Origin of the sequence: Ilyomonas limi, from assembly GCF_005233845.1 — a bacterium.
GTDB classification, from domain to species: domain Bacteria; phylum Bacteroidota; class Bacteroidia; order Chitinophagales; family Chitinophagaceae; genus Ilyomonas; species Ilyomonas limi.
Map to the genome: position 1 here is coordinate 57672 of NZ_SZQL01000001.1, position 57671 is coordinate 115342.

Below are 57671 nucleotides of genomic sequence, written 5' to 3' on the forward strand. Positions count from 1 at the left end.
TCCAGTATAGGTAGCACCGTATTGGCGTTGATAACGCCGCTAATCTGCTGCAGGTGTTTAAGTAAAGAAGAAGAGGAAACTATAAATTTCATCAGTTAATTGTTTATTGTTTTTATAAACTACAAGCCGTTAGCTGCAAGTTGCAAGTAAATGCCTAGATATTTGCAAATCTATGCGGTAACAAACCTACTGTAAAATAGTTTTTTTCGGGGGTGAAAAATTAGTGAGCAAGAAATTTGCTCAATATAAAAAATAAAGAATTCTTTTTAGTATGCTTACTTACCTGGTTTTAATTCGTCACGGGCAATCTGTCTGGAACCTGGAAAACCGTTTTACCGGCGATACCGATGTGGATCTTACCGCCCAGGGGCGCGCAGAAGCGCAGCTTACCGGCAAAAAACTAAAAAAGCGGGAAATTCCATTTGTGGCAGCATTTACCTCTATGCTCAGGCGGGCACAGGAAACGCTGGATATTATTTTGCACGAAATTAATCAGCCTAACATCAAAATATATAAAACGGCTGCACTCAATGAGCGTAGCTACGGCAAGTTGCAGGGATTGAATAAGGCCGAAATGGCAGAGAAATATGGTGCCAATCAGGTGCAACTGTGGCGCCGCAGTTTTGATGAAGTGCCGCCCGGTGGCGAAAGTCTGCGCCAAACGCAGGAGCGCGTATTGCCTTATTATTACGAACACATTGAACCATTACTCAGGCAGCAAAAAAATGTACTGGTGGTAGCACATGGCAACAGTTTGCGTGCCTTAATGATGCACTTAGAAAATATTGGTGAACACGCCATTACGCAAGTAGATATTCCTACCGGCGTACCGCGGCTGTATGAGTTTGACGATGTGTTTAAAATGATAGGTGCAAATTATATAGCCGATTGAGAATATAACAACTTTAAATGTGAGGCAATTTTCGTCATTGCGAGCGATAGCAAAGCAATCTGTGCTATGCTGTAAATCGATATAGATGGCTTAGTTGGAAAACATTAACCTGTCAGGTTCTTGAACAGAACAGGCTAGCAAATCAATATAGCTGGTTTATTTTGATGTACTACCATCCACAGGCTGCTTATCTATCGCCCACAATGACGCGAAGGTTATTTATTAGCAGCCATTTCCTTCCCTGCTTTCTTCAATGCTTTGGTGCCCCATTGCGTTATTTGCGCCAGCAAGGCATACACCAATATCTCGTTGTCAGGTGCTTGGGCAATTACTTTGGTTATTTTCTTTATTGCGTTTGTATCGTTTGCTGGTATTGGAAAGGGAACAGGTATCTCCTGCAAATGCTCGGGATGAATACCATAAATTTCTTCTCCTTTTTGTAAGATGAACGGCGCGCCACTCAGCTTTTCTATTTCCTTCACCAATGGTTGCAAACTGTTTAGCAGCAATGCATTCATTACCTGCTTGTGATCGGGGCCTTCTTCCTGCAACTGTTCGGTGCACCATTGTGCCTGCTCCTTTTCAGCAACAAATTTGTTTAAAAACTTTTCTGTACTTCCTGCAAGTTCAACTACAGCAGCTTTTTTTCTTGGCATAATTCATAGATTTTAGGCTGCAAATATTTAAAATAAAAATTTAATGGTGTAAAAAGCTATCGCAAGTAAACATTTTAGAGTAAATTTTTGACTGAATATAATGCTTTCTTTCACCGCGGAGAATAAGAGTGAATAGAAGTTTCGCAGAGCAAATACAATCTCTGCGAAACCTTCGCTCTTAGCCTTTTGAGGTAAACAACTATTGCTGCTGTTTTGCCTTCTCTTCATAAAAATGCTGCAACACATAAAAGGCTTTCTTCTTTTGCCCGGTTTCACTTATCAAGCCTTTACGGTTCCAGTACATCTGGTAAGTTGGATTTATTCTTTTAGGTGAACGAAAATCAACCAGGATCCACGGCGTCATACCACGCAAGCCATCTATTTTACTGATGAGCGGTAACTGATTTTGGTAAAAAGATGCCTGAAACTCTTCAGAAAAGCGTACCGTAGAATCGGCATGAAAACCGCCTAATGCACCGGCGCCTAACTCGGTAATAATAACTGGTTTATTATAGGCAACCTGGAAGTTGAACTTGCCAATTTCCCAGGGCATTTCCTTACTGTACCATCCATAATATTCATTAAAGCTGACAACATCCAGCTTGTTGCCTAAAGGGTCATTTACATTGATGGTATTGTTGGTTGCACCGCTCGTAAGCAATGCTGCCGAAACCAAGCGTGTGCTGTCGGTTGCATGCACATAATCAGCCAAACCTTCCATGAATTTTTCGCGGTCGCTGTTGTTGGGCGTTTCATTGCCAATACTCCAGATGATAACACTGGCGCGGTTTTTATCGCGTGTTATCAATTCCGAAAGCTGGTGTTGTGCGTTGTTGTACGTGTCTGGGTTTGTCCAGTCAATTGTCCAATAAACCGGAACTTCTTCCCACAGCAGCAAGCCAATACTATCGGCAATGCGGCTCATGTTTTCATTGTGGGGATAATGTGCCAGACGAGCAAAATTGCAGTTTAACTCTTTTGCCCAATGCAAGAGCATTTGCAGGTCGCTGTTGCTACGTGGCCTGCCCGGAATCAACGGATTTTCTGCATGGATACATATCCCGCGCAGGAAGATGGATTTGCCGTTAAGTAGAATATTTTTACCACTCACTTCAATAGTGCGAAAACCAATTTTATCCGTTACGGTATCGCTTGCTGTGGCAATAATTACATCGTATAATCTGGGATTTTCAGGCTGCCAGTAAGAGAGCTTTTTTATGGGTAAATGAATAAATGCTTTGCCATTATTATCTGTTGTAACAGTTGTTTGCAAGCTGGCTTCGGGTATGTTGATGCGAATGTTTTGCGAAGCAGCAGAATCGCTTAGTTGCACATAGCCGGTGATGGTTTTTAAATCACCTTTGGCAAGCTGCATTTTATAATCCTTAATATAGGTTGAAGGTAATTCTGCCAACACTACATCTCGCGTAATTCCACCGTAATTCCACCAGTCAAAATTATCGGTGGGCACGGCTTCTTTTTTGCGGATATTATCTACTTTGATAACAATAGAATTGTTGCCGTTTTTGAGCAAGCTCGTTACATCAAACTCAAACGGCGTAAAGCCGCCAATATGTGTGCCTGCTTTCTTGCCATTTACCGAAACATAGGATTCATAATTTATGGCACCAAAGCGTAAGATGTATTTTTTGCCTCCTTGTGGCTGTATATAAAAATTGCGCTGATACCATATAGTGCCTTCGTAAAACAGCAGCTCATTACTTTGTGAATTCCAATCGCCGGGCACTACTAAGGTGGGCGATCTTTCAAAGTCATATTCTACCAGTTCACCGGGTTGTTGCTGTTGTTTGTTTTCAAAAAAACCTGTTAATCCATGCTCATCGGCAGTAGCACCCTGAAAGCCACGAAACCCGGTTGCAAAAGGATCTATGATGTAATGCCAGCGACCATCGAGGCTGACAGTTTTGCGTGCATTGATGTTTTGAATAAGCCCTGTTTGTGCCTGGACATGCTGAAGTAACAGAACAAAAAATAGCAGATAAATATATTTCATGGTAGTAATGAGTTGGGGAGTAATAAGAGAACAAGTTTAATAGTTTTTTGTTAGAATAACTGAATGCGTTATCATGAGCGTTAAACAGCACGTCATTGCGAGCGGAGCGAAGCAATCCGTGGATGGTAGTACAATCAACATAATCTATTAATAGTGATTTACTAATTGATTGTATAAGTTATTGTAAAGTTTCAAATCAGCCATCAATAATGATTTACTGCTGAGCACGGATTGCTTCGCTCCGCTTGCAATGACGTGTTGGTGTGTCTGATAATAACAAAATAGCTTTGCTCATTTTAATGATGCAAGTTTATTTCAGTATTAGTGCTAATGAAAGCAACAGCAACATTCATTTGCCAACTACAAAATATTGCCGACATTTAGTGCATTAAATAATTAGTACTATGGGATTTGATCAATACCATGAACCGGCGCACGATTTAAGCGAAGAAACAAGAACCAAAGCACGTATGCTTGCTTCACTTACCGAAGAGGTGGAAGCCATCAACTGGTACGAGCAGCGCATTTCGGTTGAAAAAGATAAAACTGCTAAAGCCATTATGCAAAATGCACAACAGGAAGAATTCAAGCATTTTGGAATGGACCTGGAATTCTTGCTGCGCAAAATGCCAAAGTGGAAAATAGTATTGCAGGATATTTTGTTTAAAGAAGGCGACATCGTACAACACGGCGAAAAAGCCGAAGACGACGCGGGATAAAACTTTGATAACACATATCTCACAAATGGTTCACCATTTTGTAAGTAGTGAGTTGTGAGTATAAAAGTTGTTTACCCGCAATTGGCAATTGTGTTAAGTCATGCAGGGGAAGTAAGTTATACAAAGATGCTTCATTCTGCTTAGTGCAGCTCTTTGTTCCTGAGCCTTTACGGTTCAATAAAAAACATGCTTATGAAGAATATATTCTCAGATGTTGTTACCAACAATCTGCGCAACGTTCTATTGCTGTTAATGGCCGGTGTATGTATGCAAAAAGCATATAGCCAGCCAAACAATTCCTATCAGCCGCCGGTATTTACCGATAGCCTCCGGATGCAAAAAATTGAATCTACCTTTCCCATAATAGATAGTATATTTTATACATATGCAATGCAACATCATTATCCCGGCTTTACTTATGGCTTGGTGGTAGATGGGCGGTTGGTACACGCCGGTGCATTCGGTTATACCGATGTAGAAAAGAAAATGCCTGCGACTGTTCAATCGCTTTTTCGCATTGCTTCTATGACCAAAAGCTTTACAGCAATGGCAATTTTAAAGCTGCGTGAGGAAGGAAAATTGCAGTTGGATGCCCCCGCATCCAAATACATTCCAGAGATGAAAAACCTGCATTATCTTACTGCCGATGCATCGCCTATTACCATTAGGCAGCTACTCACGCATGCTGCCGGCTTCCCGGAAGATAATCCCTGGGGCGACCGTCAACTGCAAGACTCCGATGCCGAGTTGATGGCGCTTGTAAATAAAGGTATTTCCTTTTCCAATGTGCCGGGTATAGCTTACGAATACAGTAATCTTGGTTTTACATTATTGGGGCATATCGTATCCAAGGTGTCAGGTATGCCGTATGAGGAATACATTACTAAAAACATTTTGCAGCCGCTCGGAATGAACAATACAAAATGGGAATATACCAAAGTGCCGCCTCAGCAATTAGCACATGGCTACCGTTGGCTTAATGAGCAATGGATAGAACAACCTATGTTGCACGATGGTGCATACGGAGCAATGGGTGGATTAATTACTTCGATACAGGATTTTAGTAAATACATGGCACTGCATCAAACAGCCTATCCACCATCGAACAGTAAAGATAACGGACCTGTAAAAAGAAGTGATTTGCGCGAAATGCAACATCCCTGGAATGTCAGTACCTTATCTCCATTATATACTTATCCGAGTGGAAGAACATGCGCTACAGTAGCTGCTTATTGTTATGGCTTACGGTGGATGAGAGATTGCAATGACAGAGTATATGTAGGGCACAGCGGCGGGTTGCCGGGCTTTGGAAGCAACTGGCAGATTTTGCCGGAGTACGGCATTGGCATTGTTTCTTTTGCCAACCTTACTTATGCAGGTACAAGCACAGCAAACCTGCAAGTGCTGGATACAATTATTACGTTGGCGCACTTGCAGCGGAGGCAATTGCCGCCTTCCCCTATTTTGCAAAAGCGACGGAATGAGCTGATGAAAATATTGCCTGGCTGGAACAATGCAGAGAGCAGTACCATTTTTGCCGGGAACTTTTTTATGGATTATCCATTAGATTCGTTGAAGAAAGAAGCTGCAACCATTTTTGCAGATGCCGGAAAGATTATAAAAGTGAATGATGTTGTTCCCCAAAATCAATTGCGCGGCATTTTCACTATGGAAGGTGAAAAAAAGAACATCGAAGTGACATTTACTTTAACACCCGAAAACCCGCCATTAATTCAGGAATACCATATTAAAGCAGTGGAGAAAAAATGAGCGGCTTTTTGAATTATATTCTCCTTAAAAAGAACGTAGTAACAGAAAATATTTCCCTTTGCATAACCACGAAGAGTACATTTACGTTTAAATATAATAGAACCTTATATTAGTAGTAATATGAAAAAGATAGCAGCGCTTGCTTTTGTGTGTTTCCTTTTATTTTCTTTAAATGCGTGTAAGAAAAAAGATTCCACGCCTGTTACACCCACTCCACCTGTTACCACGGCTACCGAAGAAGATCTGCTGGCAGATTCTGTGTATTTGTACTCAAAAGAAGTATATCTCTGGCATTCGGTATTGCCTGCTTACGAACAATTTAATCCACGGCAATACGAAGGGGATGATGAACTCACTTCTGCCGAAAATGTAATGAATGCTATTCGCGCCAAAGAGCCGTTGGACCGCTATAGCTTTGTAACAACCACAGAAGAATCGGATGGCTTGCAAACAGGCGACAACAGAGATTATGGCTTTTTCATTAAGGCGGCTGCGCTGGACAGAGCATTGCCTTACGATTCGGTGTATTGGTTTGTATCGTATGTTTATACCAACTCTTCTGCAGGTATAGCCGGTGTGCAGCGCGGCTGGTACATCAATAAAATAAACGGCACTACTATTGGCTACGACGACCCAAGTGTTGATATTTTAAATGATGTATTTTTTGGCAGCAGCACCAGTGCAACATTCGGATTTATAAGGCCTGATGGCGGAGCGGTAACGGTTGATTTGAGCAAAACTGAATTTATCGCTAATTCAGTGTTGTACGACACTGTTTACCACAGTACTGATGGTACAAAAAAGATTGGTTATTTTGTTTTTAACCAGTTTTTTGGCGAGCCTTCGCGTGCAGAATTAGCCAATGTATTTGCTTATTTCCAGCAAAAAGGTATTAATGAACTGATTGTGGATTTGCGCTACAACCGTGGTGGCTCTACCGAGACGCAGGACACGCTTGCCAACTTAATTGCACCATTGGCAGCTAACAATCAAACGATGTATCAGTATCTCTTCAACGATTCCTTACAGGCAGGTAAATTTCCATTATTAAAACGCAAACCGGGTTTTGGCAATGTATCTTTTGCACCACAGAATAATATGGTAAAATACGAAAAAGCCGGAAACCTCGATCTCAATCGTGTATTCTTTATTGTTACCGGTTCTACGGCTTCGGCAAGCGAACTGCTCATCAATAACCTACGCCCGTATATGGATGTGAAACTCGTAGGTGATACCACGTATGGCAAGCCGGTAGGTTTTTTCCCGATCACTATTTTCGATTATGCTATTTATCCTATCTCGTTTAAAACAGCAAACAGTGTGGGCAGTGCCGACTATTACAGCGGTTTTGCGCCGGATAAACTTACCGCTGATGGTGTAAACAGAAACTGGGGCGATATACAAGAGCCTTCTCTGGCTGCGGCTTTAAACTATATTACTACAGGTACCTATGGCAGAATGACAAGTAATGCCGATGAGCAAAACAGGCAGTTATTAATGCAGCAAAAGCAGTTTGCGCCATTAAGCAACAAGCTTTCTGAAAGGAAGTTTACGGGTATGTTTCCGGAGGACAAGTAAGTATTCTTTTCTCTTTAAACATACGGTCTTGGGCACTGCGTAAGACCGTATGTTTTTACAGCTTTTACTATTTTCAATTAAGTAGCATGATATACAAGTTTACAACTTCCTGCTTGCAGCCTGTAGCTTATATGAGGTAAGTATCTCGCCAAAATTATATTCAGTTAATTCTACCTACAGATTCTGCACAAAGCCGCCCTTAATTGTTGATAATAATCAGTTCTAATCGGCGGTAATTGCGGAATGACGGCTTCGATTATCATAAGTTAATTTTGACGACACACTTACCTTATTTGGAACAGGCATTGTTAGTATTTTAATAAGCTGCTAACCCGGCTGCAGCCGCCGGTAGTCCGGGCATTTCACCAATAGGCTTCAATGTGCCGAACAAACCTCTCTTGTATTCGGTGATGCTGTGCGATTGGGAATTAAGATTATATACATAGCCGTTATTTCCACTTACAACAATATCAATGGGTGATGCGCCGGTAGTTGTTTTTGCAAAAAATACAAGATATAATCCACCGTAAGGCGATACATAATAAGACGAAATGCTATTACTGCCGGCATTGGTGGTAAAAGCAAATCTGCCATAATGTGTAGTTACTAACCAGCAAGGTGCCGATTGAAAATCTTTTACTTCGCCTTTTATTACATTGATGTTTCCATTATTATCAGTAGCATAAGAAGAGCAGGAGCCTCCGTTCATTATACCTCCTGCTGCATTGGATACAACTAAGTAGTGATTGCTTTGCGAAAAGTCGAACCCGTAAGGCGTTTGCCCAACTGAATTATTGAAAGTACCCGGACCGGCAACACCTTGTGCATCTATTGTAAAAGCAGCAATTTTACTGGTTGCTTTTTCTGTTACAAACAATAGCGTACCACTGGGATGAAATTTAATTTCACCAGGGCCGGCGCCGCTGCTGCTAAGCGGTTGCAGGGAGCCATCAATTTTTGTAAGGGTGCCGCCTGAGCCAATAGTAAAACCACAAATATTGGCACTTGCAGAGTTAACTACATACAGCCAATGCCCATGCACCGTAAGACTTACAGGTGTAGTACCACCGGAGTTGATAGTATGCGCAAGCGTAAGGCTGCCATCGCTATGCACCCAAAAAGAAGAAACAGAGTTGTCGCCTGCATTTACTGCATATAGCCATTGATGCTGTTTATCAAGCGCCAAAGCGCCCTGCGAGCCAAGTCCTGTTCCGCTGCCGGCACCGCCCGAAGCCACACTTGTTACAAAGCTTAATGTTCCATCGGAATGTTGCTTGTAAATATGAATGCTGTTTTGAGCAGCCTCATTGCTTTCTGTATATACATAGCCTTCCTGCAACATTGTTTTAGCATCGGCAAGCATCATTTCATCCGGGTTAGCGCCATGCTCCGCAATCATGTCTTTTATAGATGTTTCGGATTGGGTTTGCTGTGCAATGGGTGCTGTAGTTTTCAGTTGATCTTTATTGCAGGAAGCAATAGTAAAAGCAACAGCAATGGCTGTTACTTTTAGTAGGTTTTTTGATAGCATAACATGTTGTTTTTATTGGTTAAAAGAAAAAGGATTACTTACCCGCTCATAATAATGTGCAGGTATATTTTCAAGTAATAATATTGCTTGGTGGAGCTATCGCGTATAGGCTATATGTATTCCGGCACTCATTACCTGCATGCTACCCATGCCCATGCCTTTTAGGGGAATTTGCAGGTAAGGCTGTATTCTTATCGTAGTTCCCTTTTGTATAGTATGTTCATAACCAACACTCACATCAATAGAAGACGCAAAACCGGCTGACACTTGCTTATACATGCCTTTCATATTTTGCTGCACGCCATTCATAGAAGTCTGGTAATCATTTTTTTCTTTGGTAAGTATATAAGAAGACATGCCTGCCGAAGAAAAGAATGTAGATGATTTTTTGTGTACAATATCATATTTAATGGCAACCGGTAGCTGGTATAAATTACTGCTTCCTTCAACACTCAGCACTTTCATTTCTGCAGGCATGGAGCCGCTCATTTTATCCATGGAGAAATATTTTCCATTGCTGAAATAATACTTTTTGGAGTATAACAAACCAACTTCAACGGCGGCATTTTTATTTATTCTGAAGCCTGCTATAATGCCTGCATCGAAGCCGGGTTTTTTAAATCCCTGGTTCTTTACTTCATTAAGGGCAAGCCCTGCAATTATGCCTGCATACAGGTGAGGCTTTTGTGGGGTGTGTGTGTTTGTTGTAATTGGTTGCTGCCTGCCGTCATTACTTTTTTGCTGATTCATATTTACAATTTGGCTGCCTGCAGGAGAAGCAGTAAAACTGTTTTTTGAATAAATTGAATCAACTTGTTTGCTGTTCTTTTTTTCTACATTCTTTACCGGTGCAGTGGGTGTAATTGCCTGCACACTTTTATCTGTTTCATTATTGTAGAATGGTCCTATTGTGGGTATTATTCTTTCAGTCTTATCTGCTGAATATGTTATGCTATTTTGTTTACCGGTAATTGTATTATTATTTATTTCCTGTTGAGGTGATGAATAGGAAACTGCTGCAGCATGGCTGTTTGATTTTCCTACTGCATTGTTAGAATAATAAGAAAACATAGCTGTACTAAGTGGAATAAGTAAAAACAGCAGCAAAAAAATAGCATTGGCAGCGCCATTTTCTTTACGATTAATTTCAACAGGCATAACCGAACTATCATCCGATAACTGTGCAACAATCGTATCCCAGTTATCCGCACCCGCTTCGAGCGTGTAATTAACTACCGCCTTTCTGAACAATTCATCCATATCGTTTTCTACATCCTGCATAACAATTCATCTTCGGTTTTCTTTAAGTTTTGCTGCAGCATCGTTCTGGCTCTCAGCAGGTTCGACCTGCATGTGCTTACCGGTATATGAAGCATCTCTGCTATCTCGGCGTGCGAGAAACCATCAATCACATATAAGTTGAATACTAACCGGTAAGGTGTCGGCAGTTGCTTAATCATAAGTACCAAATCGTTGTACATCATTGCCTGCTCTGCATCCCTGCTATCACTTGGCAAGCCCCATACAGAAGCTGGTATATCGCCGGTTTCAGGTGATGTTTTTTTGCTTCGCAACTGGTCAATCGAAACATTAATCATAATTCTTTTCATCCAACCCATCAATATCTTTTCGTTATCTGCATCAGTACCCATTTCAAATCGGTCAATGTGGTTGAACAGTTTTACAAATCCATCATTTACTGCATTTACTGCCTCTTCGTATTGGTATATATATCTGAAAACAATCTTCAAAGCATAGCCACGGTAATGCTCATAAATCATCTTCTGATATTTATGGTCTTTACCAATACAACCTTTTATAATATTTGTAATGTTTTCCAAATCCTTTAAAAGGTTTTAGATAATGGTGGCTGTTGTGTGCTGTTTGCCATACTTAGTTGTTCTAAGTAATCTTTCAATGTTAAAACGCGCTATTGTTGCTCAACTGCTGCAGGCATTTATCATTAGTACATACGGCTGTATTTTTCCGGGCGTTGCAGATAAGTAAAGTTAAATATTTGTTAGCAGAAGCAATTTTTTACAGGCTTATTTGGCAAGCTACAGGTACATAAGCTACATCTGGTGTACTACCTTTATACATTCAATACTCCTAACTAAATGAATGCTGCTTACTTTATACAACATTTACACCTCCAACCGCATCCCGAAGGTGGTTATTTCAGAGAAACCTACCGTGCAAGTGAGTTTATTAAGGTTGATGCGTTGCCACCCCGTTTTTCCGGCGTACGTCCTTTTTCAACAGCTATTTATTACTTATTACAGCAAGGTGATTTTTCGGCATTCCATCGCATACAAAGTGATGAATGCTGGCATTTTTATGCAGGCGATACATTACTAATTCATGTAATTGAAGAGGATGGAAAATATTGCTGCATTCAATTAGGGAGCAATGTAGCAGCCGGTGAAATGTTCCAGTTTGTAGTACCGGCAACAGCCTGGTTTGCTGCCGGGCCTGCATCTAATAATGCGTTTACCCTTGCAGGCTGCACTGTGGCTCCCGGCTTTGATTTTAGTGATTTTGAAATAGCAGACAGAAACACATTATTAGACACTTATCCGCAGCACGCTGATATTATCAACCGGCTAACGCGGCAATAAATCAAAATCGCCGGCAGCCATAAATATTTAAAAATGCTTCACGTCTTTGCGGTCAATCATTCCCCAAAATACTCCACATAAATCCGTGGTGTTTCGTATAGCTTAATGGCGTGCAGTTGCACCTCGCTGGGAAGATGGGGTGTGAGTTGTTGCCAGATAGCTGTTGCAAGGTTTTCGGTGGTACACATCATGTCTTTTAAGAAAGGCACATCAAGGTTCAGGTTTTTATGGTCTAATTGTTCCAGAATTTTTTCATTAATCAGCTTACTTAATTTTTTAGCATCCATCAAAAAACCCGTATCGGGGTCGGGCGTTCCTTTGATAGTAACGTGCAGATCAAAGTTGTGGCCATGCCAGTTTTCATTGGCACATACACCAAACAATTCCTCGTTTTTTTCCTTACTCCAGCGTGGGTTATACAGTTTGTGGGCTGCATTAAAATGCTCTATCCTTGTGAGGTAAACCATACTGCAAAGATAATTGAGAGTTGGAAGATGAGAGTTGATGGATAGTTAATAGTACAAAGGAGTTGGCAGTTGATAGATGATCAGTTGACAGCCTGCAAACAGTAAAGATAAAAAACGGATAACTTATCAGCCCGCCCCTGTTTTTCTTTGCTCACAGCTCATTACCTGCAACCTGAACCTTTTGCCTTGCATTTTAAGCCTTGAACCATGTTCCTGAGCCTTCCTACATATATTTCTTCATTACCATAAACAACACTTTCTTATCCGCATCATTTAACACAGCTAAGCTATCTGCCTCAAAATGCCGGTGAAAAGCCTGAATGGCAGCCGTGCTATCTTTTACATCGTATCCAATAATGCGTAATGCCTGCAGGCTGTTAAAGTCGGGCGGCAAGGGTACATTTGTTGTATCGTCGTACCAATAACCAAAGCCTTTTTCTGCCAGCAGTTTCCAGGGAAAATACGGATTCGGATCGTTCTTGCGCGCAGGCGCTATATCGCCATGACCAATAAAATTTTCAACCGGAATATTGTACTTCTTTTTCAGGTTGGCAAGCAGGTGCAGCAGATTCGTAATTTGCGGTAGTGTAAACGGTTCAAAGCCGTTATTGTCCAGCTCTATGCCAATAGAAGATGAATTAATGTCTTTATTATTTCCCCACCGCGAAATACCGGCGTGCCACGCACGTAAATAATCGTTGAGCATGTGATATACGGTGCCATCTTTCGCTATTACATAATGGGCGCTTACCTGCGGGCGTACCAGCGTAAACGTGCGTAGTGTTTGTTGTATAGAATCCTGTGCAGTATGATGAATAATTACATAGTCGGGCTTGCGCAAATTGAAATTGATAGTTCCTGCCGGATAGGGCATCGGTACAATAGAATCCAAACCTTCATTGGAAGGAAAAACACGGATGGTTTTGGCTAATGTTTTTACCTGTTTTTTATACACTCTGTTGGTAGCCCTGTATGGATTGTGTGAGCAGCTATAATGTGTATATATTACCAGCGCAACGCAAAAGAGAAAGCATTTTTTCATAGTATAAAAATAAGGCAAGCCCCATTCTAATAATGCTTTATTTATCACGCTGCACTCATCATAGGTCCCGGTTTTTATGAAGTGTAAATAGTAATATGGTGTCCTTTATTTACATCCATTACCACTTGCTCATAAACAGGGATCGCAGTAATAAAACTGTTTGCAGTAAATTCTTCGTGCTTCATGCTTTTGTGTCAACACCCTCCTGGCTTAGCTTTTGAATACTATCTCTCTAAAACGTATCTATGGCAGAAGGTCCGCTTCTTGTGATGTGGAAAGAAGATATACAACCATTTATTGGTAAACAAATCACGGCTATAGAAAACAACACTAAGCTACATGCAGACCGTATGCTGGGCAAAACCATTACGGATATAAAAACATGGGGCAAACATTTCCTGATTTGTTTTGGTGATTTCACTCTACGCATTCACTTTTTAATGTTTGGCGATTTGTATATCAACCGCCGCAAACCACCCGAAAAGCCAGTTAAACTAAGCCTGCAGTTTACAGACAGCGAGCTTGTATTTTATAATTGTGCCTTGCGTTTTATAGAGGAGCCATTGAATGAGGTGTACGATTGGAGTGCCGATGTAATGAGTGAAGAATGGAACCCCAGGGCAGCTATAAAAAAGTTGAAAGCAATTCCAGATGCGGTGGTATGCGATGCATTACTCAATCAGGAAATTTTTTCTGGCATTGGAAATATTATTAAAAATGAAGTATTGTTCAGGGTAAAAGTGCAGCCACTAAGTTTAGTAGGCAAGCTACCTGCAAAAAAGTGGAATGAAATATTGAAAGAGTTACTTACATACAGCTATCAATTTTTGGAGTGGCGAAAGAAAGGTGAATTTCAGCGGCACTGGCAAGCTAATGCCCGCAAACTGTGCCCGAGAGATGAAGTGCCTTTTGTAAAAGCCTATTTAGGTCAAAACCCTCGCCGTACTTATTATTGCACGCAATGCCAGGTTTTGTATAATTGATAGTTTAAAGGCATTATAATCAATTTATTAGTGCCCACATTTATTTTACGGCTCTTTCTTGCATAATGTTTGTTCAAACGTTTACAGATAAAATCTAGGAAAAAACATTCATGAACGAACTATACCGGCCTGTAGGCGCATTTTATAAAGAGGATACTTGTCATTTTGTAGTGTGGGCGCCCAAAAAAGAATCAGTAGAATTAGTAGTTACACATCCATATCAAAAAATCTATCCGCTGCAAAAAGACGATGCTGGCTACTGGCAAGCAACTGTGGAAAATGTAACGCCCGGGTTACGTTATTTATACCGCATTGATGGCGAAATGCAAAGACCAGATCCTGCTTCGCTGTCGCAACCCGAAGGCGTGCACAAGGCTTCGGAAGTAATAGACCATAACTTTAGCTGGACGGATGATAGCTGGAAAGGCATACCCTTGGAAGACCTGATTATTTATGAATTGCACACCGGCACGTTTACGCAAAACCACAATTTTGAAGGTATTATAAATAAGATGGATTATCTCGTTGAATTAGGTATTAATGCTATTGAAATTATGCCTATCGCACAGTTTCCGGGCAGCCGCAACTGGGGTTACGATGGCGTGTATCCTTATGCTGTACAAAACAGTTATGGGGGCGTAAACGGACTGAAAAGACTGGTTAATGCAGCACATACAAAAGGCATTGCTATAATATTAGATGTAGTATATAACCACCTTGGCCCAGAAGGTGGCTACCAGAGCGATTATGCACCTTACTACACACAGCGTCATAAAACGCCTTGGGGCAATGCACTCAATTTTGATGATGCATACAGCGATGGCGTACGTAATTATTTTTTGCAAAATGCGTTGATGTGGCTCGATAAATTTCATATAGATGCCTTGCGCATGGATGCGGTACATGCCATTGTGGATTATGGTGCAAAACACTTTGTTCAACTGCTGAAAGAAGAAGTAGCGAAGCTGGAAAAAAAGACTGGTAGAAAAAAGTTTTTGATAGCAGAATTAGATCTTAATAATCCACGTTACATCAATCCCCAAAGTAAAAGTGGCTACGGTTTGGATAGTCAATGGATAGATGAATTTCACCATGCTATACATGCCGTATTAACCGGTGAGACAGATGGTTATTATGAAGACTTTGGCTCTTTGCAACAGGTTGAAAAAGCCTTTACAGATACCTATGTATATGATGGTATTTATTCACCGCACCGCAAAAAGATATTTGGTGCGCCGGTGGGCAATAATGATTATGGCAAATTTGTAGTGTTCTCTCAAAATCACGATCACATTGGCAACCGTGCATTGGGCGATAGACTCACTCAAACCTTATCTTTTGAAGCGTTGAAGCTGGCGGCTGCATTAGTTATTTTTTCACCTTACATTCCACTGCTGTTTATGGGCGAAGAATATGGTGAAAAAAACCCTTTCTTTTACTTTACTTCTCACTCCGATCCCGACCTGGTAAATGCGGTAACGGAAGGCAGGAAAAAGGAGTTTTCTTATTTTAGTTTTAAATATGATTTTCCCGGTCCTCAGGAGGAAGATACGTATCGGCAATCCGTGCTTTCGTGGAATATAAATGGTAATGAACATGCAGCGATGTTTCGCTTTTACAAAGCTATCATTCAGCTTCGCAAAACGCTGATTGCCTTGCAAAATAAGGAACGTGATTCAATGAAAGTATATCCGGTGAATGATAATAAGGTATTAACTATAGAAAGGAAAAATGGAGAGGAAAGTGCTTTTATCATCTTTAATTTTAATGAAGAAAAAAAAGATTACACATTACCTGCAGAAACATCATGCAACAAAATATTTGATTCCTCTGCAGCGCAATGGAATGGTCCCGGCGAGGTAACTCCATTAACTATTAACGTTACTAAATCGTTTTCACTTAATCCTTATTCCACTATTATTTTACAACCATTAAAACAAGCATAAACTACATGTATTTCCCTGCTTCTACCTACCGTATACAACTCAACAGTAGTTATACATTTAATGATGTAAAACACATTATTCCGTACCTGCATAAGCTGGGTATTTCTACCATATATGGTGCGCCAATAACTACTGCTACCAAAGGCAGCACACATGGCTACGATGTTATTAATCCCCATATGCTTAACCCTGAAATTGGAACGGAACAACAGTTAAAAGAAATAGCAGTACAGCTACAGGAATATGGCATGAGCTGGCTACAGGATATCGTGCCCAACCACATGGCTTATGCTATGGATAACGAACGCCTTGCTGATGTTTTTGAGCGTGGCCCGCAATCGCCGTACTACCATTATTTTGATATTGACTGGAACCATTTTGACCCAAAGTACAAAGGCAAAGTAATGGTGCCGTTTATTGGTAAAGATTTGGATGAAGCGATTGACAGTAACGAAATAAAATTGGTATATAAGAGTGATGGATTTTTTATTGAGTATTACAACAACCTTTATCCTGCTGCCATAGATACGTATGGCTTTATTTTTTCCATTGAAGATGATGAAAGCCTGAATGAATTAGGCGAAGACATATATGCACAAATGAATGTTGAGCTAAGCGAATGGAACAGTTATAAAAAAACGTGGCTGCAACAATTGACATCTTATACAGCTACTATACAAAAGGCAGTTGAGAAAATTAATGAAGATAAAGGGTTGCTTCGCAAATTGCTGAGCCGGCAGTACTATATACTCACCTGGTATAAAGTAACGGAACAGGAAATTAACTTTCGCCGTTTCTTTACCGTTAACTCTCTGATCTGTCTTCGTATGGAGAATGAGCAGGTGTTTGATGACTATCACCAATTCATTTATCGTTTATACAAAAACAACTTAATACAAGGCTTGCGAATAGATCATATTGATGGATTATACAACCCGCAACAATATGTACAACGGCTAAGAAAATTGTTTGGTGAAGACGTGTATGTTATTGCTGAAAAAATATTGGAATACAACGAAAACATTGCACATGATTGGGACTTGCAGGGAACGAGCGGCTACGAGTTTTTATCGTTTACCAATCAACTGTTGAGTAGTAAAAAAGGTGGTGAAAAGCTGTTGCAATTTTATAAGCAATTAGTACCAAACACACCGGATTATGAAAAAATAGTGTTCCAAAAAAAGCACCGCTTTTTGTTTGACCAGATGGGTGGTGAACTGGAAAATTTATTGCACTTAGCAGCAGACTTAAAAATATTTGAAGGCAATGAATACAATGCGGAAGCTTTGAAAAAGGCATTAGGTGTGTTGATGGCTTCTTTTCCCGTATATCGTATTTATCCGGATTGTTATCCATTGAATGAAGTGGCGGTACCCATTGCAGAGAAAGCATTTGACAAAGCTGCAAAACATATTGACGATGCACAACGGGAACTGCAATTATTAAAAGACATATTTTTTGCAGATGGTACAAAGCCCGAAGATGCCAACAGGTTATTGTTCCTGATGCGCTTAATGCAGTTTACTGGTCCACTCGCTGCAAAAGGTGTAGAAGACACTACTTTTTATGTATATGATCCACTCATTTCGCACAACGAAGTAGGTGATGCACCCGCGCAGTTGGGCATCAGCATTCAGGATTTTCACAACAAAATGATTAGCCGCCGGCAGAATAATCCATACTCACTTAACGGCACTTCTACACACGATACCAAGCGTGGCGAAGATGGTCGTATGCGTATTAATGTGTTATCGGAAATGGCAGATGAATGGATACAGGAAGTAAACAACTGGAGGCAAATTAATGCACCATTTATAAAAATAATTAATAATAAACCAGCACCTTCTGTTAACGACGAATATTTTATTTACCAATCACTTATTGGTTCCTTTCCTGAAGATTTGCAGGTAACGGATAGTTATATTGAACGTTCATTAGCGTTTATACAAAAAGCCTTACGCGAAGCGAAAGTAGAAACGACTTACACTGAGCCGAATACAGCTTATGAAGAAGCCTGCAAAAACTTTATTACTTCTATTTTAGATAGTAAGCATGATTTCCTGCAAAGGTTTACTCCTTTTTTGCAAAAGGTAATTAAACCTGCAACCATTTACTCTTTAGAGCAGGTATTAATAAAAATAACAGCACCTGGTATTCCGGACGTGTATCAAGGTTGCGAGTTGTGGGATTTAAGTTATGTAGATCCAGATAATCGTCGCCCGGTAAATTATCAATGTCGTATGGAAGCATTAGACAACATTATGCAGAAAGAAAAAGAAAGCGCCGAAGCTGTGTTATCTTTTATACAACAACACAAACAGGAAGGGCGCGAAAAGTTGTTTGTAACGTATAAAGCACTCAACTTCCGCAATGCTCATAATGAATTGTTTTTAGAAGGAGAATACATACCTGTAACCAGCAATGAAAATGTAGTGGCTTATGCACGCAAGCACAATAATAAATGGGTGCTTGTTGCTTTCCCTGTTAATATCAAAAACATTACAGAAAATAATGGCAATCTATTAGGTGAGCAAGCCTGGAATGCCAATAGCTTGCAACTTCCTGAAGGTGCACCAACGAATTGGAAAAATATCTTTACCAATGAAGGTATTAAAGGTGATAACCAGTTATTGTTAAAAGATGTATTTGCTAAGTTTCCGGTGGCTTTACTGGAGGGAGCATTACTGTAGTATTAGAATATATTAGATAAGTACAGGAATAAAAGTCGAGTATAGTTGTTCATTGTACTGCATTATGGCAAAATAGCACAGCTCGTTTATATAAAAACTGTATTTTCAGCTTTTCAAACTATAAGATTGTTACCTAAAAGTATAGCATATCCGCTGGTTACGCGCCATTTGTACAACTATCATGTATAATTTTTGAAAGCTTTGGCACAGCCTGCGCCGTACAGCAAGCAAAAATTAATTAACCTATGAGTATGTTCTTCGAAATTTCACTGGCAGAATGGTCTTTTCACAGGCAGTTGGAAGAGGGCAAATTGACCAACCTTGATTTTCCTGCCAAGGCAAAAAATGAATTTGACATTAGCGCAGTAGAATATGTAAACACTTTTTTTAAAAATAAAGCAAATGATACTGCTTATCTCAGCGAGTTGTTGCAACGCTGTAAGGACAATGGTGTACAAAATCATTTAATTATGATTGACAACGAAGGTGCGCTCGCAGACCTGGATGATAAAAAGCGCAATGTTGCCGTGGAGAATCACTACAAATGGATAGATACCGCAAAGTATCTCGGCTGTACAATGGTGCGTGTAAATGCGTTTGGTGAAGGCAGCCCCGAAGACGTGCAAAAAGCGGGTGCAGATGGGCTGAATAAATTATCGGAATATGCGGAGAAAATAGGTATTCAGATAACGGTAGAAAATCACGGCGGCCTTACCTCTAATGGTGAGTGGCTCGCAGGTTTAATGAAATTGACCAACAATAAAAATGTGGGCACCTTACCTGATTTGGGTAACTTTTGCATTAGGTGGGAAGGCAGTTGGAGCAACTGCAAAGAGATGTACGACCGCTATAAAGGCGTAGCTGAAATAATACCTTATGCAAAGGGCATCAGCGCTAAAACGATTGATTTTGATGCTAACGGAAATTGCATGGAAACAGATTATGCACGCATGATGAAGATTATAAAAGATTCGGGTTTTAAAAGTTATATGGGAATTGAGTATGGCGGTGAGCATTTGAGTGAGGACGAAGGAGTGCGCAAGACGAAAGAACTCCTGCTGAAAACAGCTGCTGGTATGAGTTGATTATTTATACCACGAAGACACAAAGGTGCTAAGGATAGCGGACATTAAAGCTTTACGTTTACTTTTTAATACAACCAACTTTTTCAACAATTTACCAAACATGAAACAACTTTTTATTGTGCTGCATTTACTGCTGCTTGTAGTTGCTGCCAGCGCGCAAATGGATGATACCACCGGCTTTTTTCAGTACGAAAAAAAGTTATTTATACAAGGTAATGATACTTTGCGTTATCGAATTTTATATCCCTTGCACTACAATGGCAACAAGTCTGTTCCGCTGATTGTTTTTCTGCATGGCAGCGGCGAGCGCGGCAGCGATAATGAAAAGCAATTATTCCATGGCGGCGCTTTGTTTTTAAAGGATAGTATTCGAAACAGGAATCCTGCTATTGTTATCTTTCCCCAATGTCCTGATGATAGTGCATGGAACCGGTTTAATCGTAATACGCCGCGCGGCGACAGCTTTTATTTATCACTCAATCAATCGCCTGATCTTAGTACGCCAGAGCGGCTGGTAAAATTGCTGATAGATAGTCTTTCGCAACACCGCATTGCCGATAAAAAGCGGCTATATATTGGCGGGTTGTCTTTAGGTGGGTTTGGTACATATGATCTGCTTACAAAATATCCTGACTATTTTGCGGCAGCTTTTCCCATTTGTGGTATGACCAATGTGCCTTTGTATGCACAACGCGCTTACAAAGTACCATTATGGATTTTTCATGGCGCTAAAGATGATGTGGTAAATCCCGGGCCTGACAGATTATTATATAAAACACTGCAGACTACCAAAGGTGCTCATGTGCAATACACCGAGTATCCTGATGCCGGTCATAATAGTTGGGATAATGCCTTTGCCGAACCTAATCTCTTACCTTGGCTACTGGCGCAAAAAAAGTAGAGTATTTTATATCTCTTTACAAACAAAAAAGCAGTAAGAAGGTAGTGCCTCCTTACTGCTTTTTCTGTCAACCGTTATCTAACAACTGTCAACTTTTGACCAGCCGTTTTCTTCTTATCAATCGCTTCATACACCGCATCCAGCATGTTCCTGCGCACACTTAATGAACTTAGTAAATTATTGGCTCCTCCATAAGGACATACACGGTTAGACAGCATAATAAACAGTAAATCTTCTTTAGGATCAGCCCACACGCAGGTGCCGGTAAAGCCTGTATGGCCAAAGGTTTCCGGCGATGCATAGATGGATGGATAAGGGTCGCCGTTGGTAGCATTATCTTTCATTGGCTTGTCAAAGCCGTAGCCACGGCGGCTAATATTGCTATGGTAGCCGGTAAATAAATTGATGGTTTGCCGGTTAAGAAAGTGATGCCCGTTCCAGTTGCCGCCATTCAGCAGCATGAGGTATAATTTAGCCAAATCATACGCATTACTATACAAGCCTGCATGGCCTGCCACACCGCCATACATTGCTGCGCTGGGATCGTGCACATCGCCACGCAACAGTTCCAGCCTGAAGACATTTTCCTTCTCGGTGGGCGCAATCCGGGCAATAGAAATACCCTTTTCTTTAGGTGTAAAAGTAGTGGTGCGCATACCGAGTGGTTTGTAAAAGGCATCCGCTGCGTATTTATCCAATGCTTTGCCCGAAAGCTGCTCTACTATTTTACCCAGAAAAATAAAATCAAGATCACTATATACATATTTGACTGGCAGTAAAAGCGGACTTTGTACAATGCGCAGGTCCATCGTATCAAGCCAGTCTTTGCGCAGGTACATATTATCAGCCACACGCACCGAATACAAACTATCCCTGATTGCTCTAAAGAAATAAGGCAGCGGCCTGCCGGTAGAATCTATCGTTTCTCTGTGAAAAAATACATCGGGCAACAAGCCTGCCTGGTGCAGCAAAATATTATCAATGTGCAACGTATCTTTATCGCTGCCTCTTACCCATGGAATATAGGTGCCCAGTGTGGCACGTAGGTCTAATTTTTTTTGCTCATACAACTTCATGATAGATACCGTGGTGGCTGATACTTTGGTTACCGAAGCTAAATCGTACACCGTTGCGCGTGTAACCCGCTCCAGGCTATCGTAGTTGAAATAGCCAAAAGTTTTGTAATACACCACTTGCCCTTTGCGTGCCACTAATACCTGGCAGCCAGGTATGGCATGTGCGCGAATGGCACTGTCGGCAATAGCAGTGATTGCTTTATTCAGCTTGCTGCTGCTGATTCCAACAGATTCGGGCGTAGTGATTTTGTATAATGAAGAGGAAGCAGTTTGTTGTGCGGTGGCACAAAAGAAAACGGCTAAAAAAGCAGTGAGTATAGCAAAGCATTTCATAGAGCATGAAAGTAAAGCGCATTTTGTACAATGCAAAAGGGAATTGTGAGAATAGTTGCCTTTTGTTGATTTACTATATTACTGCCTGTTCATTGCCTTTATTAGTAATCATGTACTACCTCAATTAATATTGATCGGGGTGGAATTAGTTGAAATAAATAAAACAGCAAATGCTTAGCCGAAGCAATCGGTTAAGCATTTGCTGTTTATACTTTTGAAGATCTTCTACAAAGAAAGAGATGCTATTACATAGCAGTAAGGTGGCGATTTAAAAATCATCATCGTCATCATCAAATCCACCTTTATCGTTGAAGAGGTCAAATTCCTTAAAGTCTTCATCCGGTTTAAAGTCTTCTTCCTCATCATCACCTTTTTTGCTGCCCGATTTCTTACCGGCGCTGCCAGTTTTCGATTTTGGAATATCAAACTCATCAAAGTCAGGATCCCAACTATCCTCTTCATCTACTTTTTCCCAATCATCCTCTATATCCACATCATCTTCCTCATCCTCCTCTTCGTCCTCATCTTTCTTAGACTTAGAGGTCTTGGAATTTTTTGCGGCAGCCGTTTTCTTTATCGGCTCATCCTCTTCTTCGTCCAAGTCGTCATCCTCCTCTTCCATCTGCTTTTTGCTTTTTGTAGAAGCCTTTTTCGCGGTGTCTTTACTATTCGCTTTGGGGGTATTACCCGCTGTCTTTTTGTTAACAGATTTTGCCATGGTTCCTTGTATTATCAACGTAAAATTTCAACGAGTTTTTTAATCGGCAAAAAAAATTTTTTGTGCCAAAAATCATCTACAGTGTTACAATTTGTTCTCTGCCCGGCCCGTTGGAAACATATTTTACCGGCGCACCAATATAACTGTTGATAAAATCTATATAGGTGGTCATAGCGGCAGGCAAATCTGCTGCATTGCTGATGGTCGTTGTATCGGTATTCCAACCTGTAAATGATTGATACACAGGTTTAATATTCAATCTATCCATCTGAAACGGCACCTCCGTTTTTTCTTCACCATTAATGTTGTAAGCCGTACACACATTCAGTTCCTTAAACGCATCCAGCACATCGGCTTTTGTCATTACCACTTGTGTTACGCCATTAATCATACAGGTATATTTCAATGCCACCAGGTCTATCCAGCCGCAACGCCGGGGCCTGCCCGTAGTAGCGCCAAATTCAGAGCCAATTTTCCGCAACTCTTCACCAACAATATCATTTAGCTCGGTAGGGAAAGGTCCGCTGCCTACGCGGGTACAATATGCTTTGGTAACGCCTATTACTTCACGTATTTTCTGCGGAGCCACGCCCAAACCAGTACATACGCCTGCCGAAATAGTGTTGGACGAAGTAACAAACGGAAATGTACCAAAATCTACATCCAGCATGGTGCCTTGTGCGCCTTCGGCTAATATTTTCTTGCCCTCAGAAATTTTATTATTGATAAAATATTCGCCATTTACCACCGGCAGCGTGCGTAAAAATTCGATGGCTTCGAAAAATTCTTCTTCCCATGCCGAAATATCTTCATTAAAATGATAGCTGTCCAGTATGCGCTGGTGTTTCAGCCTCAATTTAATATATTCGGTGGTAAAATTTTTGCCCAACATATCGCCCACACGCAGTGCATTGCGTCCGGTTTTATCCATGTATGCCGGGCCAATACCTTTAAGTGTAGAGCCGATTTTCGATTCACCTTTCGATAATTCGGAAGCTTTATCCAAAGCCCGGTGCGTGGGCACAATAAGGTTAGTACGGTCTGCAATAAACAAATTTTTACGCACATCAATCCCAAACGATGCTACCGTGTCGCACTCGCGTTTGAGCGTCACCGGGTCAAGTACCACACCATTGCCAATGATATTAATGGTGTTTTGATGAAAGATGCCCGAAGGTATCTGGTGCAGCACTATTTTCTTGTTCTCTACATATAGTGTATGACCTGCATTAGGGCCGCCCTGAAAACGGGCAATCACATCATAATTGGGTGCAAAATAATCTACAATTTTTCCTTTGCCTTCATCGCCCCATTGCAGCCCGAGAATTACGTCAACCATTGTATTCAGTTTGATAAGACCGCAAAAGTAATTGCATCCATCGGTTTTGAACAATGGAATGTGGAATATTTACAATTTAGAGCAGTTTATGCTACAGTTTTAAAACAATGCAGGAAAAAAGCCTTAGGATTTCTTTTAGGAAATGAGCCTTAAAGGCTGTTTAGAAATAATTGCTTTACCCGCAAAGGCGCTAACGGCACAAAGAATAATAAAGCATACTTCGTGTAACCCCGTCTCCCTTCAGGCAGGTTCTTTTCTTTGAGTCTTACGGTTCCTGATTCTTATAGAATTTAAATAACCTTTTAATGTTATTGCAAGGCTTTTAGTGTCTGCGGGCTAATAGAATTTTAGCAATCTTATCAGCCTTGTACTAACTTCAATATCCCTGTTTTAAACTTTACATTTACTAAGAGTAGCAGCAGCTTTTATTTATTGCAGGATATAGCGGATGAATTAACGAGCTTGTCTGTTTTATAAATACATACAACTTTGCGTAAAGAAACAAGAGGGAAGCCGCAGAGATAAGATTCAGGGAGCAAGCAAACAAGAATGGAATACAAGAATTATAGGCATTTCGCAACAAACAATTGATAATAAACAATGGTTATCGTTATTCAGTGTAAAGACAAGGTTGGACTGGTAGCTTCCATTACTACCGTGCTGATGCGTAAAGACATCAATATCATTTCTATGCGCGAGTTTGTAAATACAGAGGAAGTGCGCTTTTTTGTACGCATAGAAACTACCGAAAGCAGCGATGTTGCTTTGATTGAGGCAGAACTACAAGCCGTGTTGCCCAATGATGCGGCTATTACTATAAACCCGTTGCCCGATAAGAAAATTGTAGTGCTGGTAACTAAAGAATATCATTGCCTGAGCGACATTTTAATACGTAATTATTTTAGCACTTTAGGTGCAACAGTGCAATGCGTTATTGGCAATCATGCCATATTAGAAGAGTTGTGTAACAAGTTTAATGTACCTTTTTATTATATCTCGCACGAAGGCAATAGTAAAGAGGCGTTTGAGGAAAAGCTGATTAGCACTATCCGGCAATATCAGTCTGATTATCTGGTACTGGCTAAGTTCATGCGTATTTTATCGCCACAATTTGTAGCTTTATTTGCAGGGCGCATCATTAATATTCATCACTCCTTTTTGCCGGCTTTTATTGGTGCACATCCTTACCGGCAGGCGTATGAGCGCGGCGTAAAAATGATTGGCGCTACCGCCCATTTTGTAACCAACGATTTGGATGAAGGGCCTATTATTGTGCAGCAAATCATTCCGGTGAATCATGCTTTTACCGCAGCCGATATGATAAAAGCAGGCAGGGAAATAGAAACCGCCGTACTGGCAAAAGCATTGCAACTGGTGCTGGATGATCGTGTATTTGTATATAAAAATAAAACAGTCGTATTTGAATAAATAACGCCTTCTCTCAACTTACAGTCGTTATAACTGTAATATGGCACAGCATTTACCACCAGCATATTCAGTATATTTCAAAATTTAATCTCTTTTAGTTTATCTCTCTATTTTTGACCTCTCAAATAAAAAGCACCTCATGAGTAAACACGCTTATGTATTTCCCGGCCAGGGAAGCCAGTTTGCAGGTATGGGTAAAAACCTGTACGACAGCAGCAATACCGCTAAAGAACTATTTGAAAAAGCCAACGATCTGCTGGGCTTCAGAATAAGTGATATTATGTTTGAAGGCACCGACGAGCAGCTAAAGCAAACAGCGGTAACACAGCCCGCCGTGTTTTTACATTCGGTGATTGCATATAAAGCATTGCCGGATGCACAGCCCGATATGGTAGCCGGTCATTCGCTGGGCGAATTTTCTGCGTTGGTAGCTAATGGTGTATTGAGCTTTGAAGATGCGCTGAAGCTGGTAAGCATTCGTGCGGGTGCTATGCAAAAAGCCTGTGAATTAACGCCTTCCACCATGGCGGCAGTATTGGGTATGGAAGACGACAAGGTAGAAGCTATATGTGCCGGCGTACAAGCCGAAACAGGAGAGGTGGTAGTGCCGGCAAATTATAATTGTCCCGGCCAGTTGGTGATTAGCGGGTCGGTAAATGGTGTAACAGTTGCCTGTGAAAAATTAAAAGCTGCCGGCGCCAGACGTGCTTTGATATTGCCTGTAGGCGGCGCTTTTCACAGCCCACTGATGGCGCCTGCTAAAGAAGAACTGGCGGCTGCTATAGCTTCTGTTACATTTAATCAGCCTGCCTGTCCTGTGTATCAGAATGTAACGGCAACAGCCGTAACCAATCCTGATGAAATAAAGAAAAACCTGGTAGAGCAATTAACCGCTGCAGTGCGCTGGACACAAAGCGTGCAGGCAATGATTACCGGTGGTGCAACGCAATTTACCGAAGTGGGCCCCGGTAAAGTATTGCAGGGATTGATTAATAAAATAGATAAAACAGTAACTACGGGTTAGGAGATATAAGGAATAAGAATTAATAAATAAAATGCAAGGAGAAGCTGCAAGCCACAAGCAGTAAGCCTTAGACTGCTCACTTCGAGTTAAAGATATTTGATGCTACTTATTTGAAAATGATATTATTATTTATCAGCAGCACAACAGTTCGCCCCATAATAAAAGAAACCGCTCTGGGAGCGGTTTCTTTTATTACAATTATTACAAAAATCTATTTTTAAAATTATTAATGCTGTACTACAATCTTTTGTGTTACGGTTATACTGTTGTTGCTGATCTTTATATAATACATTCCATTGGCGAGGTTAGATACATCGAGGCGATACTGCCTGCTATCGGTATTAATTTGTTTTACACTCAACAACTGTCCCATCTGACTGATAACCGAAAGTGTGGCGTTGCCCTTCCATTCACTGCCGGCAAACTGTATAGTAGTGTAACCCGAAGCTGGTTGTGGATACACCATTACGCCGCTTTTGATGTTAATAGTTTTAGTCACATCTTCTTTCAACGAACTGCTGCTGGTAGTTATTTTAAGGGTGTAGCAGCTTGTAGCGCTGTAAACGCCGTTAAACCCAAACACTTCTACTCTGTAAGTACCTGCTATGCCGCCATTGTAAGCAATAGATTCGCTGGATGTGCTTCCATTTTGGGAGCTGCCTATCTGTGTACCCGACGGATTAAAGAGTTTTAAATCGTAATCCTTAGGCAGGTCGGTAAGCATTACTTTAAAGTTGGGCGCGCTGGTAGTAGTAGTAAATTTAAAGAAGTCGAGGTCGTCACTGGTATCTATCAGTGCTTTAATGTTTTTATTTAAACCGATAAATTTAGCACTCGACTTAGTATTGTTTGGCTCAAACTTATCGGTGCAGGCAGTTGCCATAGTAGTAAAGGTAGCAGTGCTGCTATAGCTGCCTGCACCGCCGGAACAGGTGGCTTGTATTTTATACGTATATTTTGTAGAAGCAGTTAAGCCCGTTAACGTATAGGAAGTAGCCGTAAGTCCGCTAATGGTTGTATAAGTAGAGGCTGAGGATACTTTGTATTGCAGCCTATAACTTATTGCTCCGGAGACTGCATTCCAGCTTACGGTAGCGGCGCTTTGAGAAATATTGGAAGTAGCCAGGTTGTTGGGTGTACCGCAGCTACCGGATGGTGTACTGCAACCCTGCGAATTTACGATGGCTGCTCTGGCGCCACCACTTTGCAATACTGCCCACATTCTGTCTTTTTGCCCGGTTGTAAACATTTGCATGCAGGCATCATTGGTATAATCCATATAGTTCATAAACATATCGCTATTGGGACCATTGCTACACGAGACATGCGGAAAGGTAGGACAGCCATAGTTCTCATCAGCAGCATTAGGAGTGTCGCCTACGAGGTCGCTGCCAGTACAGTCGCCATAATCGTCACCCCAAATATGGCGCAAATTGAGCCAGTGACCTACTTCGTGAGTGGCTGTCCTGCCTTTGTTATAAGGTGCTTTTACAGTGCCGGTAGTACCGAAAGCAGAATATAGAATTACAACTCCATCGGTAGCAGGAGGCCCACCGGGAAATTGCGCATAGCCCAGCAGGTCATTACTCAGGTTGCATACCCACAAATTAAGATAGCTGGAAGCAGGCCAGGCATCATCACCGCCACTGCTGCTTTTCTTTACTGCATCATTATCCGAGAACGAAGTTTTGCTGGTGTATTTGCGAATAATGCCAGTGGTTGGATTGCCGCCCGGGTTTTGCTTTGCCAGGCAAAACTGTATCTTACAATCGGCTATTAATGGCTTAAAAACCGAAGGTACTGCGGCGGTATCAGCATTTAGCTTCTGGTAATCCTTATTGAGCACATCTATCTGGCTTTGCACCTGCGCATCACTTATATTTTGTGCAGTGGTGTGGTACACTACATGTACTACCACGGGTATGATATAGGTAGCAGCGCCGCGTGCAGTGGTACTTTGCATCCGGCTGCCACCATTTTTAATAAACCGTTGGGTAAATGCTTCAATTTCCTGCTGATTTTTGGCAAAAACAGGATTGTTGGACAGCATTTGCAGGTAAACTTCATTTGTGGCACAGGTACGCTGTGCGCTGGTATAAAAGGATATTAAAGTAAGGCAGGCAATTATGGGTAAGTAGAAAATGCATCGCATAGCAGTTGGAAAATTTTTTAGGAAACTTACAGCTATTTTTCTATAACATAAAATTTTAATGGGATTTTAAAGCCGAAAAACCATCCAGAAAAATACCTGGCATGGCTGCCGCTTTTGTTTAATTGTGCAAATGCCGTTTTATCGCTATATGTTTTAGAAGAAAAAATGATTAGTAACAAATGAATAATAATATCATTTTCAGTTGAGCAGCCCGCCGCACTTTTGCTCAAAACTTACAGCTTATATAAGCTAACTTAATTGAAACCGGTATAAACCCATTATTGTTTTATTAACCGTACTAAAAAGCCGCCACCCATTACAATGCAGTTATCGTTGTACAATTAGCTGCTAATACAATGCTCTGTTGAACCATGTCTTTACCAGTATTTGTTTATCGGGGAAGAACGTGCAACGTATCAGCAACCTGCGCTGCAAACCCGGTAAGCGCAACTGCAAAGAATAGAGTATTTTTTTCATACAGTATTTTAACGGTGGTGAAAATATGAATTACTGCGACCTTTGCAGATTATGCAGATAACTATTGCAGCAGCAACAAGGTTGGAATTAAAGGAAGATATGATAAAGCAGTCAAACGGACATGACATTCGTATTCTTTACACCGGAGTTGGCATATTGCCAAGTGCTGTAAGCATCACGCAACATGTGTTACAGCACAAGCCCGATTTAATTATTCAAATGGGCATTGCCGGTTGTTTTGATAGCAATATTGGCCTGGCTAATGTGGTAGCTGTGAAAAAAGAAAGCCTCGGAGATACCGGCGTGCAAGAAAATGGTGAATGGAAAGATGTATTTGATATGGGTTTTCGGCAAAAGGGTGAAATGCCTTTTAGTGATAAATATTTGGTAAATGAAACAATAGAAAAATACAATGTGCTGCAATTGCCCGAAGTAACCGGCGTTACCATCAACGAAATCACCACAGAAAAGGCAAGGATAAAAATGTTGCAAGGAAAGTATAACGCACAGATAGAAAGCATGGAAGGCGCTGCGCTGCATTATGTTTGCCAATTATTCAACATTCCGTTCATACAAATAAGAGCCATTTCCAACTATATAGGCGAAAGAGATAAAACGAAATGGAAGCTAAAAGAAGCAGTAGCAAGTTTGAATGAAACGGTATTACACATGCTGAATAAAATAGAATAAAAGTTATTCATCTTATCCGTGCTTCAGTCCGTGCAATCCCTGTCTGCCGGCAGGTGTATCCAAGAATTCATGCAAAAAATAATTTTAGTAATCATAAAAACAATTTGTGTATAAAAAATGGAACTACAATTAGGTTTTAGTCCCTGCCCCAACGACACTTTTATTTTTGATGCCTTAGTGAATAATAAAATAGATACACAGGGTATCACTTTCAATGTGGAATTACAAGATGTTCAAACATTGAACAACTGGGCGCGGCAGGGAAGGTTGGATGTATCCAAAATCAGCTATGGCGTGCTGCCTATGATTTTGAATGAATACATTGTACTCAACAGTGGCGGTGCTTTGGGCAAGGGTGTTGGTCCGTTGCTTATTGCAAAGCAAAGTGCAGAAAATATAATAGAAAGGGATTTTACAGTAGCCATTCCCGGCAGAGATACTACAGCGCACATGCTGTTTTCACTGGCTTTTCCGCATATTATACGCAAGCGTTTTTTGGTATTTAATGAAATTGAAGATGCCGTGCTCGAAGGCAAAGTAGATGCTGGCGTTATCATTCACGAAAACCGTTTTACCTACATGCAAAAAGGGTTAGTCAAGCTGTTGGATTTAGGGAATTATTGGGAGCAGCACACCGGCGTAGCCATACCGCTCGGAGGTATTGTCATGCGCCGTGAGCTGGGTAAAGAGCTGATAGAAAAAGTAGATGATTTAATAAAGCAAAGCGTGCAATATGCTTTTGCAAACAACTACGAAAATTTAACGCCTTACATCAAAGCGCACGCACAGGAAATGAGTGAAGATGTGATGAAGCAGCACATTAATTTGTATGTAAATGATTATTCTATTGCCCTCGGCAGTGATGGAAAAAAAGCCGTTATGAAACTGCTGGAAGTGTATGAACATCTCTACCCCGTGCCGGCAAGGTATAATGAAGTATTTGCATAACATGTTTTAAGATGACAGTTGATAGAATAATAGCTGACAGCAAGAAGCAGTATGTGGATGCTTTGCTTATGTTCCTCAATATATTAGCGAAGCGCACTTTGAAGGATGAGATAAGGATGCTCTCCAGATTCATAAAATAATTAATACATATAAGGCAGATCAGAAACCTGCCTTTATTATTTTCTTCGGGGTGCGCTACACTAACACCTCAAAGAACTCAGGCAGCTTTGCGTGGAATGACAGGCATTTCCTGTCAACTGTCATTTCCCAACCATCACTTTCTTCTAAGCTTACTACAACATTCTCTGCATTGTTATTGCTGCCTATTTATGCAGTTAACTAATGCACAATTCTTTACCGCTGGTGTAATCCTATACAATCATTATGAATACATCAGCGTTAATCAATGCAAGTATCTTAAATTTACACTTGCCTGTAAGTGTGCGGATAGTTAAAAAAGCTTGTTATTTTTAACCAAACATTGTTAATGAAAAAACTCCTGTGTATTTGCCTGTTATTTCTGCTTGCTGCTTGCACTTCTGATAATGGTGAAGAAAAAGCGACACCTGCTGCTTCCCCACACATTAATAAAGTAAACTTCTTCCTGGAAGTGTCCGGCAGCATGGCCGGCTACCTGAATGGCGCTACCGACTTTGTAAAAACCATTCCTAATCTGCTGGTAGCCATAGAGCATAAAGTAGATTCGGGCAGGCTGAAAGTACACGAGTATTACATTGCTGATAGTATTACGCCATTCAACGGCAGCACCGAAGAATTTATAAGTGAAATGGCAACAAGGCAAACGGCAAAAGAAAAGAGTTCGGAAATGCAAAATATGTTTAAGATGATTGCCGATAAAACCGACTCGAATGATATTTCGATGTTCGTGTCGGATTGCATATTGTCTTATTCTGATGCGGAAGTAAAAGCGAATAAAGAAATCAACCGCGAAAAAGCCGAAGGCGGTTTAAAGCCGCTGATCACCAGCACCTTTGATAAGCTGCAGCAAAAGAACAATATGTGCGCATCGGTATTCGGTTTCATGTCCGATTTTAATGGTACTTATTATACTTATCAAAACGAAAAAATACCCATCAAAAAAGGACAGGTGGTGCGCCCATATTACTTGTGGGTAATAGGCAACCGCGAGTTGCTGAAACAGTTTAATGCGCAGTTGTATAAGCTGGAAAGCTTTAAGCCCGATTTAGCTATAAACTTTGGATTGTTTGATAAATCCATTACGGATTACAGTATTTTTTTCAGGTATAAAAAAAGTGGTGAGTGGGAAACAGATGGCAAAGCATTAACGGATGTAGCTGTTTCAAAAAAACAGTCGGTTCAGGTGGCAGTTGGGCTTGATTTATCGGCATTACCACCGTATGCGCAGGACACCAGTTATTTGCGTCAGCACTTGCAATTGAAAACAGATAATGTAGATTTTACAATTGCCAATATTTTATTAGCCGATGACATTAATAAAAGTGATTTAAAAAAGAATGAACTGGACGATCTGTCAAACAGTACGCACCTTTTTATAATCAACATTAAGGATGTGTATAAGCCAACAGCAGCGCTGCAGTTCAGTTTACCGTTGCAATACGATACCTCTTACCGAAAGTTATCTATCATGGACGACAGAAATGTAGCTAACATTTCGGGAAAGACTTTTGGCTTTGAGTACTTGGTGGATGGCGTGCGTGCGGCTTATCAAAATCCTAATCAAGACTTTATTTCCATTGATATTCCCATAAAAAAATAAACCATGTTTACAGCTATTTATGAACTGTTATGCGGAAAAAATGATGACCCGATTTATGCCAGTAATGTATATCCGTATGTAGGGCTTTTCACCTTAGTATATGCTATTGTTTTTGCTATTGTGTTTTATTTGCTGCTGGGTCGCTGGCGGCCGGTATGGGACAAAGTATCACATTGGATTATTACCTTAGTTATCTTAATAGCTATTGCAGCTTATTTAGCTTTAGACCAATCCAAAAGTGCTACCGGCGAGAATTACGATGCCTTTATGTATAAGTTTGCCATCATCAATGCGGTGGTTGCTACGGTTTACTTTTTTATCTTTTCCGTTATTCTTAAAAGAGCTTCCATTTTTGCCAGGCGCACTCCTTTTTAATACAGATTAATACGAATAAGAATGACAAGAAATGTTTATGTTTTTGGCATTGGCGGTACCGGCGCAAGAATCATCCGTTCGCTTACGATGTTGCTGGCTTCGGGTGTTCAGCTTACCGGTACGCATAAGATTATACCCATTATTATAGATGTAGATGCAAAGAATGCAGATACCACGAGAACACTAAAAGCTTTGGATGCTTACAAGCTCATACGCGAGCGCGGCTACGGCAACCGCGAAGATGTAAAAGATGGTTTTTTTGGAGTGAATTTGAATACATTGAGTTCCGTTACTTCGGAGATAAGCGGGGCAGAAAAACCGGATGATTCTTTTCAACTGCAGTTTGAAAATTTAGAGACTTCTTTTATCAGATACATTGATCCCAAAGAAGAGCTGGCAGGCGATGTAACGATGGATTTGTTAGAAGCATTATACGATAATACACCGCCGGGGCACGACAACTTTAGCCATACCGAACTTAACCTTCGTCTTGACTTAGGTTTTAAAGGCAATCCCAATATTGGCACCGTAGTGTTTAATAATCTGGCTACTACCAAAGCATTTCAATATGTGCTAAAAAGCATTAGCGAAAACGATCGCATCTTTATTATCAGTTCTATTTTTGGTGGCACCGGTTCCTCCGGTTTTCCGCAGTTGGTACGGCTGTTACAGGAAGAAGAACGCATCCGCGCTAACCCATTTGGTGCACTCACCGTGATGCCTTATTTCAATGTAACGGACGATAAAAAAAGTGCTATTAATTCAGACAGATTTAATGCTAAAACGGAAGCGGCGCTTACTTACTATGCCAAATATTTAAAAGGAAAAATCAATGCTTTTTACCAGCTTTGGGACCGTCCATTAAAGCAATACGAAAACAAAGAAGGTGGCGCCGAACAGCACAACAATGCGCACTTAATTGAATTGATTGGTGCTACTGCCATCATTGATTTTGCCAACAAGCCAGACAATGCGCTTAAATCAAAAGATAAAACCGTCTATTTCGATTTTGGCATTCAGCACGAGGACCAGTTGATAGACATCCGGCATTTTTACGATACTACAAAGAACACTATCCTTTATCCACTTACATTGTTTACGTATGCGATGAAGATTTATCTTGAAAAAATTCCTGAGTTTAAAAACGAAGCTTTTTATAAAGAGCTTAATCTGAATCATCAATTAACTTCCGATCCGTTCTATCAAAGTCTTACCGCATTTTTTGATAAACATTATAAAACATGGCTGAAAGAAATGATGGAGAATGAACGGAAGTTTCAGCCTTTCAATATTGATTTGGCAGACCTCAATTCGCTTGTTCGCGGCAGGCAGATAGAGGTAAAAAAAGTATTAGGTATTGTAACGAATGGTGGTATTACAGATGCATTTTTGAAAGAAAGACTGGGCAAGCTGGAAGATGAACTAAAGAAGAAAATGCCCGAGAATGAAAGAGAAAAAAGGTTCCTTAAACTGCTGCATGAAATAGCGGAGGAATGTTTTAAAAAATTGGAAAAACTGCCATCGGAAGTTTTTCATTAGATACAACAGGAAATGATATTGTTCACTTTGCATTTACTATAAATAATTAAGGGTTGTTTTTGTCACACTGAGCAAAGCGAAACATCTGAGAGTAATAGTAAAATCAAAATAAGTCTTCAGCATTGATTTAAAACAAAGCACAGATGCTTCCTTGGTCAGCATGAAAGCTTAAGAGTGATTTTGCGCCATTGTTGGTGTTCTTCACTAACAATAATAATTGTAAATCTGCCGGTGAAGAACACCGGCAACGGCAAAGGCGGAAACACTCTTAAACTGAATTAATAAGTTAATTTAAACGATACGATTATCCTATGCCAGCACACATCTTCAGAAAATATCCCGGATATAATCCCAACGAAATAAAAGACTGGACACCCAGCACGGTAATAGACACTCACAGTTTTGATGTGGAAGACATTGTGTTTTCTAAAGGCTCTTCCAAAGCAGGCACTGCTATTCCTTCGCCGCTGGCGCGCATGGAGTTGTTTGATACGGCATTTCACATCGTGGCTTCCGACCAGAAGAATAACCTAAAAGGCAGAACCATTTATCACCAGTTAGTTTCAGATTGTTTGGATGTATTGCAGTTAATTTTCAATACCAAAAATGCGGATATTGGTTTGGGCAAAAGAGTGTGGTTTAAAGAATGGAAAGTGCGGGAAAACATAGATAAATTGAAAGGGAAAGGTGAATCGCATCCCAACTATTTATTGGGCAAATCATTAGACCAGATTTTTTCTGATAAAGTCAACCCGCGCTTTGCCGGGGTGGATAGTATCTTTCTTATTTTTTATGAGAATAAATTGCTCGGCGGCACATCGCCGCTAACGTTGGTTTTTACCTCTCCCAACTGGAGCCGTTACATCAAAGATGGCGCTATCCAAAACATTCCGCAAAGTGCCGATGGTGATGTTTTCTTTGATGAAGATTACAGAGCATTACACGAAAGGGATAAGGTGTTTGTGGAATATATGTATAAGCTCATGCTGCAAAATAAGGTAGCTTTTGATAAAGCAGATGGGCTAAGAAAATACATCAACAAAACAGTGGATACTTACTTCCCCAACTGGCGCAATGAATTTGCCGATTTCCGTACCACTGTCAACACTACAGACGACGATGGCACCATCACCAACCTGATGGATGACGAATACGATAAAGTGCTGACCAATGTGGACAATAAATATCTAACCATCAACGGGCTTTATTTTTACCATCAGCAGGAAGGCAAAGAACAGGAGAAAGTAAGAAATGTAAGTGACTTTTTAATTCGCGCCAGCGTACACAAATACAGCACGCAAAAGAATGAAAAAGGCGAAGTGCAAACGGTGCAACCGCCACTGGTACTGGTAGATGGCATGAACTACAGTGGCGATTATATGGAGAAAAATGCGCCCTGGAATTCCAACACCAAAATCAAAGACATTTATCACAAGTATGTGCCGCTGTACGAAAGAAGGCTGCCACAAGGTAATTCGCAATCCATTACGTATCCTTTTATAACAACAGATGACTTTCTGGAAGATTATTTAGTGGAGATGCCATTCAATATCAACAGTTCAAAATTTTATTCTGGCTTTCGCGGCGATTTCAGGTATTTATTACCCATTAAAAAAGAATACTTCAACTTTTTTACGTTAGCAGATTTAAAGAATAATTTGAAGATCACGCTGGATGAAGGACAGGTAAAAGTAGCATTAAAAGTGCCCATCCGGAATCGTAAAGGCGTACCGGATATTTTATTTGCCAAAACCTACAGCAAAGCGAAAGGCACGGTGGTAGAATGTCGTGCCGATGTAGGCATTTATCCTTTTTACCAGGTAACAGACAGCGACCTGAATGATTACACCATATTGCTTGCAAACCGTATAGAAAAGGATAAAAATAAAGAACAGGTAGCGTTGCATTTTTTCTCTTTTAAAGATTTTGCTTCAGATGAAACACGGTTGGATAGCAACCCAATCATTCGTTCGTTGTTTGATACCGGCGCTACCGCGACTTCCAAATTTTACAAGCTGAAAACTGCTTTTGATTATGCCGAATTATTGTATCATTTTGATGAATTAGGAAATCAGTGCAGCGGCTTGATGGTGCCCGATTTTAGCAGCAGAACATACAACAGAGGCACGCTTATCCGCTCCTTTACTTTTGCAATAGATTTTGGTACTTCCAACACGCATGTAGCCTGGATGGAAAATGGTGAGCCATTGCCGCATCCGTTTGAAATAGAGCCGGCAGACCAGCAAATGGTGTTGCTGAATGAGCCATCCAGCACCACCGATTTAAGCATCAAATATGCTACCTATGGTCGCTTTCCCGAAATAGATTTGATTATACGGCGTGAGTATTTGCCAGCGGTGATTACCTCAAAAGATAACGCCGATATTTCTTTTCCATTTAAAACCGCTACCGGCGAAGTAGTGGACTTCAGCAATATTGAAAAAACAAAAGTTGATTTATTCAGCCATATCAATATTGGCTATTACATAGACAAAGAAGAAACAAAGGGCAACATTATTTATACTACCAATCTCAAGTGGTTGCTGGAAAATAATAATGATGATACCAACAAAGCCAGAGTAAAACTTTTTTTGCAACAACTGCTTTGGCAGATAAAAGCAAAAGCTATTTTAAATGGGGGCAAGCTGGCTGATTTAAAAATAGTTTGGTCTATGCCATTGAGTATGGACCGGGGCAACAGAACATTACTGAGAAACGTGCTGAGAGACGCTTTTAAAGAAGTGTTTGGCAACAGTGGTGCGACGCTTGAAGATCCGATACCCGAATCGGTAGCACCTTATTTTTATTTAACCAAATCGGGCAGTGGTATTCAGGATGTTGCCAATGCAGTAAACATTGATATTGGCGGCGGCACTACCGATGTAATGATGTTTATGGAATCGGCGGGCGCCAACCGGCAGGATAAATATTTAACCACTTCTTTCCGCTTTGCCGGTAACGATTTATGGGGCAGTGGCTACAAAGGCAAATTGAAAGACAATGGCTTTATAAAGAATTACATGATCTATCAAAAAGCCAATAACATCAACCCTGCGGAAGAAATAAGATACTTTAATAATGGAAAAGATAATGCAAATCTTACTGCCGATGATTTGATCAGTTTATTGTTTAGATACGATACCAAATTCCGTTTCAGCGATTCTATAACGATTGGTAATCCTAATCTATCGCTGCTGTTGTATCTGCATTACAGCGCTATCATTTATCATATTGTACAAATTATTGAAGCAAAACAATATCCGTTGCCGCGTTATTTATCTTTCACCGGCAAAGGCAGCCAATACATTAAGATGATTTGCGGCGGCGATGAATCGGAACTGGAAGATTTTACTAAGCTGCTTATAAAAGCTTACACCGATTTGCCGCTGCAAAACAGCTTTAAAATTCATTTGAATGATAATCCTAAAGAAATAACCGCAAACGGCTCGGTGTTGTATTCATTGGCAGGCAGCGATGAAAAGCAGAAATACGAAGGCGACTTTAAGTTTACGCTCCCCGGTTTTAATCCAACAACACCAACTAATCTTACAGAAAGATTAAACACTATTGCTCAGAGTAAGCGTGACGAATTTTTGATTTCAGAAGTGGAAGAAATTAACAGCCCGCTCAATGTTGCTGTATTAAATAATGTCAACAATTTTTTGGAAAAAACATTAACCAACAGAAGCATTATTGAGTTCTTAAACGACTTCAAAATAAAGAACCTGAAGCAGGTATATGAGACCTTGAAATGGGATGGCAATATAGATAACGGTGAAGGTCTGGTGTACGACAGTTATCGCAAAGTATTAAATAATTTGCGTACACAGGATAAAGAAAATGTACTGCCCGAGTCGTTGTTTTTCTTTGCTTTTAAAGATGCTTTATACCAGTTATCAAAGTATATTACGGATACCAAAATCTAAAATTGACTGCCATGCAATATTGGATACTTGATGCCACCACACCAGCCAATAATTTGTCTGCTGCAATTACCTGGCTGCCGTATGCAATTACGGCAGTGCTGCTGGCTGCGGCTGTTTATTTATTCATGGAAAATAAAAAACTGCAGGCAAGGAAAAAGCATTATAAAAGCAGAGCAAACACATTGGAAATAGACCTGCAGCAAATGGCGCAAAAGCTATCGGCAATGGCAATGCAGAAAGAAAAACTGGAGAAAGATTTAGCCGATTCGGAACTGGATAGAAAAGCGTTGGAAGACCGGCTAAAATCGTTTGAAACAAAGAAAGTGCAGCAGCCTAAACCAGAGCTTAAATCAATGCCTGTAGCAGCACCGGCGATAACAGAAAAAGCGACTTCTAAACTACCTGTTCAACAGCCCAAACTACCTGTAGCCAAAATAAAGTATGCACGTTATGCCGATATGGGTGATGGCTTTTCCAATGCCGAATTGCTGGACAAGCCTGATGGCGAAACCATTTTTGAATTGACCATTGCGCCAAATAATAATACCGGCGAATACCAGGTGGCTTCCCACCCCGATGCACAGCGCTATGCTTTATCTAATGCCCAATACTTTTTAGGCAAAACCTGCCAGTACGATTCTTTTCCATCCGGCGCTAATGCAGTTATTAAAACCGATACACCGGGCACTGTAAAGCTTGCTGGTGGCAAATGGACGATTGTTAATCCTGCTAAGATTAGTTTTAGTTAAAGCAGAAAATCATTGCACATGCAACCATTGGAACACATAGATGCACAAATAAAGGAAGCTATTTTGGTGAATGGCGGTGACATAGATATTGCCGATTATCCATACATTATTAAAGAAGCAGAGGCACAGGGAATTAGCAGGCCGGAATTGGCGCGCAGAATCCGTAAAGTATATGAATCTATTGACTGGCGACCTTATAATAAAATTGATAAGCTGCTGGAACCCATCATACTCAAAGGCAGCATTACCGGGAAAGAAGCAGATGCAATTGTAACAGCATCGGAGCAGGATTTGCAACGCCCCAAAGTAGAAAATTATATTCTGCAAAACATAAAAAAGAGAGGCTTTTTACCGCGCGAAAAAAATGCGTTTGAATACGACTCCTTCAAAAACCGTTGGATGACGGAGGAAGCATGGCAACGCTACCAACGTGAGAAAACAGCGGTGGAATGGTTAGGCGAAATGGCACATTCGCTGGAAGAAATGGGTGACATTTCTTTGCGTAAACCAGAAGATGCGAGATACTTTTTGCGCAATACCAATTATCTCGTTCCCAGTATAACAATGCTCACGAAGAGTCCTTCCAAAGCAGATGAGTTTTCTAAAATCATAGAGAATGAACCAAACTTAGATAAACGGTATTTGAAAGTGTTGTATCGCTTAAACCGCGAATTACCATTTCGTTTAAACAGTCAGGACTTTGCTACCATTAATACTTTATTTGATAAAACAGCTACCGGTTATGCACTTTTTGTAGCTGCATCTGAACAATATAGCAAAGGTCATATTCACATCTGGCTTAATGAAACAGATGCTATTAATGCAGATAAACTTACAGGAGGTTTTGATTACAACAGCTTTTTAAAGTTCTTGTATAAAATAAATAATACTCATCCTTTTTACATCGGCTCTTTACGTTTTGATTCACCGGAACAATTGGTGCAGCAAGCGCAAACAGATGCTTCTTTATGGAGCAAGATAGCCGAAGCTATAATGGGCGGACAAATACAGGCCTGGCTTATAGGTAGTGGCAGAGAGGAATGGGTATATGCGTATAACAAACAGTCAGCAATAATTAATGGCTATACTATTTATACCGATGCTGAAAAACAGTTGGCTGCTGTGCAGGCGCTGATACAAATTATAGATAAAAATGCACCCGGTCCCATTCTCGTAAGCGACCAGCAAAAAGTAACATTGTTATCTGTTGAAGGCAGCAGAACGGTACATTATACTGTTCATTTACGGCTCGTTAGTGCCGGCTTTACTAAGGCAGATATTTATATTGACAACCCTATTGATGGCATTAGTCTAAACAATCGTTACTTCACTTTCTGGAGTCAAAACGGTGAAACGGATTGTTTACTTACGGTAACGATTGCTGCTTTGCAATTAATTAAAAATAAAACTTACACTACTAATATACACGTAGATACTGCATTTCAAAACCTGGTAATACCGTTGCAGGTAAAAGTGGTTTTTCCGCTTAAAGCTTATTTGATACAGGTTTTGAAATATGCTTTATTTGGTGCCTTGTTTTTTGTGTTAATCAGATATATAACGGGCATTTTGGCAAATCAACCTTCGTGGTTTAATGCTGGTGTAGCAGCAGGTAGTTATTCTTACCTGCCTCAACATTACGTTGCTTATTTTGCAGGATTGGTGCTGCTTGCAGGCGGTTTAATTGGCGCTATCTTTTTAATCAGAAAATGGGAAAAGATATGAAGCATATTATACGTGCCATTATCTTAATGATCATCCTGTTTTTTGTAGCAGAGCATTATCAATACGCACCCAACCTGATGGGCATTATCAGTGTCTTGTTTATCATTGCATTTATTTATTTAATCGCAGGTATTATTGATGTTTTCAGAAGAAGGATGATAGCGCGTAAACAAGTAAACACACCTGTTGAAAATATACCAAAAAATAATTCGGGTTGTTCCTTGTTGCTGTTAGTAATAATTGCTGCTGCATTTGTTTATTATTACAGGGCAACAGTAGGCAGTTACAGCTTCAAAGCAATACTGTTTGTAGATAATTTAGTAAAGCTTACAGATGCAATTTCGCCGCTTATTCTTTGGGGAATACTAGGTTTATTAATTGGTGCTATTTACGGCAGCTTTGTAGCATGGAAAAAGTATAAGCTTCATGTAACGGTGAATCTCATCCCGATAGGGATATTTATATTGTTCGTTACTATTCTTTATAAGGTCAATCATCCGCTCGATTCAGTAACTTTCGCCACTGCACGTAATCTGCAAACGCAATATGCTTACAACCTTGTAACTGCTACAGCATATAATTCACTGCAAGATAAAAATGCCAACTATAAGCCTGCTTTTCTATTAGACAACAACGACAAAACTGCATGGATTACCAACGCAAATGCCGGAACCAATGCGGATATCCGGTTTTCATTCAGCAGCCTTCAGGATTATACAAACAAGCACTTGCAATGTGTGGGCTTTGCCATTAAAAATGGCTACCGTAAATCGCCGCAATTATGGGATAGTTTTGCCCGCGTAAAAGAAGTTTCTATTAAACACAACGGCAGATTGATTACTTCTGTAATACTTAATGATAAGAACAGCGATAAGGAAGAAATAGAAATAGCACCTATTTCCATCAGTTCTTTTGATAACATCAGCATTAGTATCAATACTGTTTATCCTGGAGAAAAATATACTGATCGGGTAGCAGTAACAGAATTAGTTCCTATTGTGCAGTATGATAAGTTTTGACAGTTAGATAATTAATAAATGAGTTTAGGAGAAGCTGCAACGCTTTATTTTTACCTTTACCATCATATGAACATCAGCGAAGTCATTCAAACACTCGAAGCCTATGCACCGCTGCCTTACCAGGAAAGTTATGATAATGCAGGCTTGCTCACCGGAAGCAAAGATTGGAATTGCACCGGCATCCTCTGCACACTCGATGCAACCGAAGCGGTGGTAAATGAAGCTGTAGAAAAAAATTGCAACCTCATTATAGCGCATCACCCAATCATCTTTAGTGGGTTAAAGAAAATCACAGGTAAGAATTATGTAGAAAGAACCGTTATCGCTGCTATCAAAAACAACATTGCCATTTATGCCATTCATACCAATCTCGATAATGTATATAACGGTGTAAGCCGCCGCATGGCTGAAAAGTTGGGTTTGCAAAACTGCAAAGTACTTGATCCCAAGCCCGGCTTATTGAAAAAGTTATATACTTATGTGCCGGTAGATGATGCCGAAAAAGTACGTGCCGTCATTTTTAAAGCGGGTGCCGGCGATATTGGTAATTACGGCGAATGCAGTTTTAACATAGAAGGAATTGGTACTTATAAACCGCAGGAGGGCGCCGACCCATACATTGGCAAAATAGGCAAACGCGCCGAAACAAAAGAGATAAAGCTCGAAATTATTTTTCCCGCGCACCTGCAGCGGCAGGTCATTAGCGCATTGCAGGCCACTCATCCATACGAAGAAGTGGCGTATGATGTGATTACGCTGGCTAATGAATTTCAGCAGGTGGGCAGCGGCATGACAGGTGAATTACCGGAGACAATGAGTGAAACGGACTTTTTGCACCGCATCAGCAAAGTATTCAACCTTCGGTTAATAAAACATACACCTCTGCTTAATAAAAACGTTAAAAAAGTAGCCCTTTGTGGTGGTGCGGGCAATTTCCTTTTGCCTAAAGCCATAGCTGCCGGTGCTGATTTTTATATCACTTCCGATGTAAAATACCACGAGTTTTTTGATGCAGACGGGCGTATTGTATTTGCCGATATTGGTCATTGGGAAAGTGAGCAGTTTACCATTGATTTGCTATTTGACATTTTGCAATCTAAATTTCATAACTTTGCCGTCCTTAAAACCGGCGTGAGAACAAATCCGGTATGTTATTTTTTGTGGAGGTGAGCAGTGAAAAGTGAAAAAGGAAAGGTGAAATACTGGTTTAGCTTTCACTTCTGACGTTTCACCAAATATTACATCTTACAACGTAAATCTTAAATAAAAATATGCCTGCAGTTAAAGAATATTCAGTAGAAGAAAAACTGTCTTCGCTGGTAAAGTTGCAAAAAATAGATTCTAAACTCGATCAGATTCAGATACTTAAGGGAGAATTGCCGATGGAAGTGAGCGACCTTGAAGATGAAATTCAGGGGCTTACCAGCCGCAAAAACCGTATTGAAGAAGAAATTAACGGCATTACCGATTTTATTGAGCAAAAGAAAAATGCCATTAAAGAAGCGGCTGAAATGGTAAGCAAATATGAAAAACAAAGTGAAGCGGTAAAGAACAGTCGTGAGTTTGAAGCCATTAATAAAGAAATAGAAATGCAGCAGTTAGAAGGCAAACTGGCTGAAAAACACATTCGGGATGCAAACGAAGAGCTTGCCGAAAAAGTAAAACAACTGGAACACGCCAATAAGCAAATTGCCAGTAAGGAAACAGTTTTAAATGGTAAAAAGGCGGATCTGGAAAAAATCATTGCTGAAACGGAGAAAGAAGAACAGCAGTACAGCCAATTGGCAACCGATGCCCGCAAAGGCATGGACGATAGATTGCTATATTCTTACGACCGCATCCGCAAAAGCTATCGCAACGGGCTGGCAGTAGTGCCGGTTGACCGCGATGCCTGTGGTGGATGTTACAACGCCATTCCGCCGCAAAAACAAAGCGAAATAAAGCAGCGCAAAAAAGTAATGGTGTGCGAAAACTGCGGACGCATCCTCGTAGATGACGATCTGAACAACAGTGTAGAAATTGCATAAACACACAATATTGTAAATACTTAGAGGAAAGGGCGCTTATTAAGTGCCCTTTTTTAATTTTGCACCGCAATGAAAAAATCGCTGCTCCTATGTTTTATATTAGTCTCACTTTTTGCCCGCGCTGAAAAGGTATATGATTTCAATGTTACCTGTCAGCAGGCTTACCATGATATTACCAGCCTTAAACTCACCAGTGGTCAACAGTTGGTTACTCAGGCAAAGCAGCAAAACAAGGATAATCTCGTGCCCGATTTATTGCAGGGCTATATAGATTTTTTTGTGCTGTTTTTCAACGAAGATCCGGATGAATACCAGGCACGCAGGCCGCAAATGGAAAACCGCATCAGCCGCTTTGAAGAGGGCACAGAGAGCTCTCCCTACTATAACTATTGCCTTGCTGTTGGTTACCTGCAAAAGGCAATGGTGGCTGTTAAATTCAATGAGCGGTTTACAGCTTTTATGGCTTTCCGTAAAGCATTCTCTTACATTAAAGACAATCGCAAAGCCTTTCCCGGCTTTTTGCCCAACACCATGATTTATGCGCCCATGCAGGTGGTTGTAGGTGTAATACCCGATGGCTACAAAGGCATAGCCGGTTTGTTTGGGTTAAAAGGCTCGGTAAAAGAAGGCATGAAACAAATGCAGGGCTTTGTAAACAGCAACGATCCTACAGCAAAATTTTTCTTTAATGAAGCAGCTTTTTATTATTGCTACTTGTTGTTTTACATTCAAAACGAGCCGCAGCAGGCTTTTCAGTTTATTAAACAAAATAAGCTGGATGTGGTAAATAATCACTTATTTGCCTATATGACAGCTAATCTTGCATTGAATAACAAACAAACAGACTACGCTGAAAGCATTATTAGAAACCGTAGCTCGGCAACAGGTTATTTAGAAACGCCGGTATGGGATTATGAGATGGCATTTGTAAAAATTCACCAGTTGCAATTGCCCGAAGCTATCTATTATTTTGAGCGTTTCCTGCACCACTTTAAGGGCAATTTTTATGTAAAAGATGCTTATCAAAAATTGAGTTGGTGTTATTATTTGCATGGCGATATGGCTGCAGCCGAAAACGCGCGTAAGCTGTTGTTGAAAAGAGGCAATACTTTATCGGATGCCGATAAACAAGCCAACCGCGAAGCTAAAAGCGGCGAATATCCGAATGTAACTTTGCTAAAAGCAAGACTTTTGAATGATGGTGGCTATAATACTGCCGCGTTGAATATATTGGCAGGAAAAACAATTAAGGACTTTGCTAAGCCGGAAGAAAAATTAGAATTTAACTATCGCTTGGCACGCATATATGATGAGTTGGGCAGAGATAGTGATGCGATACAGGCTTACAATGCTACCATCAAAATGGGCGAAAACAGTAAAGAATACTACGCTGCCAGGGCGGCATGGCAAACTGGTATTTTGTACGAGCAGGCTGGCAGAAGAGAAATGGCCATTAGTTATTACCAAAAATGCCTTAGCATGAAAGACCATGACTATAAAGATGCGATAGACCAAAAGGCAAAAGCAGGCATTGCCCGCTGCAAAGGGCAGTAGCTTTGTTCACAAATAGCAATGAACTATCTTTGACAAATTTTGTTGCCAAAACAAACAACATCTTTTTACCACATAATACAATAAGCAATTACAAAAAACATGAAAGCACAAAATATATTGGAGACTATTGGCAATACGCCACATGTGCGTGTTAATAAGCTTTTTCCGTCTAACATAGAGGTATGGACAAAGCTGGAAAGAGCTAACCCCGGTGGCAGCATTAAGGACCGTATAGCGCTGGCGATGGTAGAAGATGCCGAGCAAAAAGGTATATTGAAGGAGGGCGGTGTTATCATAGAGCCAACATCGGGCAATACCGGCATTGGGCTGGCATTGGTAGCGGCTGTAAAAGGCTATAAGCTGATTTTGGTGATGCCCGAAAGCATGAGCGTGGAAAGAAGAAAGCTGATGAGCGCGTATGGTGCCACATTCGAGCTGACACCGCGTGAAAAGGGCATGAAAGGCGCCATAGAAAGAGCGCATGAATTGGAAAAAGAGTTGCTAAACGCATGGATACCGCAGCAGTTTGATAATCCCGCTAATATAGAAGTGCACGCGCGTACTACTGCGCAGGAAATCCTTAACGATTTTCCCGAAGGTTTTGATTACTTCATTACCGGCGTAGGCACCGGCGGCCATATTACAGCAGTAGGTAAAGTTTTAAAACAACATTTTCCCAATATAAAGGTATTTGCCGTAGAGCCTGAATTGTCACCCGTAATCAGCGGCGGCGCACCGGGTCCACATCCTATTCAAGGGCTGGGTGCCGGCTTTATACCTGCCAATCTCGACACCTCGGTGCTCGATGGGGTGATACTGGTAAATAAGGAAGAATCTGTTGAATATGCACAGCGCGCAGCAAGGGAGGAGGGGGTTTTTGGCGGTATTTCCAGCGGGGCTACATTGGCTGCACTTGCCAAAAAATTGCCCGACATACCAGCCGGTAGCCGGGTATTATTGTTTAATTACGATACCGGCGAAAGGTATTTGAGTATAGAAGGATTATATTAATTAAGTGAAAGATGAGATGTGAGAAGTCAAATAAATTCAATATCTCACATTCACCATTCACTATTCACTATTCACAAGTTTCAATGGAAAACACAGCAACAGAAAGAGTTCACTGTTTGATTATAGGCTCTGGCCCTGCCGGCTACACGGCTGCTATTTATGCAGCGCGTGCCAACCTGAAGCCTGTTTTATACCAGGGCATTCAGCCGGGCGGGCAATTAACTATTACTACCGAAGTTGAAAATTATCCCGGTTATCCCGAAGGTATTCAGGGGCCGGAGATGATGATTCATTTTGAAGCACAGGCAAAACGCATGGGTGCCGACATCCGCTATGGACTGGCTACCAAAGTTGACTTTAGCGGCGAAGTACATCGGGTAGAAATAGACGAACATAAATGGATAGAAGCCGATACGGTCATTATTTCCACCGGCGCTTCTGCCAAGTGGTTGAATATCGAAAGCGAGCAGCGCCTCAATGGTTATGGTGTAAGTGCCTGCGCTGTATGCGATGGCTTTTTCTTTCGCGGTAAAGAAGTAGCTATTGTTGGTGCGGGCGATACTGCCTGCGAAGAAGCTATTTACTTATCAAAGCTCGCTACCGCCGTGCACATGATTGTACGTAAAGGAGAGCATGGGATGCGCGCCTCCAAAGTAATGCAGGATCGTGTGAAAAGCACACCCAACATTAAAATTTACTGGAACAGCGAAACCGATGAAGTATTGGGCGATAAGAAAGTAGAAGGCGTACGTATTAAAAACACCCAGTCGGGTGAATTGCAAACCATTCCGGTGAGCGCGTTCTTTGTGGCTATTGGCCATCACCCTAACAGCGATATTTTCAAAGGCATTATTGATATGGATGAGGCAGGTTATATCACAACTATTCCTGGTACTTCCAAAACCAATATAGAAGGCGTATTTGCTGCCGGTGATGTGCAGGATAAAATTTACCGGCAGGCTGTTACTGCAGCAGGCAGCGGTTGTATGGCTGCATTGGATGCCGAACGGTATTTGAGCGAAAAGGGGATTGTATAAGGCTACATTTTTGTAAAAAATACTACTGTTTAAACAGGCTTTCCGTTGCCGTATAACAAGGGCAACAGAAAGCCTGTTTGTTCTTTATTTACCGTTCATCATTTTTTTAGCGCACATATATTTTTCATACAAAAAATAAGTACTTTCCCTTTACTTTTATTAAGTGCCCGAAAAAGCATTTTATTATTTTATTCTGTTATTCCTTCAATCACCTTATTATTCAAAAAACCATAAACAGTTGCTATGAAAAAATCAGTGTATTTTTTTGCTGTAGTGCTTTTGCTGAGCGGCAGCGTGCAGGCGCAGAAGAAGAAAGATAAAGACAATGCAAAAGCAAAACTGGATAGCATTGCTGCTATTGCTTCCAGCAAAGAGCCGGAAAAAAAAGCTTCGATTGCTGATAAAATAAAGAGCAGCCGTAAGTATGCGGGCCTGTTTACACTGTATCAGGATACCGTTACAGGCAGTGTGCAAATGTACATTACCAAAGACCAGTTGGGTAAAGATTTCATTTATCAAAGCTTCTCGATGGGCGGGCCTACGCAGTTGTTTCTTAATCAAAACATGATTAGAACCAATTTTGCTTTTAAAATTAAAAAGTCGTTCGACAAGCTGGAGTTTTCAGAAGAAAATACCAATTTTTACTACGACGCCAACAATGCGGTGAGCAAAGCCGCTAATGTGGATGTAGCAGCCGCCGTATTTTATGCCGATAAGATTGCAGCGCAGGACAGCGCCGGCTATCTGGTACCGGTAGATGGCTTGTTGCTGGGTGATAAACTGGACCCTGTAAAGCCGGTGCTTCCACCCACTATACCACCGGGTATGGTGTTCAATCTGGGCAGTTTAAACAGTTCCAAATCGAAGTATGATTCCCTACGCTCGTTCCCCGAAAATACGGATATACTGGTAAGTCTTGCTTACGACAACCCGGCACCGTTTAATACCGGTGAAAAGGACATTACCGATGCCCGCTATGTGCGTGTGCGTATGCAACACTCCTTTTTAGCGGTGCCGCAAAACGATTTCCGTGCCCGCCGCGACGACCCGCGTGTAGGCTATTTTGGTGCTGAAGTAGATGACCTTACTTCTACTTCTTACACACCCTATAAAGATTTTATCAGTCGCTGGTATTTAAAGAAAAAGGATGAAAGCGCCGCATTAAGTGAACCGGTAGAACCCATTGTTTTCTGGATAGAAAATACTACACCTGTAGAGCTTCGCCCCATTATAAAAGCTGCCGGCGAAAAATGGAATGAAGCTTTTGAAAAAGCAGGCTTTAAAAACGCGGTGGTGATGAAAGAAATGCCTGATACAGCTACCTGGGATCCGGCAGATGTACGGTATAATGTTATCCGCTGGGTGTCTTCGCCTTATCCTTCCTATGGCGCTATCGGACCGAGCTTTTTTAATCCGCTCACCGGGCAAATTCTGGGTGCCGATATTACCATTGAATGGCAAACCGGTGCAGGCATTGCACGGCAGCAGCCTCTTTATGAGGACGCAGCCAGTTACCAGTCTTTAACCCAAAAACTACAAGCAGCAGCAGAAAAGCAACAGGTAGCGCAGGCATTATTTGGCAAAAACCACCTTGCAGCATGTACGCTGGCCAACGAACTGGCAATGCAGTATCAGTCGGGCATTTCGGCTGTTGAAACAATGTATGACGATGCAACGAATGAGCAAAAAGCAGCCGCCATCAACAAAATGCATGAGCAGTTCTTGTACTATTTAGTGCTGCACGAAATGGGGCATACATTGGGCTTAAATCACAACATGAAAGCCTCGCAGATGCTAAGTCCGGCACAGTTGAATGATACAGCACTTACACATACCATTGGCTTGCAGGGTTCGGTAATGGACTATCCGGCAGTAAATGTAAGCCTCGATAAGAGCAAACAGGGCGATTTTTATACCATTAAAACAGGACCTTACGACTGGTGGGCAATCGAGTATGGCTACACGCCATTTACTACTGCCAGCGAAGAAGCCGGGTTGAAAAAAATACTAAGCCGCAGCACCGACCCGCAACTCGTATTTGGTAACGATGCCGATGACATGCGCTCGCCGGGCAATGGTATAGACCCGCGTGTAATGATTAATGATTTAAGCAACGATATGGCAGTTTATGCCGAAGACCGCTTTAAGCTGGTGAATACCATTATGCCAAAGCTGAAACAGAAATTTGCCAAACCCGACCAGAGCTACCAGGAATTACGCGGGCGTTATGGCACATTGCTGAATCAACGCTACAGCATGGCTTCTGCCCTCACGCGTTACATTGGCGGCGTGTATGTGGACCGGAGTTTTCCTGGTCAGAATGCTACTGTAAAGCCATTTACGCCAGTACCCGAAGATTACCAGAAAAAAGCACTGGCTTTATTAAGCAAATACATTTATGCCCCGGATGCTTTCAACGCTGACTCAGCTTTGTATCCATACCTGCAAATACAGCGTCGCAGCTATGATTTCTTTGGCAATACCGAAGATTTTAAACCACAAAATGCAGTAAGAATGCTGCAGGAAAGCACGCTCGATTTCTTCCTGCATCCAACTACGCTTAAACGCATCAGCAACAGTAGCCTGTATGGCAATACGTACAGCCTTGCCGAAGTAATGAGCGATTTGACCAAAGCCGTTTTTAGTGCTGATTTAGGAACTAATGTAAACCTGTACCGCCAAAATCTGCAAACGTTGTATGTAGATGATTTAAGTGATATTGTAAAAGACACGCGCTATTACGATTATGTTTCCAAAGCAGCAGCATTAGCCTCTTTAAAAAAGATAAAGTCTATGATGACTACTGCGGTAAGTACCAACGAGCAAACCAAAGCGCATCGTGGTAACATTGTTTTTATGATAGATAAAGCATTGGACACAAGTAAATAAAAGAAAGTGTTGTTTACATAAAAGGGGTTTGCACTGACTAAGTGCAAACCCCTTTCGCTATATATTGATGCACTATTTCTGGCACCTTTTTAGAGCACGAAAATGCAAAGTAAAGAAGTTATGCAACACAGTATTAAGTACAAAAAGTTGTGAAGTAGAAAGGGCTCAGAAGTTACTTCATTTGTCCTTGTGCTGTTTAATGTTCTTGTATCCAGGCAGTTTAAAAGAGTGTATTTTACTCCACTTTAAACCCTAACGCTTTTATATATCCTTCGTTTGGTTTACAATTTTTAAATTGGCAATTAATAAGAAAATCATTTAATGCCTGTTGTATAGCTGCTCTATCTTTTGGCTGTGCCTGTCTTATTTTTTCAAAAGAACTCCTGTCTTTTTTTGTATAAGCTATTACAGAATCATACATAGCCGGTTCTTCAAAAGTTACAATACAGCGTGTATTATCCAACTTTTTATACGGCCAAAAATGCCAGCCGATATTTTCCTTTTCCAATACTACTCTAAAAGAATCAATCCAGCCATCCGTATTTTCACCGGTTTCACCAATGTATATCGGTACATTGTATGTATCTCTGAAATCGAGGTATTGTTGTATTATTGCCTTAGTGGGTGCAGTCCAGTATTTATGAAAAGTATATACTGCTTTATCATCGAAAGGCTGATTAAATGGATTGAAATTGGAATCCCACTGCGCACCGCCTAAAAACAAAATATGATTTTTATCTACCTGCCTGATGGCGTTTGCAATTCTTTTATATAGCGGCTCTAATAACGGATTGAAATGTGCTGAATCGAAATAAGTAGCAATGGGTTCGTTCAATAAATCATATCCTATAATAATAGGTTCGTTGCTGTAATGTGCCGCAATTCTTTGCCATATACTAATAGCCTGGTTTTGGCTTGCAGTATCGTCAAACAGAAAAGGATAACCATAGCTATCATCAATGTTATCGCCGGTTTGTCCGCCCGGTGCAGCGTGCATATCCAATATAAGATAGATGTTTTCGGCACGGCACCATTCTACCAAACTATCCAATAGTTGAAAGCCATGGTTCTCATTCATAGCGCCCATATAATTTTCGTTCGTAAACAATCGATAATTAAACGGTACGCGTAGCGAATTCATACCTAAGGAACGGAGATAATGAATGTCTTCTTTCGTTACATATACATTCAAATAGCGCTTCCAGAAATCAGCCGTTGCCCCAGGACCAATCAGCTCATTAAAAGCTTCGCTGATAAGCCTTGGTGAGTTGGTATTGGTAAAGCCAAACATATATCCTTCGGGTACCAGCCAGTTACCAAGGTTAGTGCCTTTGATAAGAAAGGGCTGACCGTTTGGGTCCAGAATATTTTTGCCTGAAGTACTAAAAAACCTGCTTTTTTGAGCAGATGAAGCAATGCAGAAAGCGCAAAGTAAAATAACAGATAACAGTATTTTCATAAGGCAATTGTAAGTGATTGTAAAGTAGTTTTAAAATCACTTACAAACAAAATTATAGCAGTAATAAACAACTAATCGTATTTTACTTTTTGCTGCAAGGCTTCTATAGCATTGGCAAGATATACAAGTGGCGCATTCCAGTTGATAGCAATTTCGTTGCTGGCATACGAGCAATCGACATCCAGATAAGTAGTTTCAGGTTCAAAGTGCTGGTAGCCGCTGCAGTTATCTTGCCTGCCGGGATTGGGGCCGCCAGCCAGTAAGCCGCGTACCGGTTCTTCCACCTCATCTGCCACCGAAGGACGATGATGCGGGTGCATGGTGCTGTGCGAACCAATGCCGGTGAGAAAACAATAGCCGGTAGCATTTCTGCCAAGAAGATAATCGAGATTACTTAATGCGCCGTTGATATACTTTTTATCTTTTGTAATAAAGTAAGCATTGATGAGTGCAATGCCCTGATTGGCTGCATTGGAATTGCTGCCCCAGTTAAAGTCTTTTACCGAGCCGCCCATTACGGTTTTAAAAGCATTACTATCCTTTTTCTGAAGTAAATCATTGGCGAATGTAACAACCTGCTTTCCTATTTTTTCTACATCTGCCAGATGCTTAGCCGGCTTTGTTCTGACCAATGTATAAACACCCAATGCATACACATTGTTCCATGATGGAAGCGTAAGTGTATGTTGAGCCGTATTAATAATCGTTTGCCAATACTGTTCATCTTGTGTGGTTGCATACAACTCGCAGGCCGCCCAAAACCATTCATCCTTAAAACTGTTATCGCCATAAGCACCGGTGGTAACAGCAGGCTTGTACAGCTTATTGTTGGCATCCTGGTTATATATTGCGTCAGGATGTTTCATAGCCCACTGCCATGCTTTTTGCGAAGCTTTTAAACAGCTATCGGCAAGCCCAGGCAACTGTTGCTTATAGCGCTGTACAATGCGTGCCGCCTGCGCCGTAACGGCTGCAAAATCGAGCGTGGCGGCAGTGCTTTTTTGCACCACATAGCGCGGCAGTTTGGTAACACCGGGCATTACCATACCATCGAAGGCAGCGTTGGTACATTTGTGATATACGCCACCATCGTTAGGGTCTTGCATCGTAAGCATCCAACGCAGATTGTAAACAGCTTCATTCAATATATCCGGTACTTTATCCCTGCTTTCAGGAATGTTAGTATTTAATGTATCGAAGTAGGCAGAAAAATCTTCATCTGCCGATAATAAGGTGCCCATCGTAATGCCACTGTTAACAATATACTTGTTGTAATCGCCGGCATCGTACCAGCCACCCGGCGTTGATATAAGAGTGCCTTGGGGGCGCGCTGTTGAAGCGGCTGAAGAATGTACCAATACAGCAGTATCTGGGTGACCAGCCGGGCGATGCCATTTGCCTGCATATTGCTCCTCCAGCGGTATATTGGAACGGATATAATAAAAGCCTTTCAAAGCAGCTTTAGCGGCTGCACCATTAGCATTATTGCTAATGGTGAAAGTATATGAATTACCAACATTTGGAATGTAGAGGTAATAATTGCCCTTTTTATAAAGCTCACTGAAATCAGCAATACGCGTAGTAGTGGATGAATTGTGCGACTGCAATGACTGGCTTAAAGTGTCTTTGTAAGCCGTATCGTTTTTAGCTTTATTAATTATATAAAACACATTGGCAGTTGTATTGCCTTTTACAACAGCAATTTTAGATGCATGAGGATAAAAGCCAAGTTGGTTGAGTACAATGCTGTCGGAAGTAGTTTGAGCTAACAGAGACGTAGAGGTAATTAAAAAAATGATTATTACTAAGGTTTGTTTTTTCATATGCTGATAAATTTAAATTTCTCCGGTTTTAATAACAGTATCTACTCTTTTTATTATTTCCATACACGCCCTTGCATTGTGATAAGGACATTTACAAAAACCGGCTTTGTCTTCGCCGGGCATAACATTGTATGCATCATCTACAATACAGGTTGGCATACGCCTCTATGATATGCAGGTGCGTATTCATTGCTTTGCTGGCATTCGCATCTTTGGTACTTAACCGTACATCTTCGAGTGGCTGCCAGTTACGGGCAAATGCATCAAGACGCGCTACAAGGCAGTATTTATCATTGAATTTAATAGCGCCGGTATTCATTACTGCATTAATGCCAAAGCGTTCTATAAGAAAAGGGTTGGTTTCACAATTCAAATCGTACTACCAGGTAAGCGGTGCATGTTGCGCTGTAAGCACCGGATATTTATAACGGGCATATACACCATTACTTTCTTCTGCAACTTCATTCTCGCGATGTACTATTTCGTTATATTGTTTTTCTAATGTTTCCAAACGTTTAAAAAATAAATCTTTCATACAACTTGTTTATTTGTTTGTTTATGACGAGCTTAATCTTCGAGTTTATTCCACCAGGTTTTTTTAAGTATAAAAATGATAACTGCTAATATAATGATAACAATGAGTAAAGGTATTTGCAGCCACAATACAATATACATGGGCAACAGGGTGAGGCAACATTTTGCAATAATGCCCGGCATTACATTAAACATATCCAATCCAAATCTTTTGTTGGGTTGAAAGGCAGAATTTTCCGCTACGACTAACTCGTGTATTGGCTTCAAGAAACCCAGGGACGAACCGTTATATAAAACTTTTTAAGTATTTCAATATTCGTAGGCGGTGCGGCATAAGTGCCCGCAATGCAGTCCTGAGTAGCGGCGTTTATTACCATTAATAAAACAAAGCCATTAGCAACCAATAACTGCTTTGCTGCAGGATTGAACTTTTTGCTAAGCAGGCTTTTTATAATAAGGTGTTTCATATTGCATACAATTGTATGATAAAAGTAAAAGGCAGGAGCCGAGCAATAATGTTTCAAAACACAAAATTTTCTGTGCGGGACATTCATACACTCCTGTTCTTCTCCAACATTGCTATGAGCAGTATTGCTATTTGCAACAGTACTTTTGATTGTTTACAGTGGCGCAAACAGGTATAAAAGCTAATAACCTACTTGGCTTTAAAACACACACTAAAATTATATGAGAAGCACATTCTTCATCAATACTTTCTTAGCATATATTTAGATTGTTTTTAGCGTTGCTCTCTTATAAGGTTTTATTGCTAATATGTTTTAAATGTGAGAATTAAGTATATAGGGTCATATAAATAAATGAGGAGCAGATCTTCGTTACACATTGTAAACAATATTATTTTAGCTGAATAATACTAAGCTATATACCTGCCAGCCTTATGCGGGAGATTATTCCGCTTACGCAGAATAATTGTTTTACCATTTTTTCAAGGGTAAAAAACCACTTCGACTTTCCATTGCATATACACGAAGAGTTTGAGCAGAATTTTATTGCTAATGCAAAAAATACCAAACGAACCATCGGTGACATATTGCCGAGATAGACAACTTGGAATTGGTGTTAGTGGGTCCCAACATACAGTACGGATGGCTTACATACAAATGCGAATGTGGCAATATTAATGAAATCACTATTTAGTTTCATAAAGACCTTTTGATGATAAATTTCTTCGTCGCAACCAGATGAGTTTCATACGGACTATGTTTGACAAGTCGGTGCGTGGTATTTTATTTTCGCAGCTAACGATAGAAGCTATCAAGCCAAGAATTGAAGAATTGACGAGGAAACATGGGTTCAATTGAGTTATGCTATAGAAGCTGCAAGTCTCCGGCTACAAACTGAGAGCAGAAAACATGGTATGCTACTCAATTGAAATAATATGGGATGCGGAAACATAGAAGTCTCAAAGAGCATAACCTGCCGACAGACATATTTGCGGTTTAAATATTTACTCTAAAAACTTCTAAAACAAACAAGCACAACTTAGCAAAAAGTTGCGCTTGTTTATAAATAGTATATATATTCTTACTTTATTCCTTTACGATCCGTTTTGTTACGGTGCTGGTGCCGCTTTGGAGTGTTATGTAATATATACCGGCAGGCAGCTTAGCTACATTGGTAGTATAGCTACCCTTTTCGGTGGCTGCTATATTAGTTGCCAATACTACTTTACCATCTTCGCTCAACACTTTCAGCAACAATTTTGCATTGGCGGGGCTGCTATAGCTTACCGTCATGTTGCTTTGCACAGGGTTGGGCGCTACATTCATAGATAAAGAAGTGATAGCAGTGGTATGCGGTGCTGCGGCTCTGTTGGTACTGGTTAACTGCGTTGATTTTGAACCGGTACGGTTAGCAGAACTGGCGCTTAAGCGCAACAGCCATATGTCATTGCCGCCAAAAGTGTCCAAAGTTTTATCACCCGAAACAGGTGAATTGGAAGTACCGCCCAAAATATATTCGTTTGCACCAATCTGCTTTACGGCTGTCAGTTTATCGTTACCGGTGCCGCCATAGGTTTTATTCCATTGCACATTGCCAAGTTTGTCTACTTTTACTATCCAGTAGTCATAACCGCCCACAGAGGCTTCTGATTTAGTAAAACCAACATTGGAGTTGGAGTATCCGCCAAGCAGGAAGCCACCATCAGTTGTAGCAGCCACCGACTGCATATAATCGCCCAGATCGCCGCCAATGGTTTTATCCCATTTTTTATTTCCCATGCTATCTGTTCTTACAATCCAGTAATCACTGAAACCAAAGCTGGATTGTGATTTCTCGAAAGAAGCCGGAGAGGTAGAGTAACCGCCAAATAAGTAGCCGCTGTCACTTAAACCCGGAGCTATACAGGTAAGGTAGTCGCCGGTATAGCCACCATAACTTTTCTCCCAAATCTGCTTACCAAGTGCATCAGTGCGGGATACCCAATAGTCGCACACACCACGCTGGAAAGATGTTTTAAAGCCCTTTATAGGTGAGTAGCTGTAACCTGCATAAGTGCGCCTGTCTGAGGCGCTTACATGCATACAAGTCATAAACTCGTCGTTGGTAGAGCCATAGGCCTGCGAATTGGTTACCCTGCTATTCATCTTATTAATTTGCGCTACCCAAAAGTCCGGGCTATTTTCGGAGCCGTAGTTAGGACTTCTTTTATCGCCGTCCTTATCGGAATAAGATATACCACCGGCCAAATAACGGGTACTTGTTTCTCCGAGGCAGGAGAGTTTATCGGTATAGTTGGCACCCACTGTTTTTTGCCATTTCAAATTGCCGTTCTTATCTAGCTTTATTACCCAATAATCATAGCTTTGATTGTGTATGCTATCGGTTTTATTGCCTGATGCCGGCGAAATGGTACTGCCACCAATGAGAAAGCCAAGATCACGGGTTTGAATAACGGCTGCTGCCTCATCTACATCGGTTCCGCCATAGGTTCTGTCCCACTGCTTATTGCCGTTACTGTCTAGTTTTACTATCCAAAAGTCGTAGGTGTTGTTGTAAGAGGCGCTTGATTTACTAGCAGATACATCGGACTTCGAGTAGCCGGCTACAATAAAGCCCTTATCGTATGTTACCTGCATGTCGGTAAGTACATCATCGCCACTACCGCCCAATGCCATTTGCCATTTTATGGAGGGTGTCTGTGCA

At 40.9% G+C, this 57671-nt stretch carries 48 protein-coding genes (2 of these 48 cut by a window edge); 28 read left to right on the forward strand and 20 right to left on the reverse strand.

What is annotated here, in order from left to right:
- Positions 1 to 92: the beginning of a DNA polymerase III subunit beta gene (gene dnaN, locus FC093_RS00275; protein WP_137259736.1), read on the reverse strand. The gene continues 1024 nt to the left of window position 1, outside the view; the window shows 92 of its 1116 coding nt (coding positions 1-92); the start codon lies at positions 90 to 92; its stop codon lies off the left edge, out of view.
- A gap of 179 nt (positions 93 to 271) precedes the next feature.
- On the opposite strand from dnaN, the gene FC093_RS00280 reads away from it, so the two are divergent.
- Positions 272 to 892, forward strand: coding sequence for a 2,3-bisphosphoglycerate-dependent phosphoglycerate mutase (locus FC093_RS00280; RefSeq protein WP_137259737.1), 621 nt, complete (start codon positions 272 to 274; stop codon positions 890 to 892).
- A gap of 215 nt (positions 893 to 1107) precedes the next feature.
- On the opposite strand, the gene FC093_RS00285 is transcribed toward FC093_RS00280, so the two are convergent.
- Both FC093_RS00285 and FC093_RS00290 read right to left on the reverse strand, forming a co-directional pair.
- On the reverse strand, positions 1108 to 1548 hold the full coding sequence (locus FC093_RS00285) for a hypothetical protein (RefSeq protein ID WP_137259738.1): 441 nt from the start codon (positions 1546 to 1548) through the stop codon (positions 1108 to 1110).
- Positions 1549 to 1747: 199 nt separating this feature from the next.
- On the reverse strand, positions 1748 to 3562 hold the full coding sequence (locus tag FC093_RS00290; protein WP_137259739.1) for a glycoside hydrolase family 2 protein: 1815 nt from the start codon (positions 3560 to 3562) through the stop codon (positions 1748 to 1750).
- 404 nt (positions 3563 to 3966) lie between these two features.
- On the opposite strand from FC093_RS00290, the gene FC093_RS00295 reads away from it, so the two are divergent.
- From FC093_RS00295 to FC093_RS00305, 3 genes are all read left to right on the forward strand, one after another.
- Positions 3967 to 4281 carry a ferritin family protein gene (locus tag FC093_RS00295; RefSeq protein ID WP_137259740.1) on the forward strand — a complete coding sequence of 105 codons (315 nt, stop codon included), beginning with the start codon at positions 3967 to 3969 and terminating at the stop codon, positions 4279 to 4281.
- 192 nt (positions 4282 to 4473) lie between these two features.
- The gene (locus FC093_RS00300; protein WP_137259741.1) at positions 4474 to 6051 is read left to right on the forward strand and encodes a serine hydrolase domain-containing protein; all 1578 of its coding nucleotides are present in this window, start codon (positions 4474 to 4476) and stop codon (positions 6049 to 6051) included.
- 120 nt (positions 6052 to 6171) lie between these two features.
- A complete protein-coding gene (locus FC093_RS00305) occupies positions 6172 to 7629 on the forward strand; it encodes a S41 family peptidase (protein ID WP_137259742.1) in 1458 nt (485 codons plus the stop codon).
- Between the two features lie 316 nt (positions 7630 to 7945).
- Here FC093_RS00305 and FC093_RS00310 read toward each other — a convergent pair whose 3' ends face one another.
- The 3 genes from FC093_RS00310 to FC093_RS00320 all read right to left on the reverse strand — a co-directional run bounded on the left by FC093_RS00310 (position 7946) and on the right by FC093_RS00320 (position 11001).
- Positions 7946 to 9160 (reverse strand): lactonase family protein, encoded by a 1215-nt coding sequence (locus FC093_RS00310; protein ID WP_137259743.1) that lies wholly within the window; start codon positions 9158 to 9160, stop codon positions 7946 to 7948.
- Positions 9161 to 9256: 96 nt separating this feature from the next.
- Entirely contained in the window at positions 9257 to 10441 is a 1185-nt protein-coding gene (locus FC093_RS00315) for a porin family protein (protein WP_137259744.1), read from the reverse strand.
- Positions 10429 to 11001 carry an RNA polymerase sigma factor gene (locus FC093_RS00320; protein ID WP_137259745.1) on the reverse strand — a complete coding sequence of 191 codons (573 nt, stop codon included), beginning with the start codon at positions 10999 to 11001 and terminating at the stop codon, positions 10429 to 10431. The genes FC093_RS00315 and FC093_RS00320 overlap by 13 nt, the downstream gene beginning before the upstream one ends.
- A 276-nt stretch (positions 11002 to 11277) precedes the next feature.
- Here FC093_RS00320 and FC093_RS00325 point away from each other — a divergent pair, with 276 nt between their 5' ends.
- A complete protein-coding gene (locus FC093_RS00325; RefSeq protein ID WP_137259746.1) occupies positions 11278 to 11778 on the forward strand; it encodes a cupin domain-containing protein in 501 nt (166 codons plus the stop codon).
- Between the two features lie 56 nt (positions 11779 to 11834).
- Here the strand turns inward: FC093_RS00325 and FC093_RS00330 are convergent, their stop codons facing one another.
- Positions 11835 to 12245: a 6-pyruvoyl trahydropterin synthase family protein gene (locus FC093_RS00330; RefSeq protein WP_137259747.1), complete on the reverse strand. Its 411-nt coding sequence runs from the start codon at positions 12243 to 12245 to the stop codon at positions 11835 to 11837.
- 223 nt (positions 12246 to 12468) lie between these two features.
- Positions 12469 to 13287, reverse strand: a complete 819-nt coding sequence (locus tag FC093_RS00335; RefSeq protein ID WP_137259748.1) for an N-acetylmuramoyl-L-alanine amidase — start codon at positions 13285 to 13287, stop codon at positions 12469 to 12471.
- A gap of 245 nt (positions 13288 to 13532) precedes the next feature.
- Here FC093_RS00335 and FC093_RS00340 point away from each other — a divergent pair, with 245 nt between their 5' ends.
- The 5 genes from FC093_RS00340 (at position 13533) to FC093_RS00360 (ending at position 20892) form a co-directional block, all read left to right on the forward strand.
- Positions 13533 to 14270: a DNA-formamidopyrimidine glycosylase family protein gene (locus FC093_RS00340; RefSeq protein ID WP_137259749.1), complete on the forward strand. Its 738-nt coding sequence runs from the start codon at positions 13533 to 13535 to the stop codon at positions 14268 to 14270.
- 110 nt (positions 14271 to 14380) lie between these two features.
- The gene (gene treZ, locus FC093_RS00345; RefSeq protein WP_137259750.1) at positions 14381 to 16216 is read left to right on the forward strand and encodes a malto-oligosyltrehalose trehalohydrolase; all 1836 of its coding nucleotides are present in this window, start codon (positions 14381 to 14383) and stop codon (positions 16214 to 16216) included.
- Between the two features lie 5 nt (positions 16217 to 16221).
- Positions 16222 to 18906, forward strand: a complete 2685-nt coding sequence (gene treY, locus FC093_RS00350) for a malto-oligosyltrehalose synthase (protein WP_137259751.1) — start codon at positions 16222 to 16224, stop codon at positions 18904 to 18906.
- A gap of 251 nt (positions 18907 to 19157) precedes the next feature.
- Complete coding sequence (locus tag FC093_RS00355; protein WP_240743138.1) at positions 19158 to 19991, forward strand: sugar phosphate isomerase/epimerase family protein; 834 nt, start codon at positions 19158 to 19160, stop codon at positions 19989 to 19991.
- A 100-nt stretch (positions 19992 to 20091) separates the two neighbouring features.
- Entirely contained in the window at positions 20092 to 20892 is an 801-nt protein-coding gene (locus FC093_RS00360; protein WP_137259753.1) for a carboxylesterase family protein, read from the forward strand.
- A gap of 74 nt (positions 20893 to 20966) precedes the next feature.
- On the opposite strand, the gene FC093_RS00365 is transcribed toward FC093_RS00360, so the two are convergent.
- The 3 genes from FC093_RS00365 to FC093_RS00375 all read right to left on the reverse strand — a co-directional run bounded on the left by FC093_RS00365 (position 20967) and on the right by FC093_RS00375 (position 24358).
- Positions 20967 to 22301 carry a serine hydrolase domain-containing protein gene (locus tag FC093_RS00365; protein ID WP_137259754.1) on the reverse strand — a complete coding sequence of 445 codons (1335 nt, stop codon included), beginning with the start codon at positions 22299 to 22301 and terminating at the stop codon, positions 20967 to 20969.
- A gap of 268 nt (positions 22302 to 22569) precedes the next feature.
- Positions 22570 to 23019: a hypothetical protein gene (locus FC093_RS00370; protein ID WP_137259755.1), complete on the reverse strand. Its 450-nt coding sequence runs from the start codon at positions 23017 to 23019 to the stop codon at positions 22570 to 22572.
- 76 nt (positions 23020 to 23095) lie between these two features.
- On the reverse strand, positions 23096 to 24358 hold the full coding sequence (locus FC093_RS00375) for an adenylosuccinate synthase (RefSeq protein ID WP_137259756.1): 1263 nt from the start codon (positions 24356 to 24358) through the stop codon (positions 23096 to 23098).
- Between the two features lie 600 nt (positions 24359 to 24958).
- Here FC093_RS00375 and purU point away from each other — a divergent pair.
- On the forward strand, positions 24959 to 25786 hold the full coding sequence (gene purU / locus FC093_RS00380; RefSeq protein ID WP_137259757.1) for a formyltetrahydrofolate deformylase: 828 nt from the start codon (positions 24959 to 24961) through the stop codon (positions 25784 to 25786).
- A 139-nt stretch (positions 25787 to 25925) separates the two neighbouring features.
- Positions 25926 to 26810, forward strand: a complete 885-nt coding sequence (fabD, locus tag FC093_RS00385) for an ACP S-malonyltransferase (protein WP_137259758.1) — start codon at positions 25926 to 25928, stop codon at positions 26808 to 26810.
- Between the two features lie 226 nt (positions 26811 to 27036).
- Here the strand turns inward: fabD and FC093_RS00390 are convergent, their stop codons facing one another.
- Entirely contained in the window at positions 27037 to 28962 is a 1926-nt protein-coding gene (locus FC093_RS00390) for a M43 family zinc metalloprotease (RefSeq protein WP_137259759.1), read from the reverse strand.
- A gap of 348 nt (positions 28963 to 29310) precedes the next feature.
- Positions 29311 to 29439: a hypothetical protein gene (locus tag FC093_RS24325; protein ID WP_262711006.1), complete on the reverse strand. Its 129-nt coding sequence runs from the start codon at positions 29437 to 29439 to the stop codon at positions 29311 to 29313.
- A gap of 51 nt (positions 29440 to 29490) precedes the next feature.
- On the opposite strand from FC093_RS24325, the gene mqnB reads away from it, so the two are divergent.
- The 15 genes from mqnB (at position 29491) to FC093_RS00465 (ending at position 50687) form a co-directional block, all read left to right on the forward strand.
- Positions 29491 to 30129 carry a futalosine hydrolase gene (gene mqnB, locus FC093_RS00395; protein ID WP_137259760.1) on the forward strand — a complete coding sequence of 213 codons (639 nt, stop codon included), beginning with the start codon at positions 29491 to 29493 and terminating at the stop codon, positions 30127 to 30129.
- 117 nt (positions 30130 to 30246) lie between these two features.
- On the forward strand, positions 30247 to 31077 hold the full coding sequence (locus FC093_RS00400; protein ID WP_137259761.1) for a 1,4-dihydroxy-6-naphthoate synthase: 831 nt from the start codon (positions 30247 to 30249) through the stop codon (positions 31075 to 31077).
- A gap of 487 nt (positions 31078 to 31564) precedes the next feature.
- On the forward strand, positions 31565 to 32836 hold the full coding sequence (locus FC093_RS00405) for a hypothetical protein (RefSeq protein ID WP_137259762.1): 1272 nt from the start codon (positions 31565 to 31567) through the stop codon (positions 32834 to 32836).
- Between the two features lie 3 nt (positions 32837 to 32839).
- Complete coding sequence (locus FC093_RS00410; RefSeq protein ID WP_137259763.1) at positions 32840 to 33211, forward strand: hypothetical protein; 372 nt, start codon at positions 32840 to 32842, stop codon at positions 33209 to 33211.
- A 21-nt stretch (positions 33212 to 33232) separates the two neighbouring features.
- Positions 33233 to 34750, forward strand: coding sequence for a hypothetical protein (locus tag FC093_RS00415; protein WP_137259764.1), 1518 nt, complete (start codon positions 33233 to 33235; stop codon positions 34748 to 34750).
- Between the two features lie 311 nt (positions 34751 to 35061).
- Complete coding sequence (locus FC093_RS00420; RefSeq protein ID WP_137259765.1) at positions 35062 to 38676, forward strand: hypothetical protein; 3615 nt, start codon at positions 35062 to 35064, stop codon at positions 38674 to 38676.
- A gap of 11 nt (positions 38677 to 38687) precedes the next feature.
- Entirely contained in the window at positions 38688 to 39425 is a 738-nt protein-coding gene (locus tag FC093_RS00425) for a hypothetical protein (protein ID WP_137259766.1), read from the forward strand.
- An 18-nt stretch (positions 39426 to 39443) separates the two neighbouring features.
- Positions 39444 to 41150 (forward strand): hypothetical protein, encoded by a 1707-nt coding sequence (locus FC093_RS00430; RefSeq protein ID WP_137259767.1) that lies wholly within the window; start codon positions 39444 to 39446, stop codon positions 41148 to 41150.
- On the forward strand, positions 41147 to 42169 hold the full coding sequence (locus FC093_RS00435) for an NADase-type glycan-binding domain-containing protein (protein WP_137259768.1): 1023 nt from the start codon (positions 41147 to 41149) through the stop codon (positions 42167 to 42169). Before FC093_RS00430 ends, FC093_RS00435 begins: the two co-directional genes overlap by 4 nt.
- A gap of 66 nt (positions 42170 to 42235) precedes the next feature.
- Positions 42236 to 43339 (forward strand): Nif3-like dinuclear metal center hexameric protein, encoded by a 1104-nt coding sequence (locus FC093_RS00440; protein ID WP_137259769.1) that lies wholly within the window; start codon positions 42236 to 42238, stop codon positions 43337 to 43339.
- A gap of 101 nt (positions 43340 to 43440) precedes the next feature.
- Positions 43441 to 44196: a zinc ribbon domain-containing protein gene (locus tag FC093_RS00445; protein WP_137259770.1), complete on the forward strand. Its 756-nt coding sequence runs from the start codon at positions 43441 to 43443 to the stop codon at positions 44194 to 44196.
- A 69-nt stretch (positions 44197 to 44265) separates the two neighbouring features.
- Positions 44266 to 45750 (forward strand): tetratricopeptide repeat protein, encoded by a 1485-nt coding sequence (locus tag FC093_RS00450; RefSeq protein WP_137259771.1) that lies wholly within the window; start codon positions 44266 to 44268, stop codon positions 45748 to 45750.
- Between the two features lie 99 nt (positions 45751 to 45849).
- Entirely contained in the window at positions 45850 to 46761 is a 912-nt protein-coding gene (gene cysK / locus FC093_RS00455; RefSeq protein ID WP_137259772.1) for a cysteine synthase A, read from the forward strand.
- A gap of 83 nt (positions 46762 to 46844) precedes the next feature.
- The gene (gene trxB / locus FC093_RS00460) at positions 46845 to 47798 is read left to right on the forward strand and encodes a thioredoxin-disulfide reductase (protein WP_137259773.1); all 954 of its coding nucleotides are present in this window, start codon (positions 46845 to 46847) and stop codon (positions 47796 to 47798) included.
- Positions 47799 to 48041: 243 nt separating this feature from the next.
- Entirely contained in the window at positions 48042 to 50687 is a 2646-nt protein-coding gene (locus FC093_RS00465; protein ID WP_137259774.1) for a zinc-dependent metalloprotease, read from the forward strand.
- 235 nt (positions 50688 to 50922) lie between these two features.
- Here FC093_RS00465 and FC093_RS00470 read toward each other — a convergent pair whose 3' ends face one another.
- The 6 genes from FC093_RS00470 to FC093_RS00490 form a co-directional block, all read right to left on the reverse strand.
- Positions 50923 to 52146, reverse strand: a complete 1224-nt coding sequence (locus FC093_RS00470; RefSeq protein WP_137259775.1) for a glycoside hydrolase family 5 protein — start codon at positions 52144 to 52146, stop codon at positions 50923 to 50925.
- A gap of 71 nt (positions 52147 to 52217) precedes the next feature.
- Complete coding sequence (locus FC093_RS00475; protein WP_137259776.1) at positions 52218 to 53969, reverse strand: glycoside hydrolase family 9 protein; 1752 nt, start codon at positions 53967 to 53969, stop codon at positions 52218 to 52220.
- A 136-nt stretch (positions 53970 to 54105) separates the two neighbouring features.
- On the reverse strand, positions 54106 to 54342 hold the full coding sequence (locus FC093_RS24440) for a hypothetical protein (RefSeq protein WP_206106476.1): 237 nt from the start codon (positions 54340 to 54342) through the stop codon (positions 54106 to 54108).
- Positions 54343 to 54348: 6 nt separating this feature from the next.
- On the reverse strand, positions 54349 to 54504 hold the full coding sequence (locus FC093_RS24445; RefSeq protein ID WP_170970942.1) for a hypothetical protein: 156 nt from the start codon (positions 54502 to 54504) through the stop codon (positions 54349 to 54351).
- Positions 54505 to 54536: 32 nt separating this feature from the next.
- Entirely contained in the window at positions 54537 to 54770 is a 234-nt protein-coding gene (locus FC093_RS00485; protein WP_137259777.1) for a hypothetical protein, read from the reverse strand.
- A complete protein-coding gene (locus tag FC093_RS00490; RefSeq protein ID WP_137259778.1) occupies positions 54767 to 54970 on the reverse strand; it encodes a hypothetical protein in 204 nt (67 codons plus the stop codon). Before FC093_RS00490 ends, FC093_RS00485 begins: the two co-directional genes overlap by 4 nt.
- Positions 54971 to 55401: 431 nt before the next feature.
- Between FC093_RS00490 and FC093_RS23625 the strand changes: the two genes are divergently transcribed.
- Positions 55402 to 55566, forward strand: a complete 165-nt coding sequence (locus FC093_RS23625) for a hypothetical protein (protein WP_170970943.1) — start codon at positions 55402 to 55404, stop codon at positions 55564 to 55566.
- Positions 55567 to 56053: 487 nt separating this feature from the next.
- Here the strand turns inward: FC093_RS23625 and FC093_RS00495 are convergent, their stop codons facing one another.
- Positions 56054 to 57671, reverse strand: the 3' portion of a protein-coding gene (locus FC093_RS00495) for a T9SS type A sorting domain-containing protein (protein WP_137259779.1). It continues 77 nt past the right edge of the window; 1618 of the gene's 1695 nt are visible here — the last part of the coding sequence; the start codon falls outside the window, past its right edge — the gene reads right to left on this strand; it ends in the stop codon at positions 56054 to 56056.

Bases quoted from the DNA above. Each gene is read 5' to 3' on its own strand.
- FC093_RS00280 (WP_137259737.1), top strand. From the start codon at position 272: ATGCTTACTTACCTGGTTTTAATTCGTCACGGGCAATCTGTCTGGAAC.
- FC093_RS00285 (WP_137259738.1), bottom strand. From the start codon at position 1,548: ATGCCAAGAAAAAAAGCTGCTGTAGTTGAACTTGCAGGAAGTACAGAA.
- FC093_RS00290 (WP_137259739.1), bottom strand. From the start codon at position 3,562: ATGAAATATATTTATCTGCTATTTTTTGTTCTGTTACTTCAGCATGTC.
- FC093_RS00295 (WP_137259740.1), top strand. From the start codon at position 3,967: ATGGGATTTGATCAATACCATGAACCGGCGCACGATTTAAGCGAAGAA.
- FC093_RS00300 (WP_137259741.1), top strand. From the start codon at position 4,474: ATGAAGAATATATTCTCAGATGTTGTTACCAACAATCTGCGCAACGTT.
- FC093_RS00305 (WP_137259742.1), top strand. From the start codon at position 6,172: ATGAAAAAGATAGCAGCGCTTGCTTTTGTGTGTTTCCTTTTATTTTCT.
- FC093_RS00310 (WP_137259743.1), bottom strand. From the start codon at position 9,160: ATGCTATCAAAAAACCTACTAAAAGTAACAGCCATTGCTGTTGCTTTT.
- FC093_RS00315 (WP_137259744.1), bottom strand. From the start codon at position 10,441: ATGCAGGATGTAGAAAACGATATGGATGAATTGTTCAGAAAGGCGGTA.
- FC093_RS00325 (WP_137259746.1), top strand. From the start codon at position 11,278: ATGAATGCTGCTTACTTTATACAACATTTACACCTCCAACCGCATCCC.
- FC093_RS00330 (WP_137259747.1), bottom strand. From the start codon at position 12,245: ATGGTTTACCTCACAAGGATAGAGCATTTTAATGCAGCCCACAAACTG.
- FC093_RS00335 (WP_137259748.1), bottom strand. From the start codon at position 13,287: ATGAAAAAATGCTTTCTCTTTTGCGTTGCGCTGGTAATATATACACAT.
- FC093_RS00340 (WP_137259749.1), top strand. From the start codon at position 13,533: ATGGCAGAAGGTCCGCTTCTTGTGATGTGGAAAGAAGATATACAACCA.
- treZ (WP_137259750.1), top strand. From the start codon at position 14,381: ATGAACGAACTATACCGGCCTGTAGGCGCATTTTATAAAGAGGATACT.
- treY (WP_137259751.1), top strand. From the start codon at position 16,222: ATGTATTTCCCTGCTTCTACCTACCGTATACAACTCAACAGTAGTTAT.
- FC093_RS00355 (WP_240743138.1), top strand. From the start codon at position 19,158: ATGTTCTTCGAAATTTCACTGGCAGAATGGTCTTTTCACAGGCAGTTG.
- FC093_RS00360 (WP_137259753.1), top strand. From the start codon at position 20,092: ATGAAACAACTTTTTATTGTGCTGCATTTACTGCTGCTTGTAGTTGCT.
- FC093_RS00365 (WP_137259754.1), bottom strand. From the start codon at position 22,301: ATGAAATGCTTTGCTATACTCACTGCTTTTTTAGCCGTTTTCTTTTGT.
- FC093_RS00370 (WP_137259755.1), bottom strand. From the start codon at position 23,019: ATGGCAAAATCTGTTAACAAAAAGACAGCGGGTAATACCCCCAAAGCG.
- FC093_RS00375 (WP_137259756.1), bottom strand. From the start codon at position 24,358: ATGGTTGACGTAATTCTCGGGCTGCAATGGGGCGATGAAGGCAAAGGA.
- purU (WP_137259757.1), top strand. From the start codon at position 24,959: ATGGTTATCGTTATTCAGTGTAAAGACAAGGTTGGACTGGTAGCTTCC.
- fabD (WP_137259758.1), top strand. From the start codon at position 25,926: ATGAGTAAACACGCTTATGTATTTCCCGGCCAGGGAAGCCAGTTTGCA.
- FC093_RS00390 (WP_137259759.1), bottom strand. From the start codon at position 28,962: ATGCGATGCATTTTCTACTTACCCATAATTGCCTGCCTTACTTTAATA.
- FC093_RS24325 (WP_262711006.1), bottom strand. From the start codon at position 29,439: ATGAAAAAAATACTCTATTCTTTGCAGTTGCGCTTACCGGGTTTGCAG.
- mqnB (WP_137259760.1), top strand. From the start codon at position 29,491: ATGCAGATAACTATTGCAGCAGCAACAAGGTTGGAATTAAAGGAAGAT.
- FC093_RS00400 (WP_137259761.1), top strand. From the start codon at position 30,247: ATGGAACTACAATTAGGTTTTAGTCCCTGCCCCAACGACACTTTTATT.
- FC093_RS00405 (WP_137259762.1), top strand. From the start codon at position 31,565: ATGAAAAAACTCCTGTGTATTTGCCTGTTATTTCTGCTTGCTGCTTGC.
- FC093_RS00410 (WP_137259763.1), top strand. From the start codon at position 32,840: ATGTTTACAGCTATTTATGAACTGTTATGCGGAAAAAATGATGACCCG.
- FC093_RS00415 (WP_137259764.1), top strand. From the start codon at position 33,233: ATGACAAGAAATGTTTATGTTTTTGGCATTGGCGGTACCGGCGCAAGA.
- FC093_RS00420 (WP_137259765.1), top strand. From the start codon at position 35,062: ATGCCAGCACACATCTTCAGAAAATATCCCGGATATAATCCCAACGAA.
- FC093_RS00425 (WP_137259766.1), top strand. From the start codon at position 38,688: ATGCAATATTGGATACTTGATGCCACCACACCAGCCAATAATTTGTCT.
- FC093_RS00430 (WP_137259767.1), top strand. From the start codon at position 39,444: ATGCAACCATTGGAACACATAGATGCACAAATAAAGGAAGCTATTTTG.
- FC093_RS00435 (WP_137259768.1), top strand. From the start codon at position 41,147: ATGAAGCATATTATACGTGCCATTATCTTAATGATCATCCTGTTTTTT.
- FC093_RS00440 (WP_137259769.1), top strand. From the start codon at position 42,236: ATGAACATCAGCGAAGTCATTCAAACACTCGAAGCCTATGCACCGCTG.
- FC093_RS00445 (WP_137259770.1), top strand. From the start codon at position 43,441: ATGCCTGCAGTTAAAGAATATTCAGTAGAAGAAAAACTGTCTTCGCTG.
- FC093_RS00450 (WP_137259771.1), top strand. From the start codon at position 44,266: ATGAAAAAATCGCTGCTCCTATGTTTTATATTAGTCTCACTTTTTGCC.
- cysK (WP_137259772.1), top strand. From the start codon at position 45,850: ATGAAAGCACAAAATATATTGGAGACTATTGGCAATACGCCACATGTG.
- trxB (WP_137259773.1), top strand. From the start codon at position 46,845: ATGGAAAACACAGCAACAGAAAGAGTTCACTGTTTGATTATAGGCTCT.
- FC093_RS00465 (WP_137259774.1), top strand. From the start codon at position 48,042: ATGAAAAAATCAGTGTATTTTTTTGCTGTAGTGCTTTTGCTGAGCGGC.
- FC093_RS00470 (WP_137259775.1), bottom strand. From the start codon at position 52,146: ATGAAAATACTGTTATCTGTTATTTTACTTTGCGCTTTCTGCATTGCT.
- FC093_RS00475 (WP_137259776.1), bottom strand. From the start codon at position 53,969: ATGAAAAAACAAACCTTAGTAATAATCATTTTTTTAATTACCTCTACG.
- FC093_RS24445 (WP_170970942.1), bottom strand. From the start codon at position 54,504: ATGAAAGATTTATTTTTTAAACGTTTGGAAACATTAGAAAAACAATAT.
- FC093_RS00490 (WP_137259778.1), bottom strand. From the start codon at position 54,970: ATGAAACACCTTATTATAAAAAGCCTGCTTAGCAAAAAGTTCAATCCT.
- FC093_RS23625 (WP_170970943.1), top strand. From the start codon at position 55,402: ATGCGGGAGATTATTCCGCTTACGCAGAATAATTGTTTTACCATTTTT.